A 57,671-nucleotide genomic window follows, 5' to 3' on the forward strand; every position below is an offset into this window, starting at 1 on the left:
AAAGGAATAAGTGCCGAAAAAAGCACTGTGTCTTTAAACAATGTAACCGTCACTAAAGCGACAACAGGCATATTTGCAAATAATAACTCCACAATAACAGTCTCTGGAGGTTCATTCGACGGAAAAACTGATGGGGTATATGCGAAAGAAGGCAGCGCCATTACTTTGGACGAAAAAGCTGCAGTTACATCATCTGATGGTTACGGACTTCATGCAGAAGGTCCAGCCAAAATCACGAAGACAAAAGGTGCTGTAAGTGGAAAACAAGCTGCATTATTTGCAGAAAAAGGTGGACAGATTGATGCCACAGATGTTGCTTTAACAACCACAGATGACAAAGGAACTGGCGCAAAAGCCGATGGCGCTGACAGCGTCATTACATTAAAAGGCACAACAACCATTGAAAAAGTTGCAAACGGCCTTGATATACAAAATACAGCTACAGCAAGTATGACCGGTGGTTCCATTAAAGCATCTCAAATAGGTGCTCTTTTCAACGCTAGCGGAAATGATGAAAATAAAAACACGCTGGACAATGTAAAAATATCGAGCAGCAAAGATGACGCCTTGATAGATAAAGGAATAAGTGCCGAAAAAAGCACTGTGTCTTTAAACAATGTAACCGTCACTAAAGCGACAACAGGCATATTTGCTAATAATAACTCCACAATAACAGTCTCTGGAGGTTCATTTGATTCAAAACAAGCAACAATATTTGCGCAAAACGGCAGCACAATCACTATAAATGATTCTAAAATTACATCATCTGATAACACTGGGCTCCGGGCAAAAGACAATGGCACCATCAAAATGACGAAAGGAAAAGTTAAAGGAGGAATTTATGCAGCATTAACTGCTGAAAACGGTGGACATATTAATGTTACAGATGTTTCTCTCTCAGTAGCCACAGGTGGTGGAGCTGGTGCAAATGCCAGCGGACCTAATAGTATGATCGAATTGCACGGAACAGAAATTGATCATGCTTTTCTTGGGCTTTATGCAGAAAAAAATGCTATAATTAAAATGACCGGAGGAACTATTACAACTTCTACAGTTGGTGCTACCTTTTATGACAGTAAAAACAATGAAAATAAGTTGGAAGATGTGACAATATCGAGCAGTCAAAAAGATGAAACAGTGGTGTTTACAGGATTAAATTCCCAAGCAAGCAATGTCACTTTAAAAAATGTACACATTACAAATGCAAAATTCGGCGTATATGCAATGGATCATTCTAAAATCAAAATATCAGGAGGATCATTTGTTGGAAACGATATAGGGATTAACGCAGAGAGTGGCAGCACCATTGCTTTAAACAACAATGTTACAGTCGCATCATCTAGTGGTAATGGACTCCGTGCAGATGGTTCAGGATCTAAGATCACAATGGCAGGAGGAAAAGTAACAACAATAGGGAATACACAAACTGCATTATTTGCAGAAAAAGGTGGACAAATTGATGCCACGAATGTTGCTTTAACAACAGATGGCAAAGGAACCGGTGTAGAGTCCTTTGGTCCTGATAGCACAATTGAATTGCATGGCGATACAACAATTAACAATACTTTGAACGGTCTTGGAGCAGTTAATGGTGGTAAAATTACCAGTGAAAATTTAACCGTAGTCGGTGGTGAAACAATTGATCAAGACACCGACAAAAGCCGCTCTGGTGTATGGACAACGGACGCAGGGAGTGAAATTACGTTAACGGGCAAAACATCTATTAAAAATGTTGATGAAGGTTTTTATGCAGATGGTGGGAGTAAAATCATTAGCGGAGATTTAACAATAACCGGTGGTGAAAGTAAAAAAATAACCGTTGGTGTAAACGTTGCAGAGCCTGATAGTGCTATCGAATTAAATGGTAAAACAACCATTCAAAATTTTGATGTTGCTCTTACCGCAGGAAATAATAGCACAATTAAGATGATTAATGATGATATTGAAGCAGCACAGAATGCCATAGAAAACCAAATAGAAGCAAAAAAAATTGCACTAGTCGTAGCATATGGTGGACATATTGATCTCACAGATGTTTCTTTAACAGCAGGAGTTAGCGGCGTACAGTTCTTAGATCTCTTTGGTACCAAACTCGATGAATCAGATGATTCAAAAAAACATCCAAGTAGTGAAATTAATTTAACCAATGCAGATATTCACGTTGAAAATGGTACAGGAGTTCTCGTTGGGGCTCTCACTAACGATAACATTGAAGATACTCAAGAATTGTCAATCGGTACGCTCAATCTTAAAGATTCAAAAATTCATGCTGACGTATTATTAGGAGATGGCATTTTTTGGGACAAAATGTCATGGAAAGATAAAGAGTGGTGGGATGGTAAAGAGGTTAAAGCGATCTCCAACGGCACCTTCACCTTAAGCGCAGATCAGTCTATTCTAGAGGGCAGAGCAAATATTGCTAAAGACAGAAATGTGCACTTTGATCTAAAAAATAAGACAACATGGACGTTGAAAACCAGCACAAACGAAAAAGATGATGATGGCAATCTACTTGATATTGCTCAAAGATCTCGTTCTGATGTTTCTGTGCTAAACCTCAACAACAGCTCTATCGTTTTTGAGAAGCCAACAGAAGATCACTACCAAACATTGCATATAGGTTCTGGTAAACCAGACACGCAAGAAGTCTACAATGCAACGGATGATGCGAAGATTTACTTCAACGCTGAATGGAGTGATGGTGCTGCAATAGAGGACCAAAAAACCGATAGACTTTTGATCCATGGAGATATCTCTGGAACCACATCAGTTTATGTTACGGGGCGCTTAGAAGAGAACAATATCGAAGCAAATACCTCTGCTGCTGCCAATATCCGTGGTCTTTCACTCATTCAAGTTTCTGGAAAAGCAGAAGAAAACTCTTTCAAACTGGTAAATGGCTATACCACAAGAGATGGCTTACCGGATATGTATACACTACGTGCCTATGGACCAGAGTCAAGCCATGGACAAGCCGATGTTGCACAAAACCTCTTTGATGAAAAGAATGAAAATTTCTGGGATTTCCGTTTACAACCCGAGCTGCTTAGCTCCAATTCTGGTTCAAATCCTGATCCTGAAACAAATATCCCTACCGTTGCCCTTGTACCACAAACAGCAAGCTATTTGGTCATGCCAAATGCTCTCTTCTACAGTGGATTAACCGATATGGCTAAACAAAACGCGCTTTTAGCCAATATCAGAACATCCGTCTTAGGAAAAGAAGAGGAGAAACAAACTGGTTTCTTCCTTTACACCTATGGAAGCACAGGAACTTTATCTTCTGAGCGTGGTCCTCTCAAATATGGTTATGGTGCTGATATCCGCTATGCTGCTCTCCAAGCCGGAGTCACATTGGCAGCAATTGAAGGGCAAAATACCACAACACATTTCGGTCTTGTAGGCACCTATGGGCAGCTGTCGTTCACACCAAAGGACATGAAAGATGCAGGAAAGAACACGCTGGATAAATGGGCCATTACAGCCTATGGCAGCGTGCAGCATGACAATGGTTTCTATATGGATACACTGTTATCCTATGGAATTCTAAAAGGAGATATCGACAATGCTATCATTGGCAAAACCGCAAAATTGAAAAACGCCAAAATGTTGAGTATCTCCACCACTGTTGGCAAAGAGTTTGTAACCGGAATGGAAGGCTTAACCTTTGAGCCACAAGCACAAGTTGCCTATCAACATTTGATGTTTAATACCATTGAAGATGCTGATAATTTTACCGTTGATATGAAAAATCCTTCTCAATGGTTAGTACGCATTGGTGGACGTTTGACAAAAACCATTTCCACTGAAAACAACCGTCCTATGTCTTTCTATGGAAAAGTAAACTTGATCAAAACCTTTGGTGATGATAGTACCATTCATATTGGCAGAGATTTTGACCTTGATCCTATGGGACCTGCAATTGAAGGCGGCGTTGGCATCAATGCACAACTCTCCCACAATTTCTCGCTTCATGGTGATGTAAGTTATCAACAAAAGCTTCAGAAAACTGGTATAAGTGGTGCAAGCTTTTCAGGTGGTATACGCTATCAGTTTTAAATCAAGGCTGTAAATAGCCTATCATTCTATTCAATTTAACAAAAAGGCAGCACAATATGCTGCCCTTTTTGTACATTAAAGTCATCCTTTTTCCTTTTAAAGCACCCTTCCCTCTTTATACTTAGTTCTTTACGAAAATCTCCAAGACAAGACACAACAAACGCAACAGAGCACTTCCATCCCCAGTGGATGAAGAGTACTTCCTACTTTGAAAAAAAGAGAAGTCTATTAGAAATAAATTAATACCACTGTATTGAAAGATGAAAAACCACTTTAAGCCCAAGTAAGTTAGCTTTTTTACTAGCTTCTTCTACATCCTTTTTTTCCCTCATAACCCCAATTTGCGTCATATAATAATCCCTACCATCACGTAAAAACCACTATATCAGTATCTCACAATATTTCTCTGAATAATAATATTCAAAATTATAATTCTTTAAATAAAATCAATTATAAATACATTTTGTATTAGAGATAATTAATATCAATTATTTTTTAATTTTGACAAAAAACCAAAAATGTCTTACCAAATAAAGACAATTACTGAAATTAATAACAACTATCCATTTTCACTTCTTCTTATGAAATTCGCGGGGAAATGAATATTGGGGGCTCTCATAAGGAGAATACTAGTGTATAAAACATCCCTTTTATCATGCACGGCTACAGCCGCTATCATCCTGTTCAATATCCAGTTCAGTGCACATGCTGAAACCCTCGTAGTTTCTGAGGGAAAACAACAAGAAGTATCCGATAAAACCTACGAAACTATTCACGCAAAAGACGGTGGCAAAATCATTGGAAAACATTTAACCATTGTTACGAATAAAGATATAAACCAAGGCACAAACAAAACCGTCTATGCTGTAACAGCAGAAGGTGCTGACAGTGCGATTGAGTTACTGGATGGCACAACCATTAAAGGCACTGGTTCTGGTATTTTCTTAGGCCTTGAAACCAAAGACGGTGCTACACTTCAAATGACTAAGGGAACAATTACATATTCTGGAATGGAGTCCTCCTCATCTGGCATTTTATCTAGCACTGGTGCTTCCTTTTCTGACAGTAAGAGTAAAAAAAACAAGCTGGAAGACGTGGTAATATCGAGTGAAAACGATAACAGTTCACTATCCTTAGGAATAAGTGCTAAAAACAGCACAGTCATTTTAAACAATGTAACCGTAACTCAAGCACTAAAAGGCATATTTGCAGATGATCACTCGACAATAACAATCTCTGGAGGATCATTTCGTGCAAAAAATACAGCAATATCTGCTCAAAATGGCAGTATCATTACTTTAAACAACAATGTTACAGTCGCATCATCTAATGGTAATGCACTCCATGCAGATGGTATAGAATCCAAGATCACAATGAAAGGAGGAGCTGTCATAGGAGGAAATTTGAATGGACATGAAGGCGCATTACTTACAGAAAATGGTGGACGTATTGAAATTACGGATGTTACTCTAACAACCGATAACTTGGGAAACGGTGTAAATGCCAATGGCTTTGGAAGCATAATTGAATTAAAAGGCAAAACAAGCATTAAAAAAGTTAGAGATGGACTGAGAGCAGAAAAAGGTGGTAAAATCACCAGCGAAGATTTAACAATAACTGCTTATGAAAACCAAGAATACGGCACTTCTGGTATAATAGCCATTAATCCTAATAGTGAAATTCAATTAAAGGGGCATACAACCTTTGAAAAAGTTTCGTACGGTCTTGGAGCCTATAATGGTGGTAAAATTACCAGCGGAGATTTAATAATAGTCGGTGGTAAAGCAATTAATGACAACCCCAATGAAGCACGATCTGGTGTATGGACAGCAGGCTCTGGGAGTGAAATTCAGTTAACGGGCAAAACAACCATTCAAAATTTTGATGAAGGTCTTTATGCAGAGGATGGAAGTAAAATCATTAGCGGAGATTTAACAATAATCGGTGGTGAGTCCGAAGCAGCAACCGTTGGTGTAAACACTTGGGAGGCTGATAGTATAGTTGAATTAAATGGCAAAACAACCATTCAAAATGTTGATGTTGGTCTCGCTATTGGTAAAGATGGCACAATTAAGATGATTAATGGCGCTATTGATGCTAATTCTAAAAGTCTAGATACCCAATCCGACGCCCTTCAGAATGGGAAGAAAAATAAAATAGAAGCAAAAAAAGTTGCAATGGTTGTAATAAATGGCGGCCATATTGATCTAACGGATGTTTCTGCAAAAGTAGGAATCAGTGGCTTACAGTTCTTGGCTGTCTCTGATATTGATAAAAATGAATCAGATGATCCACAAAAACACCAAAGTAGTGAGATCAATCTAACTAATGCAGAGCTTCATGCTGAAAATGGTACTGGAATTTTTGTTGGAGCTTTTACTAACGATAACATTGAAGATATTCAAGGTTTGTCAATCGGTACAGTCAATCTCAAAAATTCAGAAATCCATGCCGACGTATTATTAGGAGATGGTATTTTCGAAAATCCAAAATCTTGGGGAACCGATAATTATTGGAATGATAAAAAGGTTAAAGCGATCTCCAACGGCACTTTTACATTAAGCGCTGATCAGTCTACTCTAGAGGGCAGAGCGAATATTGCTAAAGATAGAACTGTACGTTTTGATCTAAAAAACAAGACAACATGGACGTTGAAAATCAGCAAACATGAAAAAGATGATGATGGCAATCTGCTTGATATCGCTCAAAGATCTCGTTCTGATATTTCTGTGCTAAACCTCAACAACAGCTCTATTGTTTTTGAGAAACCAACAGAAGATCACTACCAAACATTGCATATAGGTTCTGGTAAACCAGACACGCAAGAAGTCTACAATGCAACGGATGATGCGAAGATTTACTTCAACGCTGAATGGAGTGATGGTGCTGCAATAGAGGACCAAAAAACCGATAGACTTTTGATCCATGGAGATATCTCTGGAACCACATCAGTTTATGTTACGGGGCGCTTAGAAGAGAACAATATCGAAGCAAATACCTCTGCTGCTGCCAATATCCGTGGTCTTTCACTCATTCAAGTTTCTGGAAAAGCAGAAGAAAACTCTTTCAAACTGGTAAATGGCTATACCACAAGAGATGGCTTACCGGATATGTATACACTACGTGCCTATGGACCAGAGTCAAGCCATGGACAAGCCGATGTTGCACAAAACCTCTTTGATGAAAAGAATGAAAATTTCTGGGATTTCCGTTTACAACCCGAGCTGCTTAGCTCCAATTCTGGTTCAAATCCTGATCCTGAAACAAATATCCCTACCGTTGCCCTTGTACCACAAACAGCAAGCTATTTGGTCATGCCAAATGCTCTCTTCTACAGTGGATTAACCGATATGGCTAAACAAAACGCGCTTTTAGCCAATATCAGAACATCCGTCTTAGGAAAAGAAGAGGAGAAACAAACTGGTTTCTTCCTTTACACCTATGGAAGCACAGGAACTTTATCTTCTGAGCGTGGTCCTCTCAAATATGGTTATGGTGCTGATATCCGCTATGCTGCTCTCCAAGCCGGAGTCACATTGGCAGCAATTGAAGGGCAAAATACCACAACACATTTCGGTCTTGTAGGCACCTATGGGCAGCTGTCGTTCACACCAAAGGACATGAAAGATGCAGGAAAGAACACGCTGGATAAATGGGCCATTACAGCCTATGGCAGCGTGCAGCATGACAATGGTTTCTATATGGATACACTGTTATCCTATGGAATTCTAAAAGGAGATATCGACAATGCTATCATTGGCAAAACCGCAAAATTGAAAAACGCCAAAATGTTGAGTATCTCCACCACTGTTGGCAAAGAGTTTGTAACCGGAATGGAAGGCTTAACCTTTGAGCCACAAGCACAAGTTGCCTATCAACATTTGATGTTTAATACCATTGAAGATGCTGATAATTTTACCGTTGATATGAAAAATCCTTCTCAATGGTTAGTACGCATTGGTGGACGTTTGACAAAAACCATTTCCACTGAAAACAACCGTCCTATGTCTTTCTATGGAAAAGTAAACTTGATCAAAACCTTTGGTGATGATAGTACCATTCATATTGGCAGAGATTTTGACCTTGATCCTATGGGACCTGCAATTGAAGGCGGCGTTGGCATCAATGCACAACTCTCCCACAATTTCTCGCTTCATGGTGATGTAAGTTATCAACAAAAGCTTCAGAAAACTGGTATAAGTGGTGCAAGCTTTTCAGGTGGTATACGCTATCAGTTTTAAGGAAAGGAAATTCTTCTCGGAACCTCTTATTTTAAGCAGAGCAGCCTGTGCCCTACATGAGAAGGAAAGCACATGTACAAGCGTATGAGACTGAAAAAAGTGTAAAAGCGAGCGTTGCTTTCCCGTTCGTTTGCACAGAAAGGCTGCACAACTCTGTATTGTGCAGCTTTTTTAATTTTCTATAATATTATGTAGCCCTTTTGTTGATATTACCTCTTGTAAATAAACCCTGCTTTTCTTTTCTGCTAAAGTCCTTTTTATTCCTTAAAGAAACCTCTTTCTTCTTCATGCAGTAGATGTACTAGCTTTTCTTTAAAGGAATTCCCTTCACCTCTTTACGGCAGAAGATCTGCTGCAAAATACCTTTTTGCGCAGAAAATCCAATCAGGCATAACAAACATAACACAATGCTTTGTACTCAATTTATCTAAAATGCTCAGGAAATCATAAAGAAGAGCTAAAGCTTTATCAATCATAATAAGTATTATTTAAGTATATACATAAATATATTTTAGATATACAGAAAACAAATATTAAATTTATTATGTGATTGAAATTATAATAGTTTATATTTAATAATTTGTTTTATAAATTATAAATTACATAGTTATTTACAAAATAAAAAACCATTTAATAAAAAATTATTATAGAATACAAGTAAATAATAAATTTAATATATAAATGTAAAAATAAATAAAATATAATATAAATACTTTATATAAAAGTTAAAATAATATAACCTCCCGATGAAAATTGTGTGTTCTTTATCCTTTTTATAAGCGGGGAGAGAATATGCGGAGGCTTATAAGTTAAGGAAAATCTTCATGTCTAAAAAATTTTTACTATCCTGTACAGCTGTTGCGACAATCGCGCTGTTTAGTGCTCATACTAATGTAAAAGCCGAAAAAATCTTAATGAATTTTCATGGAATAACTGAGGAAGCATCCAACTTCACTGTTGGCGGTATAATAGTGATAAAAGGTAGTGGAATAATTGGAAAAAATTTAGCAATAATTCACGACAGCAAAAACATGGAGGACGACTGGTTGAGCACTGTACGCATTATCGAACCTAATAGCTTTCTTGACTTATCAGAATCAACGATTAAGGCTAAAGAAATCGGTGTGATGGCAACAGACGGTGGTATAATAAAAATGAATGCAGTAGGTATTATTGCTCCTACAGTAGGCTTATTTCTCGAAGATAGCAAAAGTGATAAAAACAAGCTGAAAAATGTGACAATAACGAGCAGTAAAGATGACTTAATGGAAAAAGGAATAGCTCTTTATAAGGAAAGGAAAGGAAAGTCATCTTGGAAAACGTAACAGTTACTCAAGCAAAAGTGGGTATAGAAGCGTTGGATAATTCTCAAACAACGGTATCAGGAGGATACTTTAATGCAAAAGAGCATGGAATATACGCTGGTACAGGCTCTACAATTACTTTAAAGAACAATGTTACAGTGTCCTCTGATGAATATGGCCTCAATGCAAATGGTGCACAATCCAAAATCACGATGATTGGGGGAACTGTAACTGGGAAAAAAATGCATTAGTTGCAGCAAATAGTGGATATATTGATGGCATAGATACCACTCTAATGGCAGATGGCAATGGAAAAGGTGCATGGGCTAACGGCCCCAACAGTACAATTGAATTGCATGGCAATACAACCATTAAAGAGGCTATCATCGGACTTGAGGCAAAAGACAATGGTATCATCCAAATGACAGGAGGATCTATCACTGTTTCCGAGACAGGGGCTTCTTTTGAAAACAGCAAGAGTGACAACAACAAGTTAGAAAATGTCGTGATAACAAGCAGCAGCAATGATAAACCGATAACCACAGGTGTAAGTACTGATAAGGAAAGCACGATTATTTTAAAAAATATCACCGTTAAGAACGCACAAAAGGCTCTCTTGGCTAATGATAATTCCCAAATAACGGTAACGGACGGCGGTTCCTTTGGCGGTGAGGTACAAGCCAAGCAAGGCAGCACAATTACTTTAAATGATAATGTTATAGTAACATCTGAAAATAATGGGCTTCATGCAGATGGTGCACAATCTAAAATCACAATGACTGGAGGAACTGTAAAAGCAAAAGAAGCTGCATTTGTCTTAAAAGATGGCGGATATATTGATGTCACAGATATTTCTGCGAAAGCACAGTGCAATGGGATAAGCATTGATGACTCCAAAAACGATCAGACTTCAAGAATCAACCTGACCAATACAAACCTTTTTGTCGAAGATGGAACGGGTATTGTTGCCAACAATTCATCAAATGGTAAACTCAACCTCAAAGATTCAAAAATCAGTGCCGACAGGTTATTCGTGGGTATAACTCACGATACGCCAAAACCTGATCAAATCTTTACACTCACCGCAGAAAACTCTCTCTTACAGGGGGGAGTAAGAAATGACGAAAACAGCAGAACAACTTTCGATCTCAAAAACGATACAACATGGTTCGTAAACACTAGCACAAAAGAAAAAGATGATGCGGGCAAGTTACTTGATATTGCCCAAAGATCTCATTCTGATGTTTCTATACTTAATCTCGACAATAGTTCCATTGTTTTTCAACAGCCGACAGAAAACCATTATCATACATTGCATATAGGTTCTGGGAAACCAGACACGCAAGCAGTCTACAATGCTTCTGGTGACGCAAAGATTTCTTTTAATGTTGGATCTGTTGAGAGCTCTGATATAATCGATCAAAAAAATGATCGACTTCTGATCCAAGGGGATGTCTTAGGTACAACAACAGTTTATGTTATGAGTGATTTCAAAGATAGCAATAATATAACAGAAGCTTTTCACCCTTCTTCTAATACCAGTGGAGTTTCGCTCATTCAAGTTTCCGGGAAAGCAGATGAAAATTCCTTCGAATTAGCCAATGGTTATATCCAAGCAACTGGTTCACCTTATAAATATAGGCTTACCGCTTATGGACCAACATCCAGCTATGGTGCTGCAAATGAAACACTAAACCTGTTGGGAGAAAATGATAATTTCTGGGATTTCCGTTTGCAGAAATTTATTTTACCACAAGTAGCGAGCTATTTGGCCGTACCTAATGCTCTCTTCTACGCTGGTTTTATCGATATGGCTCAACAAAGTACTCTGTTAGCTGATCTGAGAACAACAGCTATAGGGATCGAAGATAACGTCAAAAAAAATGGATTCTTTCTCTCTTCCTATGGAAGTATCGCAACCCTATCGTCACAACAATATGGCTATAACACAAACATTCGCTATGCTGCTACACAAGCAGGTTTTACAGCTTCTGCACAAAAGAGCCAAAATACAATCCTATATTGGGGTCTTACCGGAACCTATGCTCAATTATCCCTCACCCCCCAAAATATAGAAGATGCAGACAAGAGTACGCTTAACAAATGGGCAGTCACAGCCTACAGCGGTATAGAGCATAATAGCGGTTTCTATATGGATACACTCTTCTCTTATGGGATCTGGAAAGGAAATATCTCTACAGCCATCGCTAACAGTACCACTAAAGTCGATGATATAAAAATGTTAATTGCCTCAACAACAATAGGTCAAAAATTCACAACGGGTATTAAAGCCCTCACGTTTGAACCCCAGGCACAACTTGTTTACCAGCGTCTAATCTTTAATGCCTTTTCTAATGCTGATAATCTTAAAGTTGATATCGGTGAACCTTATCAATGGTTAGTACGCATTGGTGGACGTTTGACAAAAACTACTACCTCCACAGAAAAGAACCGTGTCATTTCTCTGTATGGAAAAGTGAACTTTCTCAAAACTTTTGGTGATGATGGTAAAGTACAGATTGGCGACACCTTTCCCCTTGATCCTACAGGATCTTCTATTGAAGGTGGGCTTGGCATCAATGCAAAATTGTCTCGCAGTTTAGCCCTCCATGGTGATATAAACTATCGAAAAAAGCTGCAAAAAACTGGTATATCCGGAACAAACTTTTCAGGAGGGATACGCTATCAGTTTTAAGGAAAGGCTGTAAATAGCCTATTCATTCTATTCAATTTAACAAAAAAGGCAGTATACATACTGCCTTTTTAATCTATGTAAGCTACTATTCTTATCCCCTGAAACTTTTTTCTTTTCTCCTCAATGATCTCCTTCCCTCCTATTTACACGAGTCACGCGGCATATTCATTATCGAATTTGTCTATAAAGCTAAGCAAAGTGTATTTTTAGATAATAAAAAGAAGACTACATTGGAAAAGATAATGATAAAAGAAACTCTCTCTTCATACCTTTTCTATGTTTATCCTCCTGTTTCTTCAATCCATTAGCTTAACACCACCCTGTAAGGATTCATTTATATGTCCATGTACCGTTTTTAGGCAAACCATTTTGACAATGCTTATCCCTCTAATTCCATACAGTATATTGATTTATAAAGATAATTCTTTATTTTCCATGTTGAATGAGAGTCCCTAATATCGTAGGATTCTCTCATTTCAAACTTGTTTTATGTTGAATCAATTAAAAATTTTCTTGCACGTTACAAGCAGGGCTGGCGTGTGGAGAAAAGTTATATAAGAAAAGCCTGAGAATTCCTCTCATGAACTGCCTCAAGTGCCAAGGGCTTGTCACAAACATTGGGAGCTGGCAAAGTGTGTGATGGGCTTGCTCTTTTATTAAGCGTAAAGGTATCGGCTTACTCCTTCGTAAGCGTAAAGATGATGGGACTCTATGGCTTTAGCGTTATAGCATTCATGAACACCATCGCGAAATGGGCTGTGCTTCCTTATAAAAATGGACTTTGGTACCCTTAGCCTCTTTAAAGAAAGCCTGTGAATAGCCCCCTCATCTCTTCTTCTTATAGCAGAAAAAATTTGCTGATCGTTTTGGTTAGTGCATCAAATAATACATCTCAACACTATAGAGCTTTTATAGCGATTATCTTTAATAGACAATTTTTAAATATCATACTTCATAGTGCATTTAGCATAAGCTTAACCAAGCTAGGTTTTATGAAATCCACTTTTCTCAACTTTTTATGATCATGAAAAAAGTTTTTCTGAAGCAAAACTTCAAATCATAGAGAACACCATCAATATAATTCGTTTTGTTATTTACAATAAAAACATAATGATATAGAAACTGTCTGGGTACTTGCGCCATCAGGGGAATGAAGTAAGCATCAAAGCATACCAAATACTAAAGGCATATCTATGTGTAAGAAATATATTTATAAGAAAAATTTTTTGTTATGTACAATTGCTGGAACTTTGATTTTTTCTCATTTCGGTTCAACTTATGCAAATACATCAGCTCCTGAAACTCCTAGAATTTTGGGAAAGATTGAATTAAATAAGGGAGAAGAAAAGACTTTAAATAATGTTCTTGTCCGCGATAAAGGACCTGGAATATTAGCGCATGATAAAGCAGCTATCACAATTGTAAAATCAACAATACACACGGAAATGTCTGCACTTTCTGTATCAGCAGGTGGACGCATTCATGCTAAAGAAATTAAAGCAAATACAGTGTACAAAGGTTTAGAAACAAAGAATGGTATAATCAACGTTGAAGATTCAACCATAACCGTCCAACGAGGAGGTGCCGGTGGTATCGTTTTTTATGAAACAAAAGATTCTTCACTGAAAAGTGGAGAAAAAGTTGTCAATAAGGTTGTTCTTAGCAATACAAAACTTCTTGTGAAAAACGGTACCGGTATTCTTGGTCCCTACTGCTCAAGAGCCGTTGCTGAAATTCAACTTAAAGACTCAGAAATTCGATCTGACGTATTATTGAGAAATAAAACAAAACGTAAATATTATGACAACGATACTCTTCCTGTAACTTTAGCATTAACCGCTGATAATTCAACAATAGAGGGACGAGCAAGAACTTTAAAAGTCAATACAACGGTTTTGACTCTGAATAACAAGAGCAAATGGTACTTAAAGACCTCTCAAGAGGAAGTCGATACTGACTTTAATGTGTTTAACTATGAGCTCAGTGATATTAAACAACGAGCCCTTTCTACCGTTTCAGTACTGAATCTTAATAATAGTTCTATCATATTTAAGACACCACAAGGGCGGGAAAAAGATCATTATCATACCTTGTATGTAGGGCGAACAGCTGAGGTTCGTAGACCTGAGGGAAGTACAATCCCCGATATAGAAAGCACTTATAATACAGTTTACAATGCCACAGGCGATGCAAAAATTTATTTTAATATTGAATGGAGTGATGGTCTAGTAAAAGAACAGCAAAAAGCTGACCGCCTCCTTATACATGGTGATGTATCAGGCAGCACAACAGTCCATATCAAGAACCTTGCGAAAGGTGAGATATTAAAAGCTGAAGATTCTGTTTCCTCAAATATGCGTGGTCTTTCACTCATTCAAGTTTCTGGAAATGCAAATGAAGGTTCCTTCAAACTTGCACACGGCTACACCACAATGGGGGGATTGCCCTATAAATATATACTCAAAGCCTATGGTCCAACATCCAGCCATGGGACAGCCGATAGCACACAAAGTCATTTTAGCGGAATATCACAAGAATCAAAAGAAAATACCCTCAAAGACTACACAATCTACACGATATCAGCATCAGGAACAATGATTGAAGGTGTTTCACCAAAAGAGAAAGAAGCGCAAAATACCGGTTCATCATCCCTTGGACAAGCAAACAACGCACAAAACATCTTGGAAAAAAATCAGAATTTCTGGGATTTTCGCTTGCAAAATGCGACTCTCGATAATGAAGGAAAGATCAGAGCTCTCGTTCCTCAAGTGGCAAGCTATTTGTCCATGCCTAACGCACTATTCTCAGCTGGACTGGCTGATATAAACAATCAAAACACTTTACTCAACTCGATGCAGGAAAACACCTTTGAGACAAAAGATCATAAAAACAAAGGAGTCTTCTTCTCGACTTATGGAAATAAGATGACATTATCCTCTCACCGTACGCCATTACAATATGGCTATGGTGCCGATATTCACTATGCAGCTTTACAGGCAGGCATTACATTAGCAACTCTAGAAGACCAAAACATGACCACTAATTTTGGTCTTTTAGGAACATATGGGAAATTAGCTTTCACCCCTAAAGACATGGAAGGTGCTGACAAGAGTACACTCAATAAATGGTCAATTACTGCATATAGTGGGCTGCGCCATAATAATGGGATATACATCCATGCACTCTTCTCCTATGGAATGCTCAAGGGAGATATCACCACAGCTCTCATAGGAAAGACTGCAGAGTTGAAAAATGCTGATACATTCAGTGCATCAGCAACCATTGGACAAAAGTTCGAAACCAGTAGGAAAGGATTGGTCTTTGAACCACAAGCACAACTTGTTTATCAACGCCTCATGCTTGGCACACTCTCAGATGTCGATGGCTTTGATGTGGATATGGGAAATCCTTATCAATACTTAGTACGTGTTGGTGGACGCTTAACGCAAACGAAGCTTTCTATTGAAAACGGCGGTACTCTTTCTTTCTATGGTAAATTGAATATTGTTAAAGCTTTTTCTAACAATGGTACGATACAGATTGGTGAACCATTCCACCTTGATTCTATGGGAGCTGCCCTTGAAGGTGGATTTGGTGTAAATGCACAATTATCACAAAATGTCGCCCTTCATGCTGATGTTAACTATCAATATAAGCTTCAAAAAACTGGTATATCCGGAGCAAGCTTTTCAGGCGGAATACGCTATCAGTTTTAAGAAAACGCAAAAAACAATTTATATTCTATTCATTTTAATAAAAGGCAGTACAAATATGCTGCCTTTTTACAATCTATCGGAAAGAAGCGTCAATAACGATTCTTTCTACCACCTTTCTTGAGCCAATTAATCTCACTCAAACCAAATGTAACAAAATCTGTTATCTCTGAATGAATACTGAATTCTCAAAAGAGCTGCCTTTTTGATTTATAAAAATCAAATGCTTTTAATAAATTTTTTTGTATTTTAAAACACGTAATAAATAATTCTCTGTGTAAGAAAATCAATTAAAAGCTTTTTGTAAGCACACAACAACAGCTTCTCCAAAAACTTTGTAGAGTTTCCATAACAACAGCCTTAAGCAACAAACATCCTTGCAAAATATTTTGTTTCTTAACACTTTTAAACGGAAGACTTATTAAATTAGCTTTTCTGCAATTCATAGTTGCTAACTGCAATCTCTATTTTAAAAACTCTTCTAAAATCATTTTTTAAACGATAAAGAACAGGACGTAATATTTCGTTTTGTTGTTTACAATAAAAACATAATGATATAGAAACTGTCTGGGTACTTGCGCCATCAGGGGAATGAAGTAAGCATCAAAGCATACCAAATACTAAAGGCATATCTATGTGTAAGAAATATATTTATAAGAAAAATTTTTTGTTATGTACAATTGCTGGAACTTTGATTTTTTCTCATTTCGGTTCAACTTATGCAAATACATCAGCTCCTACAATGGTTATGGCTCGTGCGGATAAAGCAGGAGAAGAAAAAACCTTTAATAACGTTTTTATCCGCAGCGCATATACAACAGTGGTTGCTGATGACAAAGCCTTTATCACCATTACAAATTCAACAATGCGTTCAGACTCAAATTTATTTACCGCAACAACAGGTGGGCGTATTCATGCTAAAAAAACTGTAGGAAAATCAAATTCCCGTGGTTTAGAAATTTCAAACGGCATCATCCATATTGAAGATTCAATCATAAATGTTTCCGGACATCACAAAAGTCGTGGTATCCTTTTTGATTACATCCCAAGTTCCCAAGTAAAAGAGGGCGAAAAAGTTATCAATAAAGCAATTCTTACCAACACAAAACTTCTTGTTGAAAATGGTATTGGTATTCTAGGACCAGATTATGCAAAATCTGTTGCTGAGGTAGAACTTAAAAGTTCAGAAATTCGTTCTGATATATTATTAAAAAATAAAATCCCAGAAAACTCAAAAGATATCGATCCTCGCACTTTTATATTAAGCGCTGACAATTCGATTATAGAAGGACGAGCAAAGACTTTACCTCAAAATACAACGATTTTTACTCTCAACAATAACAGCAAGTGGTCCCTAAAGATTAGTCAATTTGAAGTAGACAAAGAATTTGACAGCTCTAAAGGATACTTGCTCACTGATATTAAACAACGTGCACAGTCTATTGTCTCAGTATTGAACCTTAATAATAGCTCTATTATATTTAATGCGCCGCATAAACTAGCAGACAATCAATATCAAACCTTGCATGTGGGAAAACAGCCAACAGCTGAAGCTGCGAAAGCAGAGCAAAACAGAAGCTCCGATGCAACAACGGTTTACAATGCATTGGGCAACGCAAGGATTTACTTTAATACCGAATGGAGTAATGGTCTTATAAAAGAACAACAAAAAACTGACCGTGTTCTCGTTCATGGTAATGTCTCAGGCACCACAACGATCTATTTCAACAATCTTTCAAAGCGTGCAGAACCATTCGATAATGATGAAGTTTCAATTCCTTTGAATGCGCGTGGTCTCTCACTTGTTCAGGTGTCTGGAAAAGCAGAGGAAGCCGCCTTCACGCTGGCAAATGGCTACACTACAATGGGTGGATTGCCCTATAAATATGTATTAAATGGCTATGGACCAACATCCAGCCGTGGGAGAGCTGACAAACAGCAAAGTCTCTTGCAAGAAAGTGAAGAGTTTTGGGATTTCCGTCTACAAAATGCGACTCTTGATGATGAAGGAAAAATCAAAGCTCTTGTTCCTCAAATGGCAAGCTATTTGGTTATGCATAATGCAATATTCTCCTCTGGCTTGGCTGATATAAACAATCAAAATACACTGTTAGATAATATGCACTCAACAGTTTTTGGATTAGAAGGTCATAAACAAAAAGGGATATTTTTATCGACTTATGGCAACAAGATGACGTTATCTTCCAGCCGTAGTCCATTGGAATATGGTTATGGTGCTAATGTTCACTATGCTGCTATACAAGCAGGCATGACATTAACAACGTTAGAAAATCAAAATATAACCGCGAATCTTGGTCTTTTAGGCACATATGGAAAGCTCGCTTTTACGCCAAAGGACATGGAAGGTTCTGACAAAAGCATACTGGATAAATGGTCCTTTACGGTATATGGGAATCTCCACCATGACAATGGTCTCTATATTAATGCACTTTTCTCCTACGGCATTTTAAACGGACATATTACAACAGCCCTTATCGGCAACACCACAGAATTAAACAATACGGATACATTAAATATATCAGCTACCGTTGGACAAAAACTAGCAACTGGTGTTGAAGGGCTGTCTTTTGAACCACAAGCACAACTTATTTATCAACATATTGCCTTTGGCACTCTTTCAGATATTGATGGCTTCCAAGTTAATATAAAGCCCCCTTATCAATGGTTGGTCCGTATTGGAGGGCGTTTAACAAAAACAATGCTTCCTATTGAAAAAGATCGTGTTCTTTCTTTTTATGGTAAATTGAATGTCATCAAAGCTTTTGGTGAGAAGCGCGCTATCGATGTTATGGAATCTTTCCATCTCGATTCTATGGGCTCTTCCCTTGAAGGTGGGCTTGGCATTAACGCGCAGCTTTCTAAAAATATCGCACTTCATGCTGACGTTAATTACCAACATAAACTTCAAAAAGCTGGGTTCTCTGGAATTAATTTTTCCGGAGGAATGCGTTATCGCTTTTAGAAATCTTAGCTCTCTATTTTGACGCATAAGCAGCGCTGAGATGAAAACAGTGCTGCTTAACTACATTACAAAAAACCGTAATGTGTCAAAAAGTGGTTCATTTTTAGCAAAATAAAGAAAATATCTTAAGGAACATCTCTATGCATAAGAATCTTTTGTTATGTACAGCCGCTTGTGCTTTATTTTTTTCTTCTTTTAACTTCACATCTACCAGCACCGCCTCTGGTCTAAGCCCCCAGGAACGCCATGCCATTGAAGGGATTATGAAATTACCTGAACAATATCGCCATGCCATTGATTTAATAAACACACCAACACAAGCAGAAAAAAATCTTGAAAAGATAGCCTCTGGCGCCATGATGGAGGATAATTCGCACTTCAATCAAGCACTTCAAGAAGCATTAGATGATTCAGGAACTCAAATTAACAGATATTTCTCAGGGATCGGTCGTTATGCAACTCCTGATCATAGAGAGGAAATGCGGAAAGAAAGAGATTCTATATACGCTCGTGCTATGTCAGAGCAATTTAATCGTGATGCGGACCGCATGATGCAAGCCAGAGCAAAACTTGAACAATTACGTCAGAATCGATTAAAAACAAGAGAAAATTTATTACGTGGCTACGACAAAGCAGTTTCCGATGCCGTAAAGGCGGCAGCAATCCTTGAAGCTGATAACCAACAGCGTGTTAATGCTGCACACCAACAATGGGTAAGCCAAGACAATCGTGATTGGCACAAACTGCAAAATACAGCAGAAATATTACATAAGGCGGCACAAGTGGATACTGCCTTACAAGGACAAAACAAAGAACTTTCTGATGCTTTACGCAAAGCAGTATTAGAGACTTTGAACGCGGATGGAATAACCAACGTGGAGAGAAAAGAAAAAACATCCCCTCCTCCAAAGAGCACTTCATCCACAAGAACAAAGCATGGAATTACACGGCCTACAATAAATGAAAATTCGCAATCTGATATTGATCCCCAAACAAACACCACTTCCTCGGAATCAAAAACGACTCTTAATACATCAGAAAAAGCGCATATGAAATTGCTCCCAAAGGTTGAGAATACTGCTACCGCGGCTACAGAGAGCACCTCTAAACTTACAGATGATGATAAAGCAACCGCAGCTTCTACTTCTCTTGATGGAACAGCAAAAAGCACAACTCTTACACCACAAGGAGAAAGTTCTTTAACCATGCCTATTGCGATGTTTGCTGTTGGGTTTAGTGATGTCAACAATCAAAATATCTTGTTAGACAATATGCAAATAACAATGTTTGAGCCCAAAGATCATCCAGAGAGAGGCGTTTTCTTATCCTCTTATGGCAATAAAAGCACCTTTTCTTCTAAGGTTCAAGTAAAACAAGATGGTGTTCAAGCAGATATTCGCTATGCTGCATTGCAAGCAGGAGCAACATTAATAGCGCTAAAAGATCAAAATATCAGCAGCAACTTTGGTCTTTTCGGAACATATGGGAAATTATCTTTTACTCCTAAAAACAAGGAGAGCTTTCAAAAAAATATGTTTGATAAATGGTCACTCACCGCATATGGAAATATTCAGCATGACAGTGGCATCTATGCAAGTGCATTTCTCTCTTATGGAATTTTCAAAGAAAATCACGCTACAGCTCTCATTAAACATACCTCAAAAGTGAAGAATAGTAAAACATTAGGAGCCGCTGCAACTGTTGGTCAAAAACTGTCAACCAATTTGGAAGGTGTAATCCTAGAACCACAAGCACAACTTGTTTATCAACGTCTCATGCTTGGTTCTTTATCAGATAGGAGCTCTTTCTCAGATGACGATAACTCTAAAATAGACATAAGCAAACCTCATCAATGGTTGCTCCGTATTGGTGGACGTTTGACACAAAACAAAGGACATGCCCTTTCCTTCTACGGAAAACTGAACATGATCAAAACTTTTAGTGAAAACTTTTCGCTTGCTGCTATGGGATCTTTAATCGAAGGTGGTTTTGGTATTCAGGCGCACTTATCGCAAAATATAGAGCTTCATAGTGATATCAGCTATCAACATAAATTCAAAAAAGCTGGCATCTCTGCAATAAATATTGCCGCTGGAATGCGCTATCACTTTTAAAAATACTTGTATCCCTTATCTTGAAATACAAAGAGATCTCATTATGTTTCGTTTTGCCTCTTACAAAAGAGACATAATGAGGCCAAAGTTTTATTTTTTATGAGAGAGGGGAGAAATATTTTAGGAATACATCCATATGAAAAAAAGCTTCTTACTATACACAGTTTCTGGAATTCTGTTTTGTTCTTCCACCAGTATGTCTTATGCTATTCATAGTACAAATCCATCAACAACGATAGATTCTTCTTCTCTACAACCTGCTCGTGTCAAGTCACAAATAAATCTATCCGGAGTTTTTGATCCGTATAAAGATCTATATGATGGAATCGGGCAAGTTATGCCATCATATCCATCTTCAACCCCTAATGGCCTCCTTCCCCCTACAGCACCTAGCTCCACAAGAACGAGCGTAAGCCCTATTTCTACAGAAAGTAAACTTACAACGCCTACTTCTACAAGCACTCTACCTCCCAAAACACAACTTGAAGGAAATTCAGCTGGAAATATAATTTCTTCTTCAAAACAAAACTCTGATCTTAGTCAAGGAAGTACACAAACACCAAAGACTAAAGTTACAGAAGGTGTACAATCTAACCCTACAACACAAAACACTCCTATTATACAATCTTCAACAACAGGAATGGAAGCAAAATCTAGAAGACGTTCAGGGGCGCCCTCCTCTTCTGCAGACTCTTCCAGCGAAAAAACACTATCGAATTCTGCTGTGTCTTCACAGCCAGAACCTACACAACCTTCACCGAATTTACAACCAACACTTACAAAGTCTGAACCTACAAGCACGGAACCTACAAAACCAACAACAGAGCAAATACCAACATCTAATGAACCAGAACTCGCACAACCAATATCTTTAAGAGTAGAAACTGAAAAACCAGCATTACTGGTACCACCAAAATCTGCAAAACCAGCGCCAGTGCAATCTTCATATGCACAAAAAATATCTGAAAAATCAGAGATTGAAAAAACAATATCACCAATAAAACAACCTGAAAAGTCTACACAAATTGAGGATATAAGCGCTGGAGTTGAAGCTAAAAACGGTGAGATCATAACGCTACATAATAAAAAAATTCAAGACAATAGTTTTGCTGTACATGCAGAGGGAAATAATTCAAAAGTCAATATGATAGGGGGAACAGTTGATGCGCGTTTTGTTGCACTAAGCGTATCAGATGGTGGAGAAATTGATGCTACAGGCATTACTGTAACAGCAGAAACAGCTGGTTTGGTAAACATGGAGGGCACAATCAAACTTAAGGATTCAAGCGTCCATGTCACGGGAAATTATGAAGCAGACGGTATTATTTTTCGCAACAATCCGTATAATGCCCCTAGAAAACGATATACACACAATGCTGAAAGGAACACCAATGCCGTTCAAGAACAAGATGTAGCCAATATTGCTGATAAAGTAACCCTAGAGAATACAAAGCTTTTCGTTGAACATGGTAGCGGTATCAACCTTTATGGAACAGGCATAAACGGGGAAGTCAACCTTAAAAATTCAGAAGTTCATGCCGATATTTTATTAAAAAATATCAAGAACGAAAGTGCCTCCACAAACACCATTACATTAGTTGCAGACCACTCTTCTTTAGAAGGTCGTGTAAGAACTTCTAAAGATAATAGAACAGTTTTTGATCTAAAAGAGAGGACGAAATGGCTTGTAAAGGCTAATAAAAATGCCACAAATAATGATAATATTTTAAATGACTATAGACAGTTTGGTGTTGATGAAAAATCATACTCTAATCTTTCTGAATTGCACCTTACAAACAGTGCTATTATGTTTGACAAGCCCATTGAGGGACATTATCAAACTCTGTTTATAGGACCTAATCTTTCGCAAGAAGACGAAACAACTCACACAGCAGCGGTTTATAGTACAGCGGGTCTTGCAGAGATTTATGTAAACACTCAATGGGATAAACATTCTCCTATAACGGAACAACAAACTGATCGCATTGTGATTAATGGTGATGTCTCAGGAAGTACTTTTGTGCACATCAATCTCCAAACCGATAGCTCTGCTGTTTGGGAAGAACGCATGGCGTCACTTCCTTTAGGGACACATGGGATTTCAATCATTCAAGTTTCCGGACAAGCGAATGAAAATTCCTTCACGTTAGCAGGAAACTATATGACAATAGGGAAACAACCTTATAAATATGTACTCACAGGCTATAAGCCTGGAACATCTCATGAGAGCCAAAATCTTTTTGGCAAGAAGAATAGTGATTTCTGGGATTTCCGCTTACAAAATGCCTACATTGATAAGGATAAAAAAGTTCGAGCCCTTTTACCACAGGTAGCAAATTATTTAACCATATCTAATACTTTATTTTCTGCTGGATTTACTGATGCAAACAATCAAAACACGTTGTTAGACAATATGCGAACAACAGTATTTGGGGCAAAAGACAATAAAAAGAATGGTATCTTTTTCTCTTCCTACGGCGAGAAGGTCACCCTATCTTCCAACCGCGATCCACTGCACTATGGTTATGGTGCTGATGTAAACTATACTGCCTTACAATTAGGGGGCATATTAGCCGCCTTAGAAAGCAAAGACATAAGCGCACATTTTGGTCTTTTAGGAACGTACGGAAAGCTTGCCTTTACGCCAAAAGAGATGCAAGATTCTGAAAAGACAACGCTTGATAAATGGTCACTTACCGCTTATAGCGGCATCCAGCATAGCAATGGTATATATGTCAACGCTCTTCTTTCTTACGGAACCTTAAAAGGAAATATTACCACAGCTCTTGTTGGGAATGCCGCAAAATTGGATGGTACCGAGATGCTTAATATATCTGCAACCATTGGTCAGAAATTAGCAACGGATACAAAAGGGCTTGTCTTTGAACCACAAGCTCAATTCATTTATCAAAATCTCATGTTTGATATTTTCTCAGATACCAATGGCTTAAAAGTAGACATGGGCAATCCACATCAATGGTTGATCCGTTTTGGTGGACGTTTAACAAAAACGATAATGGCTGTTGAAGAAAACAAGGCTGTTTCCTTCTATGGTAAAATGAATGTTATCAGAACTTTTGGCGATGGTAAAACAATAAAAATTGCTGATACCTTTCATGTTGATCCTACCGGCTCTTCAGTTGAGGGAGGCATGGGGGTGAATGCATATCTTTCTCAAAATATCGTACTAAACGCCGATATCAGCTATCGGCAAAAACTGCAAAAAGCCGGTGTATCTGGCACCAATTTGTCTGGCGGAATACGTTATCGCTTCTAAAGCAGAAGTTAATTTTAACTTAAATAAAAAAGGCAGCACAAAGTGCTGCTTTTTTATTTAAATTTATATATTTTTTTAAATTCTCAACAATCATTATCACATCAAAGAAGATTTTGACTTATAATATTTCTTTTGCATATTGAATAAAAAACTGAATACCATAACATTCTCTCATCAAAATACCCCATGCATAAAATTTTATGTCTTATATTATCACCACACCTCAAGCGATGATGTTTTTACAGCACAACAGAATAAGCATTCATGCGGATTTAAAAAAAAATCAGCCCCTTCTTCGCTGTGGACGCTCCATTTATTTTAGATGATGTACATTTAATATACCTGCTATAAAGACTAGCATCTGGTTTAAATTCTTAAAGGCATGTTTTTCCTCTAAAATCTCAATGCTACAGCAGCTCCATTATAAGACAAGATATTGATTTATAAAGACAATTAATTGTTTTCCATGTTAAATGAGAATCCAGAATATCGTCAGATTCTTTCATTTTAGACCTGTTCCATGTTGAATCAACAAAAACCATATCTCTTACAAGTGACAAGGGGGAAGAGCCATAGGGATAAAAAACTATTAAGAAAGGATTAAAAATGCCTCTAATGAACTATCTCAAGTGCCAAGGGCTGGAGCAACATTGGGATCAAACAAAGAATATGACAGTGTTGAAAAATATAACAATATCAACTTGCTCTTTTATTAAGCATAAAGATGGTCGCACCCTATAGATTTTATATTATTTCCATGGGAACTTTCTTATTATACCATTCACAAGCACCGTTGCATCAAAGATGTCGTTGCGCCCCACAAACACCATCACGAAATAGACTTGAGAGCTTAGATATCTCTTTAAAACAAGGACGTGAATTAGGAATAACAAATCCATTCTATTTTGAGTATTTTGTCGTGCATGAAGGACATGCCCGCAGTAAAAAACACAATAAAAAAAGCGTGAAACAATGCGGAATCTTCATTATTTAACAGATAGTGCTTTAGATACTTTTGAAAGACATAAAGCTAAATTAAAGAACGGCGGTACAGAGGGAAGCTGATTTCTACCCCTTTATTCTTTCCCAATGAGATTGCCTCCCCATTTCAAATATTACGCCAACAAAGATATACGCACTATATCCACTCAGATCTGGATGCTCTCTCCAATCTGACATACAAAAACTAAAAACAGCAGAAGGAAATAATAAACCGCTTTAATTTTTATCTCAAGCATATAGATTTAAACAACGAACCGCGTCATATCACCACACTTTAAAGGACAATATTCCATGAAGCTTATAGGCAATATTCATCACATACTCTTCATCATTCATGCTTTTTGCTGACTTGATAGTTATGGCGGAGTGAACGCACCCGATCCCATCCCGAACTCGGCCGTGAAACACTCCAGCGCTGATAGTACTTTGCCTTAAGGCACGGAAGAGTAAGTCGCCGCCAGATCTGCTAAATGCAAGCAAAAGACTCAATATATAAACCTTACATTACCACACCCCCAAGGAAGCTGTTTTTAAGGCATCACAGGCTGGTCTAAATATTCTCTTAATCGCCTTCCCTAAACTAAAAAATGAAGCTCTCCCTATTAACTCAGTCTGCAAACAATGCTCTGTAAATAATCCGCCTTCTCTGAATTCTCTTCTAGCCAGCTTCTCACCGCATGCGGTTCACATCACGACACCTTAAAAGACATTGTTTTAAGAACAGCGTTTTACAGTACATCAGGATAATAATTTAAATACCAAAATGCACTTAAAACACGTCTACTCACTAAACGCACTATTTATCCAAATCAACTGCCCTACCTAATCATTGTCATTACTTAAAACAGCCCGTATTAATCAGATTTGAATTTATTCCTCTATTTCTTTTGCACGTCCAGATAGCTGTATAGCTCTAGAAAGATCATTAACTGCATTTAAATGTGTTTGAAGTAATTCACTATTACGCTGTAATTTTTCTTGTAAATCAGACAACAAACTTTCAACCTCATGCTCAATATCTTGATTCATATAGCGCTTCACATCACTCATGGATTTATTAAGATCACGCAAACCACGTATTTTACGCAAATTTATTTCTTCGTAATCTGGAACACCACTACTCTCTAGCATATTGCTTTCATAATCAACAACTTGAGCTAATCCTTTAACAGCAGCAACAAATTTTGTCATCGCCCAATCACGATCAATAAGGTTGTTATCAAGAACTTTTGCTTTTGCCGCAAAACTATCATCACCATATTGCACTACAGACATTTTTACTTCCCCTTCAACACTATTGTTCAATCTTACTTTCAAATGAGGGAGACTAAACAGGTTCTCTTCAATGCTGATACACTCAACCAAGCTCGTAGTGCAAACATTGCTCAAACAACAGCACGACAATCCTTCAAAGCGTATACCACTTGAACTTTCAACGCGTTCTCTCAAATATTTTTCTTGCTTTGCTCCAAAACCATCATTGCGGCTATACTAATCCATAAAAACGCTATAAACTTAAACCTTACAGCAATATCGAAACTTCCATATTTGCTCTGTCTATTTCGCCTTGCCGATTTTATCACGAGCTCATCTTCAACAGAAAATAACAATGCTTTCACGAGAACTTCAGCCACAAAAACTACCTGCCGACAAAAAACCGCAGCCTATCTTGCAGCATATTAAAGACTTAAGCCCATTAAAAATTTCAGCATTTTACCAATAGCAGCATTTTACCCTCCATAACCTTATGGCTCTCTCTGCACTAAAACTTTATACCTTCTGGCGCCCCATAAGATGGCACCAGACAAGATCAGTTTGCACCCATTCAAAAGGACACCCCCTCTCCCATGCTCTTTCTGCACACATGCAGTATTTCGCATAAAACACAAAAAGAATGCTCTTTTGAACAGATCAGCCACACAGCAATATAAAAAGACATCTTAAAATAGCTAAACAGCCATCAATCTTCCTTTTTTAAATTATCATTCGCTTTTCTTTGCAATGAACAACTATATAAGATTTTTTGAACCTTTTCAAGAGTTTCTTAGCCAATCAGTTCGATACGTCTTCAATCGCATATTCACGCGCTTGTTTTAAAGAAACATCTCTTAAGTGCACCCAAGCCTATTTCGCGCCGCGGCCCATGAATGCATGAATGGTATAATGATAAATCTCCCATGACATGTATAAAATCCATTGAGTATTTTCCATCTTTACGCTTAATAAAAGAAGCAAGCTAGCACCATCATATATTTTGCTACCCCCTTATGTTCTGATACTCTTGACACTTGAGACGGTTCATAAAGCATGGCCTTTCTTGTACAATTTCTCTGCGCATGGGAGCTCCCTGCTTGTAACTGCAAAAGACATTGTTTTGGTTAATTCACCACGAAACAGATTTGGAATGAAAAAATGTCCAGTATTAAGGAATCTAATTCAAGTTGAATAACGATAGATTATCATCTATAAATCAAAATATTATCCAATGCATAATGCTTAACGCTCCCCCCATTGATATTTTCAGAATTTTCACAGCATCTTCTTACAGATTATTTCATTCCATAACACAGTTTGCTCTTAATATCGCGACTTTACATGTGCTACTGGTATAAAAACAGAGAAACAATCATTTTATAATCAAGGTACAATTTTTGTTTACGATCTTTCTCTCGTTTTCAACCTTTTAAATGCAGCTCTTCTCTTTCATAATCATCACATTTCAAATCTATTCCATGTTGAATAAATTAAAATCACTTGCTTGCACATCACAAACAACGCCCTGATGTGTTGATAAAATACGCTGAAAGAAAAAGACTTCTTATGAACCTTAGCAAATGCCAAGAACTATAATAAACATTGGAAGCAAGCGTACGATGATTGTGACTTGCTCTTTCATAAGTATAAAGATGATAGCATTTTATAGATTTTTATATTATTCAAAGTTTATATTATTTCATGAGAGCTTTACTGTTATACTATTCACATTTACCGTTATACCATTTACGAATGTCATCGTAAAATGTCTTTCGTGTGCGTTAAGAGATATTTCTTTAAAACAAGTACATAAATATGCAATACAAATATACTAATATACAACATAAGTATATTTCTTTTGGAGCGTTCTTTACTTTTGTGCAAAACATGCCCCATTAGAGCAGCATTAACCAATCTTGCTATGAGATAAACGATCAGAAAACATTTTTGTCTTCCGCCGCTCACCTTAAAGAACTAAGATCTTAACTCAATCGGCTCTGTACGCAGTCCGAATCTTTGTCAAACGCTCTTCTCTTGACTTTCCCCTCATCTGATTCACTTAAACGAAAGGCTCAACAAATAAACCTACGAATATTCATCGTACACTAAAAAATACTTAAACGTTCCAAGAAAACGTATATGTCTTATATTACCGTTATAAATGACAGTGCTTTATAGCATAACAGGATAAAAAAGTTTCCAGCAACACAAAACTTACAAAATCAATCAATAGTCCTTTTAAAGCTTTCTTTTTTTAGGATTCACAATACTCCAACTCCTTAAGCTTTTATAAAAAAAGAAACAATTTTAAGCTTGCCGAATATGTTGTATCAGCAATATATTACAGATTGTAACATATTGTTATTCATAAAATCACCTCAAAAAGAACAGAAAGAGGTTTTTATGGCTGATCTCGTAAAAGCCGCTATGCTTTATTCAACCTTGATTATCACCATCAATGCTTTTGTTGTTATTTTAGTTCTCGTAATAGAAATATACTAAGCATACTCTCTTGGCTTATTGTAATCTGTGCAAATAAGCATCTTAATTTCACATAAGATCAAAGAAAAATTTTAATTCTACAGATAAACCACACACCCAATTTCAAACATCGCTTGCAACTATTTGAGGTGTAAACTCTGCTTTTTGTATGCATTTTTAACCATCATTGTCCATCTTTTCACGCTATCTTGAATCTCAACTTCATCCCCAGCTTAAAAAACGAAATTTTCTACCAGATCCGATCTGTAAATAATTTGTCTCCTTATTGAGTAAGTTCCTTTTGCTTCCCCCTTCAGGGCATCTCACAATCCTAAAGGATAATATTTCATGAAGCTTATGATAAATCCATTGAACACCATCTTTACCCTTATGAGAGAATAAACCAGCAGCATCACACACTTTTCCAGCCCCAAATGTTGCAATAACCTTTAGCACTTGAGATCGTTTATAAGAGGCATTTTTACTTCTTTCTCCAACAGTTTTTATCTACACGGCTCTCCCCGCTTGTACCATGCAAGAAGATGGTTTTAATTAATTCAACCGAAAACAGATTTGGAATAAGAGAAGCTTACTATATTCGAGATCCTTATTCAGCATAAAATAATTAAATCATTTTTATAAATCAAAGTGTTATTTAGAAAAATATTCATCACACGCTCGAGAACAAAAAACACCTCATACGTAAAGTTTTATATGAGCTCCACCGCTCAACATGATAATATCACGACACAATCAAGATAAAAAAATAACAAGGAAAACCCTTGTAAACTCAGAAAAGAGAGAGGAGAAAAATGAAAAGATGTGGAGAGCGCTCAATTCCTCACACATCCGGCAAAACCGTCCTAGCAAAACTGTCTCACAACTTAACTAATGTTATAATATTCTCAAATCAAAAGAAATTTTTTAAAAATAGTTTGAGAAAAACATTTGAGTATGAAACGATAATAATTCTATTCAGAATGTTTTTCTCTTTATTAAAACAGAGAAAGTAATTTCCAAACAAATGTTTCCTCCTAATTTTTCCGAAATTAGCCGCAACACTTAAAGACGATCTTAGTGTGATGAAACATTTATTTGTGATAAACGCAAAAAAAACACCCCAAAGATAGATTTAATCTCAATATTTTAAATACATGTAACCAAAACATTAAAAAATTAGCAGTAACACATAACAACTCATTGGGAGGCAATACTATCTACAATTGAAAGCACTTTTGGGCTTAACAATGACAGTATAGCATCCGTTTACACAAAGAGTACTGATCGTAAACGACTAATTCTTGAAGCCATAAAAAGATTCTCTAAAAGTTAGAGAGAGCCTAAAAACGTAATAGAATCAAGAACTAAACAATTCCTTATTTATTGAATTGTATGTTTTTAATTAATGCCAAACATCAGTTCCATATATGCTTGTCTGGCATGTTGGCAATTTTTAGATTTCTCCATAGAAGATTGATCCAGCTTTTCACATTTTTTTGCCCACTCTTCGAGTAATGTTTTATCTTTCTTAAATTTAGTTTTTTTCGCAACCAGCAACAACAAGTCCAGTACAAACCAGTAATGCTGTAATAATGACTTTATTCATGATTTAATTCCCTTCCTTTTTCTCTTCAGTTTTTTTCTCGTCATCATGTACAAAGCTTGAACCAGGCCAATCTCGGGCATGAACTTCACGATACGCTTTATCTGCGTTTTTACAATTTTGAGAATCTAAATCCTCTGATATCATGCATTTCATTGCCCATTGCTCGAGTAATTTGGGATCCTTCTTAAATTCCGATACGCTATAAGTTTTTTCACAACCAGCAACGACAAGTCCAGTACAAACCAGCAATGCTGTAATAATGGCTTTATTCATGATTTAATTCCCTTCCTTTTTCTCTTCAGTTTTTTTCTCGTCATCATGTACAAAGCTTGAACCAGGCCAATCTCGGGCATGAACTTCACGATACGCTTTATCTGCGTTTTTACAATTTTGAGAATCTAAATCCTCTGATATCATGCATTTCATTGCCCATTGCTCGAGTAATTTGGGATCCTTCTTAAATTCCGATACGCTATAAGTTTTTTCACAACCAGTAACAGCAAGTCCCACGCAAAGCAGTAGCGCTGTTATAATGATCTTGTTCATGATTTAACCCCTCTCTTTGTTTTATATTTTATTAACAATATCTTTGGATTCACATCCCCTCCTATATTGTGACCTTGCGTCTAATTTTCCTTTGCAAATACGTACACTTCCAACGCAAACATGTTAAATCATAAGAGCCTCTTTCATTTATCAGACTTGCATTTGTAACATTATCTGCACGGCAGCTCTTTGTATTTGAAGTGTTAAAACTTCAGTAAAAATTCTGATATCTTGACATTCTCAAAAAGCTTTTTAATCATTTCTTTTCCTTCAAGAACCTTTTGGTAACGAGAAGCAGCACGATATCTTACCCAAAATTCGTCATGCCTATATCCATTGCAAATTCTCTGCAAACGAAAGAATACAGCTTTTAATCAACTAATTGCGCTCTTATCATTTCTAAACCACCGGAAAAGAAAGAAAGCTTTAAGTCCCCCTGTACTTTTTAAAAGCCAATAGAAATGCTAAAAAAGCGATCTTATACATTCCAATTGAAGAAAAAAGCCTATTGCCTTGCGTACCATTACAACTGGCATTAAATATTTAAGACTATAAAATCATATAAATGTAAGAAATATTTTCTATAATATACTCAATGACTTCTTTTGTTTATTAGGAAAAATTATAGCGCGTCAATATCAGTAAATTTTACTTATTTTTATCCCCCCCTTTATAAACAATGAATATAATTTAATAAAACGGATTGCTGCATAACAGAAAAAAATAATCAAGGCTACTCTTAATTACATTATTTACGCATGTATTAAGTACAATAAACAAAAAAATAACCTGATGTTTAAAATCATTATCAAGATAATTTTTATGGAAGAATAAACTTATCTACTCATCTAGCGGATAAGATCACAAGTAGTATGATGATTATCACATTTATAGGGAAAAGTTTGAAACGGAGAATTTTTCGCAAACTCATAGCTCTTTCATGCGATGATACAGAACCTTATGAAAAACAACTTGAATGAAGCAACCATCGTGAAAAAAGAAGAGCACTTTTATTATTAACTTCGTATAAAAACAATCGATATCATCTCTAGAAAAAGCACTCAAACCAATGAAATTATCGTATCATTTTTTACACTTTTCCGTATTTTTGTGAAAGCAATTCGCGGACCTCATCAGCTATTTTAGTTCCACGACTTGCACAACTGACCTTAATCAACCGATGCAAACTTTCTGGTATATCAATCGTGAGGCGCTTCATACCTCCACTCATGCTCCCTTTGTGGCTTCCTATCCATGCATCCGCTGTTAAAGGAATTGATTTATTGGTTGGTTTTGTGCCAATTTTAATTTTTTTACTCATCGTGCTAACTCCTTGATTTCCGCTGCAACCGCTTCAATCTCTGCCGCTGCGGGTCCTTGCTTATCAACTTCATAAACGGCCTTCCCCTGTGCTGCTGCTTCTGCAAAAATCACGCGCTGCGCAACACTAGAAGAAAGAACATGCACAGGGTATATGCCAAGAGCTTCGTTCACATCACGCCCTATCGCTGTATTGACGATTTTACGATTAATGACAAAAGCAGATTTAAGATTTTCTTTATAAACACGTGCTTCGTCAATCAGCTTTACAATTCCATCCGCTGCCCAAATATCATAGGGACTAGGCAAAACAGGTATAAGCACCAAATCCGAAGCCATAAGAGCACTACGAGCAAGATCAGTTACACGCGGAGGACCATCGATAATAATATGATCATAACCATGACCAATCTGTGTAATCTCTTTGTGAACCGTTGCACGCGGTAAACCAATAACCGAAAACAAAGGTGCATCTTCACGCGCAGCAGCCCAATCCAATGCGCTCCCCTGTGGATCAACATCAATAAGCAATACCCGTGCACCGGTACGCGCAAAACTGGCCGCAAGATTAACACTCAATGTCGTTTTTCCGACACCTCCCTTTTGATTCAAAAGTCCAATGATCATTTATTACGCCTTTCAGCATTATCGTTTTTACGATTATACAGAAAGTAATAAAAGAAACAAGCATCCAATACGTGCAAAATAACCATTTTTCCCATTTTTAGGATAAATAACAATAGTCCGCAATTTTGTCTTTATAATATTCTTTTAGCATGAGCAAAACATTATGAAGATGATGTTCTTGAAAATAACAAAAATAAATCTAAACAAAAGACACGCTCTTCTTCTCCCGCCCTAAAACGAAGATTCTTAAATCCATGTCGATCTGTGAACAATGCTATGTAAATGATCCAGTTTCTTATCTCGCGCCTGCCATTTGGGCTTCTCCCTTCATGCAATCCACTTAATGCAACTCTACAAATAAGCTCCACTCTGAATATACAACAAACTATAAGAAGCATTCATTGTTTTGTACGTTGAATGAGAGAGCTGAAATCAGGAAGATTCTCTCATTTCATGCCTCTTATATTAAATTAATCAAAATCATATCTCTTGTACATACAAGCGGGGCTAGCGTGTGAGTAAAAACTGTACAAGAAAGGATTAAAATGCTTCTTATGCAGAATCTCAAGTACCAAGAACTATTACAATATTGGGGGTTGGAAAATATAATAATGGTGCCGACTTCCTGCTTCATAAGTGTAAAAAGGGTGGTGATCCATGAATTTTATACTCTTTGACGCTCGACAGAGTAAAATGGGCTTAAGAGAAATAAGGGTACCTCTAGCAAGCGCGTAAACAAACAACACAATGAAATGTCTATGTTTAGTAAACACTATAGATTATCCATAAAGACCAAACATCCGTCTTTTATAAGATCGCATAACGAACATGTTGCGGAATGAGATATTTTGCATCTTACAGCTCATTTTTCCCAAATAGATCTTCTCGACAAAAAGAATATTTTTGTTAAGATGCCACTGAAAAACTTACCTTCATTATGTTCTTTCTATATACTAGACCAGAGGGCATCGTGAAGATCGTGCAATTGGGAATAAATAAAAATGAATTTACAACAAATTGAACCTGATATTTTTATCAGCGCCCAAATTAGCATAGAAAATATCAAAACATTGGCACAAGCTGGTTTTAAAACAATTATCTGTAACCGCCCCGATCACGAAGAGCTCCATCAACCTGACTTTTCTAGCATTAAAACGGTCGCAAATGAATATGGCATAAAAGCCTATCACATTCCCATTTCTCCTCCAACTATAGAAAAGTCAGCTGTTGAAGCCATGCAAACAATTTTAAAAACAGCCTCTCTGCCTCTTCTTGCCTATTGTCATCACGGAGCACGCTCGCTGCATCTTTATCGTTTAGCGCGTCTTTAAACAGAAGGTTCACACACTTCCTCCGCACCTTAAAAGACGAAGATTCTTAAATACACATCGATTTGTAAAAAACAATCTGTCAATAATCTTTGTCTTGCACCTTTCCCTTGGCTTGCCACTTCATAAAACTCTACAAACAAGCTTTGCTCCTCAATATACAACGAGCATACACACCCGAAGCCATAAAAATGCGTGAAAATTCATATGATGATCAAGAAAATTTATTTTTACCCCACCTTTTATCACTGCTCCACTTTCTTTTTCTCTTCCTTTACCAATACGAGCTCATTCGTACGCCACAGACACCTAAAACGACAGTAAAACCACTAAGAAAACCCCATATTCCGAATAAAAGGCATGCAGAGTATTTTATAAAAAAAGCCGTAAGCCATAATCTATGGTTAACTACAACATATTGATTTATAACAATTAATTGTTTTGCACGTTGAGTGAGAAATCCTAATGCCGTAAGATTCTCTCAAGTCTATTTATAGTGAAGCAATCAAAAGCGTGTTTCTTGCATGTCACAAGCAGGAAGTATTCGTGTGAAATAAAACGAGTTAAGAACAAACTCTCATAAACGCTCTCAAATAGCCAAGACTGTACAACACTGAAGGCTTGTCAATATAACTGGTGGTGTCGGATTGCTCTTTTATTAGGCATAAAGACGATAGCGCTCAACGAAACATGCATGATACCATTCATGAGAGCCATCATGAAAATAAATATGAGAAGCGTTGAGAGATATTTCTTTAAAAGAAGTGCATAAATTAGCAAAACAAGGATATTCCAACATTTTATTTTACCTGTGAGATCTGATATCCTATTCAAAGAACAACAAAAGCCTGAAACTGTTATTTTCATGATTTAAGAGATATTGCTCTGGACGCTTTTGAAAGTAGCAAAGCCGAATTTAAAAAAGACAGTCATCTGGACTGATTTTTCCCTTGATAACTTCATATTTTCCCCAATAAGGCTGCAGATTGATTTCAGAGAATACGCAAATGGATAATGCAATAGGGCTCTCCTCATCTAGCATACAAAAGCTGTAACAGTAGAGAGAGCATTAAAGCGCCTTAATCTTTATCTCAAACATACTGCTCGCATTGAGGAACACTAAAGAAAAAGTTTTATGAGAAAAACAACACCATAAAGTCATGAATAGGCCGAACATAGATTGGAAAGATGTTCTAACTTTTATCCAATACTTCTATCAAAAAACAACAAAACATTATTGGCTTTGTGTTTTCATATCCTTACAAGACTGCCTTTTCTTTGCATTATAGGCTTTACATTTGTGAAGGACAAAGGAAATATATGGATAGTTCTTAGCTTGAGAATCTAAAAGATTGACGTATTACGACAACAAAATTGTGCCTTTATCCATCAAAAGCATTAGAAATTTTGAAACAAATACACCTGCTTCTCGCAATGATTTCTTTTTATCTGCAATCACTCGCAGTCTCCTTAATATGCATTCCCCATCACAATATACAAGAGAAAGGAGAGTTAAAGCATCTTCCAGCAGCTTCATTCTCTTTTACGTGATTGGTTAGCACGAAAACTGCTGCTAACCACTGATCTTCTTTACGAGACTTGACAAACAAACCTTTTTTAAAAATATTCATCACATAATACAAAATATCACATGCGTAAGGTTACACGAACCAACTCTCATCATAAACGATGATACGGCATAAATGATATAATAAAACAAATTAGAAAGAAGAAACAATAAACTTTTAAAATAAAAAAAGTCATCAATTAAATTTTATCAAACTATAAGCTTAAAATCGCAAGAAATTTTAAAAACAGCCTTTCTCCTTCTTCACGTCTATTATTGCTAAATAGGCTGGTTGCTTATTCTTTACTGCATCTTTTATGACGAGTTTTAACGGATCAGAAAGAAACAAGCAGTAAAGTTTTGAATGACAACAAAAACCATAAAGTTAACTTTGAAAAAAATGATGCCAAAATCAGATCTTCAGATATTCGATTCTCCCTCTCAACAACGGAAAAAACATATATTCCACGATGTTTTGGAATATATCTTTGTGATTATAATCACTTTAAGTGCTATTTTTACAGCTCTTCTCTCTTTTTCAGATCAGTTTAGGACATATTTTTAAAAGTAAGCAGCCTATCCAACGTTGATAATGGTTGTACTGTCTTTAAAACTTCTTTTGCTTTTTTTTCATCACGATGCATTTGCGCAATCAAAGGTTCAAGCCCATCAAATTTTTCTTGTCCTCGCAAAAACTGGAAAAAAGAAACGATACAGCTTTCCCCATAAAGGTCGTCGTTAAAGTCAAACAAATAGGTTTCCAAAAGGGGCGCCCCATCCTTAACAACCGTTGGACGACAACCAAAGCTTGCAACACCATCATACAAAACACCGTTCGCACGACGCAAACGTACCGCATAAACACCATGAGCCAAACGAACTTGGGGAGGCAACATTTGATTAGCGGTAGGAAATCCCAAAAGACGTCCAAGTTTTTCACCTTGAATAATATTGGAGCGTATCCGATAGTGATACCCTAACAAATGGGCTGCTTTGTCCACTTCCCCTTGTGAGAGAAGTTGCCGAATAAAACTCGAGGAAATGATCAAAGATTGTGACTCTTGAGGACGAGCAACGCAAGGAACTTGCACAACCTCAAATCCATATTTCTCTCCCCTTTGGCAAAGAAGATGTACATTTCCACTTTTCTGATGACCAAATTGAAAATTTTCGCCTGTCACCACAACTGAAACATCAAAAACTTCCTTTAAAAACGACTTAATAAATTCGTCCGCTGAAAGAGCGGCAAACTGTGCATCAAAGGGCTGTTCAATCACGCCGTCAAAACCAAGGGTTTTAAAAATTTCAGCTTTTTCAGCTGCCTCTGTCAAACGATAGACAGGAGCTGAATGTTGAAAAAAACTTCTTGGATGGGGTTCAAAAGTTAAAACAACAGATGGTTTCTTTTTTATACGCGCGAAATCAAGTGCTTTTTGCAACACCACCTGATGCCCACAATGAACACCATCAAAATTTCCAAGTGCCAACACTGCTTCCCGCCAAGCCGAGGGAAACATATGAATTCCCTGAAGACGCAAAAAATTAGTCATTACTGAAGTGCCCACATGATTGCTTGTGGTTTATAACCATGATGTTCAAGAAAAGAATGCAAAGCTTGCTTATCAACCACACCCTTTTGCGTATAATCATAATGATGAATCCCCCCCATAATATAAAGGGCATCAAGACCAAAGTGAGCCGCCCCCTTAATATCCGTTAAAAGACCATCACCAATAGCTAAAACTTGACTTTTTTCTACTGTTCCCCGTATTTTTTGAAGTTTTTCAAAGGCACATTCATAAATAGGCGCGTGAGGTTTTCCAGCAATGCGCACTTCCCCCCCTAATTGTTGATAAAGACGAGCCAATGCACCAGCGCACCAAAATTCTTTATTTCCATAATGGACAATCACATCTGGGTTCGCACAAATAAAAGGTAAATTCCGCGACCGCATGCGACGAAACATCTCCTCATAAGCAGAGGGTTCTTCGTCAAAATCTTCAAGAAAACCGCTACAGACGACAACAGAAGCCTCCCATTCTTCAACAAATTCACACTCTAACCCTTCAAACAGCACCAAATCACGTTGTGAACCAATGAAAAAAACTTTACGTGGAGCAGTCTGAATAAGATCGCGCGTTACATCCCCTGAAGTGATAATGGCATCATAATAGTCGCTATGAACATTCATGCTTTGTAATTGAGCAGCAACATCTTCCCGTAGCCGAGGAGAATTGGTTAATAAAATGACAGTTTTTCCCATTTGTCGGATTTTATACAACGCCTTCAACGCTGGTTCAAATGCATGTACACCGTTATGCACAACACCCCACACATCACAAAAAACAGCATCATAATGCGCTATAATAGTCTCAATATGGGTAAGTTCATTCATGGAGCACCTATCTCTATTTGTCATTTAAAGCTGTCTTTTACTTCAAAACTACTTACCGAAAGATAATACTTGTGTCATCTGCTTTCTCAAACCATATCCCAACTTTTTATCGTCTATAGAGATCATAAGAAATGATAAAATAACTAAGTTATCATTAAGTTGTGCAAAATTCTAAAATGCTTGATAGCAAAAGCTTATCATTCCCCAATGCTCATTTTTCTCATAAAAATTTTAATTCTAACAACAACGACGTTGATAGAGTTTTTTATCTAAAATACTCAAATTCTTCACTGAGAAAATAAACGTATCCCCCTCTTAAAAACATGCATCATGAGAAAGCCCAATATATTTTCTCATTTCAAATTTGTTTATATTGAATCAATCAAAACCTTTTCGCTTACACATTATAAGCAGAGAGCGTACAGATAAAAACACGTGAAGAAAGAAAAAATAGCTCTTATGCTCCCTTTCAAGGCAAAAACTGTCGTAATATTTTGAACTGGCAGAGAGTATGTGCCGTCCGAGCATCTTTTTTTCAGTAAAGATAGCAATATAGCTTTTATCCCATTCATAGAGGCTTTTACGCTACATACTTTACGAAGCACCATTGTAAAATAGGCGCTAACATTGAGAAATATCTTCTAAAACAAACATGTGAACATACAACAATAAGATCTATAATGTTTTGAGTTTATTTTGCATGAGGGCTCTTTACTCATAAAAGCTTTCCCCTATCATCATGATATCTCAGACGCATCAAAACAAGTCATTTTGATTATTGGTTAAGGACAGCACCGTAAGCGGTGACTTGAGCTTAAAAACCAAGCTTTACCTTCGTAAAATGCATATCTGATGTCATGAGTTGAGTAAGCAAACCTTAAAACTTTGAAAGGCAAACAACCTCCTATTTAAAAAAATCTATCCGTCTCAAGAAAAACTATTTTTATTGCCAATCTCCTAAAATTACTTTATGAATCGAAAAATGTTTTGATCGCATACGCAACGATCAAAAGGGGTCTTGAAAACCCGAAACCCTAGCGTAAAAATAAACCCACTATGTGGGTATCCCGGAATTCCGGGAGATTTTGCTATGTCCAGGTGCTCCAAGCACTAAAAGCAAAATGCTGACTAGGGTTCAGTGTTTTCAAGCTCCCGGAATACCAATGCGAGGGCGCTCGCACCTGGAGGGGGAAAATGCAAGCTCAAAATCTTAATATTGATCTTTTTGTAGGCAAAAAAATTCGCTTTAGGCGAAAAGTGCTAAAAATGTCTCAAAAAACATTAGGGCATCATTTAGGTGTCACTTTCCAACAAATCCAGAAATATGAAAAAGGCTTAAATCGCGTGAGCGCAGGACGTTTAAAGGAAATTTCCGATATTTTGAATGTTCCACTTGCCTTTTTTTACACTGATATCATCAAAAAAGACAACACCCCGTACCATTATGATGAAATCGCCTCGAGCAAAGAGGAATATTTGCTTTTAAAAAGTTTTAGAGTCCTCACATCTGTCAAGCAGAAAGCGATTTTAAACTTAATTTGTGATTAAAATTAAAACGCTTTAAAAGCATAGCTATAAAGTGCTACACACCCTATTCTTGTCTTTCTCCCCACACCCCAAAAGGATGCCCCCCTCCTCAAACCGGTTGATAAACGATCCGCCTTCTCAAAAATAGCTCCTTCTCAGATTCCCATTTCATATGGTTCCTTTCACAAAATTATATAAACAAGCCCTCCCTTGAATATTCATCACACTCTCTTATCAAAACACCCCATGTATAAAGTTTTATGTCTTATATCACCACACCCGCAAACAATAGCGTTTTACAGCACAACAGAATAAGTATTTATCCGTATTTAAAGAGCGGCCCCCCTTTTCTCTATGGACGCTCTATTTATTTTAAATGATGTACATTTAATATACCTGCTATTAAAGACTTAGTATCTGTTATAAAGTCTTAAAGGCATATTTTTCCTCTAAAATCTCAATGCTACACCAACTCTATCATAAGGCAAACATTGATTTATAATGATAATTCACTGTTTTGTATGTTGATTGAGAGGCTCGAATAACGTAAGATTCTCTCATTTCAAACCTGCTTATCTTGAATCAATCAAAATCATTCCCTTGCACGTCAAAAGCGGGATGAATGTGTGGATCAAATTTGTATAAGAAAGGATTAAAAAATGGCTCTTATGAACCGTCTTAATGCAAGATCTGTCGCAACATTGGGGGCTGGCAAATATAATGATGGCGCCGGCTTGCTTCTTCATAAGCGTAAAGATGGGGGGCTCAATGGATTTACCCTTATACCCTTTACGAACAGCGTCGCAAAATAGGCTTGGATACCTTGAGAGATATTTCTATAAGACAATGCTATCCAATTCTCTCATGATTATAATCCTCAATCTGATAAAGTTGAAACAAACAATAGGATTGCGAATATGATTTGGGGAGCTCATCTAAAAGATGAAAAATGATAAAAAATTCCGCTATAACAATTGAAGAAGCGAGCATTCGTTGAGCCGTAACTTCTTTATTTTAGAATTTTTATATCACACTTTACTGTTGAGTAATATATATTTATTAAAATACATGACCACGGTCTAGAGCATCAAGCTTTGGCGAGAAAAACATTTCAGTATCTGCTTGTAAGACATTTTGACAATTTTTAGATTCCTTAACAAATTGTCCTGAAAGAAAACACTTCGTTCCCCATTCTTCTCTTAATTTTGCATCTTTTTTTCAATCTTCTACGCTATAGTTTTTTTTCACACCCCAAGACGAATAATAGAGCCATGCATAATAAAATAATTTTTTTTCATTTTATCCCTCTTTAAATACCTTATCTGTTAATATTATCCCCCCAAATGAGGGTTGAATTTTCACACTGTATGAGAATACAACCTCACTATCCACTTGCTTGCTTTCAAAGTGAACACTCTGAGTAAAGTAACGCAAGAAGAGCTCACAATAGCCATCGTATGAGTTTGTCATAAAATACAATAAGAAGGGAAAGAGCCCAAACTGAATACAAATGATGAAATCAGAAGGCGCATTAATGCTTTTGTTCAACTGATTTCAAATAGTTACATTGCAATAGGCATCGCCCCTAGCCCTATAGAAAGCCTATGAGCATTATAAGACTTAAGTCTCACGATCATTAAACCACAAAGCCATAACAAAAAAGTATGAGCTCTTTTTACCTATTTATATGTTGATTATTGTTCCCCATCGAAGGCCTAAATAGAAACGTTTTGTGATATATAGAAAACAATCAGCAATGCAAATCATTTTTACGAAGATTTCTTCGTGTAGAGTCTATTTGAAATCCATCCATCATTTGGAAGTCTGAATTTAAAAGCAGATAATTATGAAAGCTTTTCAAGGAAGGCAACAGATTGATCACTTTTAAAGAAGTAAAAAACGTGATCCAATCCTGAAGACAAAATTCTGATGAAAAAACTTTTGCTATGAATTCTTTTAAGGCATTGTGAAAGATTCTATCCATTATATTAAACGTTACACCATTTTTGGGGCTGTTCATTTTTTACTTTTATCAACACCGCTCTAGAAATCCGTTTCTTGAGCGTTTTTTATCGCCTCACTTTCTCCTTCAAACACAAATACTCAAAAATGCTTTGCCACCAACAATGACATTTTCCCGCTTTTATAAAACACATAAGTAAAAATAGAGAAGCGATTTTGAAAGCAACCCTCCCTTGAAAAGGGAAGTACCATCCATTTACTTCATAAACGAAAATAATCTCACCGTTTATTCAAATTTGCTCTACGATTTGGTACAATTTTATTGATAAAGTTTTCTCTATAAAAATTTAAGTAAATATGTTCATTAAAACCAATCATGGACTAGCAAAGGGATTATAGGATCCATTATCTCGCCGCCATTTTAAAGGTTCAGTGAAATCACTCGACCAAAGACCAATCTTGTTGCCACGTGCTTTTTCTTCCGCATGATGATACTGGGCTGGAATAGGATTTTTCCCCTCTTTTGAGAGTACCAACATACCTTCTGTAAGACCTGCCTCAGCTAAATCAACCCCTTGAACAAAACATTGCGCATAATAAACACCATTGTGCATCAAAGCCTGTTTACAGGATAAATCCTGCCCAAGTGTTTTGGTGACAAGCCAAGCCGTTGTAACCGCACCACAGGGCCATTCTTGATCATTTAATCTTGCTTTTTGACGGGGTGCACATGTGTCCACACCATAAAGATGAATATCACGGGAGATATGTGAGCGCCAAGATTGTGCAGCAGGCGTCAGTAATTTAAATGTAACCCCACTTGTAACAGAAGCCTTACCATGAAAAACAACAGCATTATTTGCAACATCATTTAATGAAACACTCTTCTGCAAATCGAGAGCTGGTTCATTTTTTTCTAATTGCTGTTTGGTGATAGATCTACCCAACTTTTTTTCTTCTCGATAGAGATCGACAATATCTTGGATATCTTGCGTCTCAAATGTTTTAAGAATGCTGAAATCCATTTTATCTTTATATTGGCTTAATCCCCACACTGTCGCCCCCATAATGTAAATAATAACAATCAATTTAAATAGCATCTCTTAACACGCTCGCTCAAAAAATTCGTTTTTTTCCTATCATGTCAGATTATTGATCAGCAATCCCCTTGTTTTTAAAGAAAAAATCCAAATATAAGTGTTGCAGATTAACTACATTTTGTAAAGAATGATATTCTTTCTTTCATTATTTTAATATTGTTATTTTTACCAATATACACAACTTAAAATTGCCATTTTCATGTAACACAATCTCAATTTGAAAAGACTTCTGTCTCTTTACGAAGAAGAGCTTGAGAGTGAACAGATCCACGATCAAGGCTTTTAAAGCAAACAAACGAGAAGAATTAAACTGTCATCAAATGACAGCACTCTTTAGTTTGTTAGAGGCAATGGAATGTCGACATATGAACAAATATTATTTGTTAAAGAGAGGTAAAATGACAGATAATAGATTCCAAAACATCATTTTTATCGTGACCATGCTGCTTTTTACGGCAGTTTTTGTATCTGATCTTTCTTATGCTGCTTCTACTACTGGTGGAGGTGGTCTGGGAAATCTTGATGGTGTTTTAGGCAACATTGTCACAATGATGACGGGTCCAACGGCAAGGCTCATTGCAATTATATGTGTTGCTGCTGTGGGGATTGGCTGGATGTACGGCTTTATTGATTTACGCAAAGCAGCTTACTGTGTTCTGGGGATTGCTATTGTTTTTGGTGCCCCTGCTCTCGTCACTAAATTAGCGGGCACAACATAAATGAACGAAGATACTCTTTTCCTTGCCTGTACGCGCCCGGCCATGTTTGCTGGTGTTACAATGGAAGCGATGGCGCTTAATGTCATGGCAACATCCATTCTTTTCATTTTAACCAGTGATTTTACCATGTTTGGTCTTGGGATTGGGATGCACTTTATTTTGCGAGAAGTGACAAAGTACGATCACAACCAATTTCGCGTATTATTTGCATGGCTCAATACCCGAGGAAAACAAAAAAACCTCAACAGATGGGGAGGAGGTTCAACCTCCCCTTTACGCCTTATCCGCACTTATAAGGAACTAAGCTGAAGGAACGAAACTGGTGAAACAGATGTCAATAATGAAACGGGAAACTTTGCCTGAAGAATATATTCCCTATATACGCTACATCAACCAACATGTCGTTGCTTTAAATTCACGCTGTTTAATGGTTGTGATGGCTGTTGAGGGTATAAATTTTGACACTGCGGATATTGATCAATTAAATTCTTTACACAACCAATTAAACACCCTTTTTAAAAATATCGCAGACGAACGGCTTGCTTTATATTCTCACATCATCCGCCGCCGTGAAACGATATACCCAGAAGGTCATTTTCTTTCATCTTTTGCAACAACATTAGATGAAAAATATAAAAAGAAAATGGTTTCGCAAGAACTGTATAGAAATGATCTATTTATTTCACTGCTTTGGAATCCGGCCGCGGATAAAACAGAAAAGCTGGTTTCATTTTTTCAGCGCTTGAGCAAAGCCAAGAAAACACAATCTGAGCCCGATGAGGAAGCTATTCGTAAACTCGAAGAGTTAAGTCAAGATCTTATGCAAGGTTTGGAAGAGTATGAAGTCCGTCTACTATCAATCTATGAACATGAAGGACTTTTATTTGCCGAACAAAGTGAATTTCTCCACCAGCTAGTGGGGGGAAGACGTGAGCGTATTCCTCTCACATTTGGAACTATTGCTTCAACAATTTACTCGGATCGTGTTATTTTTGGGAAAGAAATTATCGAAATTCGCCATGAAAGCAATGAACGCTTTGTGGGCATGTTTGGATGGAAAGAGTATCCTTCTAAAACACGCCCAGGTATGACTGATGGTCTGCTTACGGTGCCATTTGAATTCATCTTAACACAATCCTTTGTTTTTAAAAGTAAGGCAGCCGCCAGTGCGATTATGAGCCGCAAACAAAATCAAATGATCAATGCAGCTGACCGTGCTAGCTCACAAATCGATGCACTGGATGAAGCGCTAGATGATTTAGAATCAAACCGTTTTGTTTTGGGAGAACACCACATTTCTTTAGCTGTTTTTGCTGATCATCCTAAAATATTGTCTGAAAACTTATCAAAAGCACGTTCCCATTTAACCAATGGAGGAGCCGTGATTGCCAGAGAAGATTTAGGATTGGAAGCAGCATGGTGGGCACAACTTCCTGGAAACTTTAGCTATCGTGCGCGTTCAGGCGCCATTACCAGCAGAAATTTTGCCGCTTTATCGCCCTTCCATTCTTTCCCTGTTGGCAAACTGAACGATAATGTTTGGGGAGCTGCTGTCGCATTGCTAAAAACACAGGCTGGTTCACCTTACTATTTTAATTTTCATTATGGCGATCTTGGAAACACATTTGTTTGTGGTCCATCAGGATCTGGTAAAACAGTGATTGTTAATTTTCTTCTTGCACAATTACAAAAACACAATCCAACAATGGTTTTTTTTGATAAAGATCAAGGAGCAGAGATTTTTGTACGGGCTGGAGGAGGGAAATACAAACCTTTAAAAAATGGGCAACCCACGGGTATTGCTCCCTTAAAGGGCATGGAATACACCGAAAAAAATAAAATATTTCTTCGTAATTGGATCTTAAAGCTGGTAACCGCTGAAGGGCAAATCGTAACGGAAGAAGAGCGACAAGATATCGCCAAAGCCATCGATTCCTTAGAAAACTTACCCCCAACCCAGCGCTCTCTTGGTGCCCTTCAACTGTTTTTTGACAACACATCCAAAGAAGGGATTGCCATACGGCTGCAACGCTGGATTAGAGGCAATGATTTAGGATGGGTTTTTGATAATGACCAAGATGATCTCAATTTAAATGCGCAGTTCATTGGCTATGACATGACCGATTTCTTAGATAATGAAGAAATTCGACGCCCCTTAATGATGTATCTCTTTCACCGCATTCTTGATTTGATTGATGGGCGGCGCATCATTATCGTCGTTGATGAATTCTGGAAAGCTTTAGAAGATGATTCATTTAAAGCTTTTGCGCAAGATCGGCTAAAAACAATTCGTAAACAAAATGGCATGATGCTCTTTGCAACACAAAGTCCTAAAGATGCTTTGAACTCAACAATCGCGCACACAATCATTGAGCAATGCCCCACCCAAATATTTTTTCCAAATCAAAAAGCAAATTACAATGATTATGTCGAAGCTTTCAAACTTACTGAGCGTGAATTTGAACTGATACAGTCAGAGTTAAGCAGAGAATCCCGTCGTTTTCTCATCAAACAAGGACAAAGTTCCGTCGTTGCAGAACTTAACTTACGTGGAATGAATGATGAGATCGCCGTTTTAAGCGGCACAACAAAAAACATTGAACTCATGAATGAAATTATCAACGAATATGGAGCTGCCCCTGACAAATGGCTGCCCATATTTTATCAAAGGAGAAAAAATCAATGAAAAAATATGGCTTAGTTACACTGTTATCTTTTTCTTTTATTTCTCATGCAATAGCGCAAACAACACCCGATGTAGATGAATATTATAAACAAGCACTCGAGAACACACAAAAATTAAATACTGCAAAATCTGAAACAGCTGAAAGCATTTATAAAAGTGCAACTGATACTGCAAAAAAAATTAAAGACATAAGTCAAGAACTTGAAAATATTAAATCAAAACCAGAAACAAAACCAGAAGAATTGCAAGCCCTTCGACAAGAGATTCAAGTAAAACTTTCTCTTCTTCAAGCAGGTCTTCAAGTAAGTTCTTTAAAACTTCAGTCTCTTGATATGATTCAAGCAAGAGATACGAAAACAAAAGATGAGCTACGTGAAGAAAAGGAACAACAAAAGCATAAATATCTTGAGGCACAATTAAAAGAAAAAGAAAAGAAATTAAAAGAAAAACTTGAAAGTACGAGTACAAATGTCAGACTTTAGTTTTTCTCCCTTTGAAAGCGTTTCTGGGTATATTTTAAAACCCCTTGATAATGTGATGGACACGACGGTGAGTGGGCTGTCTTCTGCTATTTCAGCGCCCTTAAATCTCGCCGCAATCATTTTTATCTTTCTTTATGGCTATAATGTTATGACAGGTCGCGTTGCGCTTTCCATGCATAGTCTTCTCAATAATGTTGTTAAAATCGTTGTTGTTACAACAATGGCAACGAATGCGGATACATTTAATACTTATGTCAAGGATATTTTCTTCAATGATTTATCCAATGCTATTGGGAATGCGCTTAACAGTAATCCTGCAAGCTCCAATGTTTTTGATTATATTTTGTTAAAGGCAAGTTCGCGTTATCAAGAAGTCTTATACAATGCTTGGTTTTTTGAAAAGATCATTGTGGGTCTTCTTGGTTCTATCATGCTTCTCGCGGTTATTCTTTTTTGTATAGGTGGTTTTATTGTGCAAATGTTTGCACAAGTTGCACTCGTCATGATTATAGGTCTTGGGCCTCTATTCATTAGTTTGTATTTGTTCAATGCAACGCGAAAATACTCCGATGCATGGATTACAACTTTGATCAATTTTACCATTTTACAAGTTCTCGTAATCATGCTTGGAACCATTATATGTCAAGTTATCCTACAGGTTCTCAAAGTTTCATATGAATCAATTTATGTTCTTTTTCCCCCTGTCATCGTCATTTCGATCATAGGAGTTATTATCTTCCGTGCGCTTCCTGGTATTGCAACAGCGCTGGCCTCTGGCGGACCATACTTTAACGCTGGTGTCTCTTCAGGAGGACAGATTTTTACAATGCTTTCCAATGGTGCAAGAGCGAGTGGCAATGCAGTAAAAAGTGCCACTTCACAAATCTCAGGAGCTGCCGGTAACGCTGTTAGAAGTGCGGCAGGGGCGGCAGCAAAAGCAGGTAAATATGGAGGCGGTCGTGGTCGATTTTAAGATAAAGCACCTCTTTAAAAGAATAAGCATTTTTGTTTTTGCCTTGTGTGCGCCCTTTGGCGTACACGCCATGATCCTGTTCCAGATAAGATCTAACATCTTGGGTCTAACAATAAAACCAATCAAAACCTTGCATCACATAAACTTGTAAAAATGTTCAGAACAAAGGCTCTCATGCATTGTATTCCAAGATATTTGTGAGTTCAAAAAATGAAACGAAAAATAACTTTTGTTATGGTCCTAACAATCGCTCTTACTGGTTGTGCCTCTTTGAGTGGCCCTAAAAAACCACCACGCTGTAATGGCAAACATACACGCGCTTTAAATAAAGATAAGTGGAATTGGGACAATAAAAACATTGTCTACCCAGAAAAGAGTGTAAAGCCTGTTACCACTCCCATCATTCTCAATACTTTGGAAAGTGAAAAAATAACAGCCAATTCAGCTTTATTAAAGCCGGTTATTCATGAAGCACGATCTGATAAAACTGTGGAGGTTATGCGTGAAAAGTGATGCCCTTGAAGAATATATAAAAGAAGCGCGCTCATTTGACATTGATCGCATGCATAGCATGCGCGTGCGGATGAAAATCTCCATGGCTTTAACAGTGCTTTTTGGATTGATGACAATTGCGCTGGCTTTAGCTGTCGCAGCTTTGACGCCTTTGAAAACGGTAGAACCTTTTGTTATCCGCGTTGATAACTCAACAGGCATTATTGATACTGTAAGCGCCCTAAAAGAATCCCCTAACGACTATGATGAAGCGATAACGCGTTATTTTGCCAGCCAATACGTTCGCGCTCGTGAAGGTTTTCAAGCATCAGAAGCAGAAAACAATTTTCGCTTAATCTCTCTTTTATCTTCTCCAAAAGAACAAAACCGTTTTGCAAAATGGTACGCGGGCAATAATCCAGAAAGTCCGCAAAATATTTATCATAACATGATTGCTACGGTCACAATCAAATCAATCTCTTTTATAAGTAAAGATCTTATCCAAGTTCGTTACTATAAAACGATCAGAGACTTGAATGAAAAAGAAAATATTTCCCATTGGATTTCAATCTTAAATTTTTCCTACGTGAACGCACACATTTCAACGTCTGATCGTCTTATCAACCCTCTTGGTTTTCAAGTATCGGAATATAGATCTGATCCAGAGGTGATAAAATGATCAGACTTTTACAAACAATCTCTTTAATTTTTACGATCACTGTCAGCTTTCACACAGTTCTCTCACTTGCAGAAACAGCGCCTGTCAGTGCACGTAAAGATAACCGCATCAGATTTGTCAATTATGACCCCTACAACGTCGTACAAATCATTGGCTCCATTCGCTCTTCGGTTCAACTAGAATTTGCCGTTGATGAAGAAGTAACCTATGTAGGAATTGGAAATTCGGTTGCTTGGCAAGTTGCACCGGCTGGACACTTTGTTTTTCTCAAACCACGTGAAGTCCAGCCTGTGACAAATTTACAAATTGTCACAAGCCGCCAAGATGGAACACAACGCTCTTATCAATTCGAGCTACAAGTCCGTGAAGGCGATGTTTCAGCCGGCAATGAGACGTATTTCTTAGTAAAGTTTCGTTATCCAGAAGATGAAGCCTTACGTAAGAAATTAGCCGAAGCAGAAAGAGAAAAACAACGTGAAGAAAACTTTGTCAATGATATTTTAAATATCCATGAAGATTTTGGACCACGCAATTGGGCTTATGAAGCTCAAGGCTCATCCCTTATTGAACCTGCTTCTGTCTATGATAATGGGAAAACAACAACCTTTACCTTTTTAGGCAACATTGAAATCCCTGCCATTTACATTGTATCGCCTGATGGGCAAGAAGCGCTTATTCCCAAATCGATTAAAGGCAACAAGGTTATTGTTCATGCAACAGCTGCACAATTCACGCTACGACGTGGGAATGAAGTATTGTGCATCTTTAACAAAAGGTTCGTACCAAAAGGAATTAATCCTGAAACAGGTACGACATCACCATCTGTACAACGTAAAGTGAACCTAGGAAGCAGCCATGAATAACACCGTGGATGAAAAAAGCATTAATGATCGCGATACAATAAAAAATGCTCAAGGGAAAAGTCAACAGAACAATGTGGGGAAAGCTATTGCTCTTATTATTCTTTTCAGTGTCTGTCTTTATTTAGCCTATTCAACACTTGTTACAGACAAAAAGCAACCAATTGAATCTTCAAAAGAAGGAAAAGTTATAAAACAAACAGAGCTTTTTCATCCTGCAAAGCCTACCCCTCCTCCCTTTGAACAGCCTCAACGAAATAACGCTCTATTACCAAAAGTCGAGCTACCAACACCAAACATCAATCAATTAAATTCTGATGACTCACTGCTGGAGGCAGCACAACGTGCTCCTGTATTAGCTTATGCAAGTACACAACAAGGCAAAATAGATTCACAAACAAATAATGGTGCTTTGCCTCACCAACTTGAAAGTAAACCTGATGAAACGACACAACGTTTTAATCATCTTCTCAAACCCACAGTGCTTGAAGGTATTCGTGCTTCAACCCTTGGCAATCGAAACTACATCATCGCGATGGGAACTTCTATTCCTTGTATTTTAGAAACAGCCATCAACAGTGATCAACAAGGTTTTGCCAGTTGTATCATCTCCAGAGATATCTTATCAGACAATGGTCGTGTTGTGCTTCTTGATAAAGGCACCCAAATTGTTGGTGAATATCGCGCCGGATTGAAAAAAGGCCAAACACGTCTCTTTGTACTATGGAATAGAGCAAAAACCCCTAATGGTATCATTATATCCTTAGCTTCACCGGCAACGGATGCTTTAGGGCGTTCTGGTATGGATGGAGATATTGATAACCATTGGCTCGAGAGGATTGGGTCTGCGCTTCTTGTCTCACTAATAAAAGATGCAACACACTATGCCAATAAACGTTTATCAAAAAAACAGGAAAAAGAAGAAACTGAAACAATTTCTTCAGGACAAAACATCGCAAACATTCTCGTAGAAAATTACGCCAATATTCCTCCAACATTATCCAAAAACCAAGGGGAAATGGTGAATATCTTTGTCGCCCGCGATTTAGATTTTTCCAGCGTTTATAAATTGAAAGTCATCGAAAACAAAAAACAGATTATCAATCGAGCTGTTTCAAGAAACTTTTACAAAAATTCGGCGGTAACTTTAGAATGAACTCAAACTTACATACCATGAGCGATGAAACCGTTGCGATTGTTCTCACAAAACTTGAACCCATCAGTGCTTTTTTGAAAGATGAGAGACTCTTTGAAATTGTTATCAATCGTCCCTATCAAGTCATGACTGAAGGATTTGATGGATGGAAAACAATAGAAGCACCGGGGCTCTCTTTTAATGAGCTTATGGGGATTGCGAAAGTTGTAGCATCCTATTCCAAGCAAAACATATCGGATAAAAACCCAATATTATCTGCAACGCTACCAGGCAATGAGCGTATTCAAATTGTCATTCCACCCGCTGTCGAAAAAGACACGATTAGTATGACAATTCGCAAACCGTCATCGCAGAGTTTTTCTCTCGAAGAGCTCGCCAAGAAAGGCCTCTTCTCGTTATGTGAACAGGTCTCTTTCACACCTTTGAATGACTATCATTCTCGTTTTAATGAACTCAAAATCATCGAGCATAAATTAGCCAATGCCTACTGTAATAAAGACTTTGTCTCTTTTTTAAATCAAGCTGTAGAATGCCAGAAAAATATTTTAATTGCGGGAAAAACCGGTTCGGGTAAAACAACATTATCAAAAGCATTAATCGCCAAAATCCCTCAAGAAGAGCGTATTATCACCATTGAAGACACGCAAGAATTGGTGATACCACACCCTAACCATGTCTCAATGTTCTATTCAAAAGATGGACAAGGCTTAGCCTCCGTTGGGCCCAAAGAGTTACTTGAATCATCTTTACGGATGCGTCCTGATCGTATTCTTTTGCAAGAACTTCGAGATGGTACAGCCTTTTATTATATCCGCAATGTCAATTCAGGCCATCCAGGTTCCATTACGACGGTTCACGCATCAACAGCACTTGCAGCCTTTGAGCAGATGACCCTTTTGGTCAAAGAAAGTGAAGGCGGTGGTGATTTAGAGCGTGATGATATTCGAGGCCTGTTGATTTCAATGATTGATATCATCATCCAATGCAAACGGATTGAAGGAAAATTTAAGGTCACAGAAATTTATTACGATCCCTTCAAACAACGAAACATCTTTGGAGGTGACTAAAAGAAGATCACACCGGCTGCCAAAGGCTCTTTTAAAGCAACAATTGCAAATAAGAGAAAAAATGCATGAAAACCAACGAAACAGAAATAGAGAAAATCTTTTATCGATGACAGAAGAAGAATTAAAAAAACGCCGTGAAGCCGTTGAAGCAGCCATCAGCACCCATGCGATAGAGGGAATAGCGCTTCATCCTACAACACTCAAAATTTTAGAAGAATACGCAAAGGGAAATATTTCACTCGAGGAATTTAACACTCTTATGGACAACGTAAAATTATAAGGAAGCTACGATGCCAAAAGCAAAAGCAAAGACAAAAAATATACAGATAGTTTCTCCCCATCATTATGTTTACCCAAACACCACAACACTCAAAAATAAATATGGAATAAAAGACTTAAAATCCTTTCTGGAGAAATGCTCACATGATACAGCAGAAGCAATGGTTAATTTGCGTGAAGCCCCCTTACCAGAAAAGTTTGATAGCTCCTATCTATGCTCTATTCATCACCACTTATTTAAAAATACCTTTGAATGGGCTGGATATATGCGCCATCTCCCCTTTACATTTGAAGATGGCACCATAGCCGCTATGCCCGAAATGAAAAGAACAGGATGGGAAAATCCTTTTGCACTCGGCGATGAAATCCAAGACGGTTTACAAAAATTAGATCAAACGCTTGCCGAAAAAGATAATTTGCAAGGCTTAACGCGTGAGAAATTTAACGCTGAAGCAATAAGCTTATTTAACGCCCTTAACCAACTTCATCCTTTTAGAGAAGGCAATGGACGTACACAACGGGTCTTTTTTGAAAAGCTTGCTCAAGCAGCAGGGCATCAGCTTGACTTTTCACTTGTTACAAAAGAACGCATGATGCTCGCCAGTGTTGCTGTAGCAGAAAATGGTGATCTAGAACCAATGCAACATCTGTTTGAAGATATCTCTAATCCCAATAAAATACTTCTTTTAAAGGAATTCATGAGCAACATGAAAGAACTTGGGCGCAATGTTAATGATCGTCCTGTTATGGTTGCAAAAGAAGGTGAAACTTACACGGGCACCTATAGGGGTGCTGGTTATGATAGCTTTGCTTTCAATGTGAAAGGCGCTTACATCATCGGCAATAAAGAACAACTCACACCAGAACAACTCAAAACATTAAAACCCGGTGATAGATTTACTTTTACCGTTCCCAAAACAAAAGCGCTTGAAAGCATTCTCATTCCAGAAGAAAGATTAGCCCCTTTGACAGAAAATGAAACGGCCCAAATGGTTGCAGAAGATTCTTGTGTCCACGCAAGCCTAAAACAGGTCCAGCAATTGTCAAAAATTGTTTATGGTAGTACAAAAACATTAGACAAACAGATGGTAGAAATCATCAAAAATCCAAACTTAGGCCAACCGCTCGCCAACCAGATTGAAAGAGCACCGCACTCTATTTCTCATCTTGCCGGTTTCAGTTTATGTGGACTACAAAATCAGGCACGTGCAAACGCTAAAAATCATCTTGAGATGCTCTGTACTGCCGTTGTAAATTTTGCCCATGCAGTGAGACATGCTGAAAAGGAAATTACGCAAGAACATGCAACAGAACAAAGTCGCCTTGCAAAAATGGTAGAAATGCCAAGTCAAAGCTTGCAAAACCTCTTCGCCTTGCCAAAAGAATTACAACAAGAAGCTTTAGCAAAAAATCCTTTATGTCAAAAAGAGCTCAGCAACTTTGTAAAAAAGATCAACACCCGTCTCTCACCAAATGAACATAAAGCAGTTCAAAATAATGATTATGAAACATTGGCTCAAAGCATTGGTGTATCAGAAAATAAAGCCAAACAAATTACACAAATTATTAAGCAAACCAAAGAAGTACACCAGCAAGCACAAGTATGCACAATGCACCGTTCCAAAGCATTCGCTATGGCCTGCTAAGAATAGACAAAACCTTCCTCCTTAATGAGAAAGGCTCATAAGCGAAAACTGTTTGGCGTTATCTGCACCTTTGCAAAAAGAGATGAGAGTTCATATCACACACCTAGAAAAGAGCATTTCGCAACATATTCTGACAGAATTGAAAGTAAAATACAATGAAATATACCAAAACACAAATGGTACTCATTTTAACACCGATCGCTTTAGGTGCTTTAACGATATTCCTTGTCCCTCATTTTTTATTGTTTATAACAAATGGACTAAAAAGCGATCAAATTTATTGGACTCTTCGTTCTGAGCCTTTATTAGTCTTAGCACTAACGGCTGCTGTTTCATTGTTGTATAGTCTCTCGCAAAAACTACACCTGCGTAAAATGATCACTTTTGTCTCCGTTGTCTTTTTTGGAACAACCGCTCTTTACTATATTGGTGGTGAAATAAAACGTTTAAGTCCCTATGTTGGCCAACAAGGAATAACATGGGGCTATGCTCTTCAATTCATGGACCCCATGGTTGTTTTTGGCATCATCATTGGTGTTTTTTTTTCCATCATTCAATTCGTAACAACCCTTCCCCCTAAAAGTAAGGTCAAGCGTGCAAAAAAAGGTATTTTTGGTGAGGCCGCTTGGATGAATTTAAGAGAAGCAGCAAAAATCTTTCCTGCCAATGGGCAAATTGTTGTGGGTGAAAGATACCGTGTCGATCAAGATAATGTGTGCAACATTCCCTTTGCACCTGGCAATAAAACAACATGGGGAAAGGGTGGAACAGCCCCTTTGCTAACCTTTAATCTTGATTTTGGTTCAACTCATATGATCTTTTTTGCTGGTTCTGGTGGCTATAAAACAACAAGTACAGTAGTTCCCACGTGTTTAACCTATCCAGGGTCTATTATTTGTCTTGATCCTTCAACAGAAGTTGCCCCAATGGTCAAATTTGCGCGTCAAAAAATGGGAAATAGAAATGTCATTGTTCTCGATCCCAACTCATTGTTAACAAAAAACTTTAATGTCATCGATTGGCTTTTAGATGACAGCGTACCACGCACACAACGCGAAGCAAATATTGTAAGCTTTTCAAAGTTGCTTCTTACAGATAAAAAATCAGATAATTCTTCAGCGGAATATTTCTCAACACAAGCCCATAATCTATTAACGGCTCTTCTTGCTCATGTTGTATTTTCTGATGAATATGAAGACAGCGAGCGCAATTTAAAAACATTGCGTGGTATTCTCTCTCAATCAGAAACAGCTGTTGTTAATCAATTACGCATGATTCAAGAAACAACACCTTCTCCTTTTATTCGTGAAATGGTTGGTATTTTTACAGAAATGGCAGAGCAAACCTTTTCAGGGGTTTATACCACCGCCTCAAAAGACACCCAATGGCTTTCTTTATCCAATTATGCAGATCTTGTCTGCGGAGATGATTTTTTTTCCTCAGATATTACCAATGGCAATACAGATGTTTTTCTCAATCTCCCCGCAAGCATTTTAAACAGTTATCCAGCTATTGGACGTGTGATTATTGGCGCCTTTCTCAATGCCATGGTTACAGCAGACGGTAACTATAAAAAGCGTGTTTTATTTGTCTTAGATGAAGTTGATCTTTTAGGCTATATGAATATTTTAGAAGAAGCCCGCGACCGTGGACGTAAATACGGTACATCCTTGATGCTCTTCTATCAATCCTCTGGCCAGTTGGTCAACCACTTTGGAGAAGCAGGAGCACGTTCATGGTTTGAAAGTTGTTCCTTTGTCAGCTATGCTGCCATTAAAGATCTCCAAACTGCCAAAGACATTTCAGAACGCTGTGGCCAAATGACCGTTGAAGTAACCGGAACAAACAAATCAAGAGGTTTATCTTTAGGAAAGAGTTCATACAACGTCAATTACCAACAAAGAGCCCTGATTTTACCCCACGAAGTTATTCAAGAAATGCGTCAAGATGAACAAATTATTCTGATGCAAGGACAACCCCCTTTACGTTGTGGTCGAGCGATCTATTTTAGAAGAAAAGAAATGTTAGCCGCAGCTGCAAAAAACCGCTTTGCTCCACAAAAGAAAAACTAAAAAACACCCTCTAATGGAGGCAATGCATCAAAACAAAAACATCAAAGGATAAAAGCAGAGATTCTATCTCATAAAAGCCTATAAAGAAGGAATTCCCGCTTGATACAACAAGAAAAATATGGGGAAAAGTCTTTAAATGATGGTATTATGCCTGTGCTTACCAATGCCAATTTTCTTTATAAAGCACTCTCCTCATCTCCAAATAATAAATACCAATCATATCTATGCCTTGAGAATCCTATCAGGAAACTTTTGAAGGCACCGCTTTTATAGGGAAATTTTTCTACAAAAAAATTAAAAGACAATATGCATGAAAACAACCCAAATGAACCATTCTCTCTCAGTAAAAGAAAAAAATGCCAAGATAAAGATTGATACACTCAAAAACACCTACGAATTTGAGGGATTTTTTCCTCACCCAAGTCTCAACATCTCAAAACAATATGCGTGGGGGATTTTCAAACAAAAAGTTTAACACACTCTCATAGATAATGTAACATTATAAGGAATGTAACAATGCCCAAAGCAAAAGAAAAAACAAAAGGGATTCCCTCACCCCATAATTATATCTATCTTGGTACCCAAATTCTCAAAAATAGATATGGAGAAACAGATTTAAAACGTTTTCTGGAAAAATGCTCACATGATAGGCAAAAAGCCATGATCAATCTGCGTGCAGAACCCCTGCCAGAATATTTTAATTCAACTTATCTATGCCATATCCACCAACAATTGTTTAAAAATACCTTTGTATGGGCTGGACATCTGCGCCATATCCCCTTCGCATTTACAGACGATAGCATTGCCGCCATGCCAGAAATGAAAAGAATGGAATGGGGCAATAATTTTGCAACCGGTGAAGAAATCCCTGAACTCTTACAAAAATTAGATCAAACGCTTGCCGAAAAAGACAATTTGCAAGGCTTAACACGCGAAGAATTTGTCAAGGAAGCAACGAGTCTATTTTATTCTCTTCACAAAATCCACCCATTCATAGATGGCAATGAGCACACAGAACAAGTCTTTTTTGAAAATCTTGCCAAAGCTGCAGGACATCAGCTTGACTTTTCGCTTGTCACACAAAAACGTATGATGGCTGCCTGTAGCGAAGCAATGCAATATAGCAATACACAACTGTTGAAAGATCTTTTTGAGGATATCTCCAATCCCCCCAAAATACGTCTTTTAAAAGAATTTATGGACCACGTAAACAATACGGGACGCAACGTGGATGATCGCCTTGTTATGGCAACAAAGGCAGGAGAAACCTATATAGGAACTTATAAAGGTTGTTATTCAGAAAGTTTTATACTCGATATGCAAGGAACTTACATCATTGGTAGCAAAGATGATCTCACACCAGAACGATTAAAAACATTAAAACCTGGTGATATCATTACCTTTACCGCCCCCAACAGCAAAGAGCTTGAAAACACGCTTATTCCAAAAGAAACATTAG

Annotated in this window: 36 protein-coding genes, 1 rRNA gene and 1 pseudogene (1 of these 38 cut by a window edge); 28 read left to right on the top strand and 10 right to left on the bottom strand. The window is 37.4% G+C overall.

Going from position 1 to position 57,671, the window contains the following annotated elements; genetic code table 11:
* Positions 1–165: 165 nt before the first annotated feature.
* The 11 genes from ACFIO5_RS05385 (at position 166) to rrf (ending at position 25,851) form a co-directional block, all read left to right on the top strand.
* A complete protein-coding gene (locus ACFIO5_RS05385) occupies positions 166–4,059 on the top strand; it encodes an autotransporter outer membrane beta-barrel domain-containing protein (RefSeq protein WP_375705138.1) in 3,894 nt (1,297 codons plus the stop codon).
* A gap of 632 nt (positions 4,060–4,691) precedes the next feature.
* Positions 4,692–8,300, top strand: coding sequence for an autotransporter outer membrane beta-barrel domain-containing protein (locus ACFIO5_RS05390; protein WP_375705139.1), 3,609 nt, complete (start codon positions 4,692–4,694; stop codon positions 8,298–8,300).
* Between the two features lie 824 nt (positions 8,301–9,124).
* Positions 9,125–9,625: a hypothetical protein gene (locus tag ACFIO5_RS05395; RefSeq protein WP_375680822.1), complete on the top strand. Its 501-nt coding sequence runs from the start codon at positions 9,125–9,127 to the stop codon at positions 9,623–9,625.
* The gene (locus ACFIO5_RS05400; protein ID WP_375680821.1) at positions 9,613–9,855 is read left to right on the top strand and encodes a hypothetical protein; all 243 of its coding nucleotides are present in this window, start codon (positions 9,613–9,615) and stop codon (positions 9,853–9,855) included. The genes ACFIO5_RS05395 and ACFIO5_RS05400 overlap by 13 nt, the downstream gene beginning before the upstream one ends.
* A gap of 44 nt (positions 9,856–9,899) precedes the next feature.
* Positions 9,900–12,299 (top strand): autotransporter outer membrane beta-barrel domain-containing protein, encoded by a 2,400-nt coding sequence (locus tag ACFIO5_RS05405; RefSeq protein WP_375705140.1) that lies wholly within the window; start codon positions 9,900–9,902, stop codon positions 12,297–12,299.
* A gap of 605 nt (positions 12,300–12,904) precedes the next feature.
* Positions 12,905–13,093 carry a hypothetical protein gene (locus ACFIO5_RS05410; protein WP_375705141.1) on the top strand — a complete coding sequence of 63 codons (189 nt, stop codon included), beginning with the start codon at positions 12,905–12,907 and terminating at the stop codon, positions 13,091–13,093.
* A 399-nt stretch (positions 13,094–13,492) separates the two neighbouring features.
* Positions 13,493–16,015, top strand: a complete 2,523-nt coding sequence (locus ACFIO5_RS05415) for an autotransporter outer membrane beta-barrel domain-containing protein (protein WP_375636847.1) — start codon at positions 13,493–13,495, stop codon at positions 16,013–16,015.
* 631 nt (positions 16,016–16,646) lie between these two features.
* Complete coding sequence (locus ACFIO5_RS05420) at positions 16,647–18,995, top strand: autotransporter family protein (RefSeq protein WP_375705142.1); 2,349 nt, start codon at positions 16,647–16,649, stop codon at positions 18,993–18,995.
* Positions 18,996–19,135: 140 nt separating this feature from the next.
* Positions 19,136–21,109, top strand: coding sequence for an autotransporter outer membrane beta-barrel domain-containing protein (locus ACFIO5_RS05425; RefSeq protein WP_375684070.1), 1,974 nt, complete (start codon positions 19,136–19,138; stop codon positions 21,107–21,109).
* Positions 21,110–21,245: 136 nt separating this feature from the next.
* Entirely contained in the window at positions 21,246–24,386 is a 3,141-nt protein-coding gene (locus ACFIO5_RS05430) for an autotransporter outer membrane beta-barrel domain-containing protein (protein ID WP_375705143.1), read from the top strand.
* A gap of 1,350 nt (positions 24,387–25,736) precedes the next feature.
* Positions 25,737–25,851 (top strand): 5S ribosomal RNA (gene rrf / locus ACFIO5_RS05435).
* A gap of 407 nt (positions 25,852–26,258) precedes the next feature.
* Here rrf and ACFIO5_RS05440 read toward each other — a convergent pair.
* From ACFIO5_RS05440 to parA, 7 genes are all read right to left on the bottom strand, one after another.
* Positions 26,259–26,663 (bottom strand): flagellar protein FlgN, encoded by a 405-nt coding sequence (locus ACFIO5_RS05440; RefSeq protein ID WP_273790974.1) that lies wholly within the window; start codon positions 26,661–26,663, stop codon positions 26,259–26,261.
* Positions 26,664–29,345: 2,682 nt separating this feature from the next.
* Positions 29,346–29,579 carry a hypothetical protein gene (locus ACFIO5_RS05445; protein ID WP_375632887.1) on the bottom strand — a complete coding sequence of 78 codons (234 nt, stop codon included), beginning with the start codon at positions 29,577–29,579 and terminating at the stop codon, positions 29,346–29,348.
* 942 nt (positions 29,580–30,521) lie between these two features.
* Positions 30,522–30,686 (bottom strand): EexN family lipoprotein, encoded by a 165-nt coding sequence (locus ACFIO5_RS05450; RefSeq protein ID WP_375634767.1) that lies wholly within the window; start codon positions 30,684–30,686, stop codon positions 30,522–30,524.
* 46 nt (positions 30,687–30,732) lie between these two features.
* A complete protein-coding gene (locus tag ACFIO5_RS05455; protein WP_375632897.1) occupies positions 30,733–31,002 on the bottom strand; it encodes an EexN family lipoprotein in 270 nt (89 codons plus the stop codon).
* Positions 31,003–31,005: 3 nt separating this feature from the next.
* Complete coding sequence (locus tag ACFIO5_RS05460; protein WP_375676822.1) at positions 31,006–31,275, bottom strand: EexN family lipoprotein; 270 nt, start codon at positions 31,273–31,275, stop codon at positions 31,006–31,008.
* 1,090 nt (positions 31,276–32,365) lie between these two features.
* Positions 32,366–32,596, bottom strand: coding sequence for a plasmid partition protein ParG (locus ACFIO5_RS05465; RefSeq protein ID WP_375613561.1), 231 nt, complete (start codon positions 32,594–32,596; stop codon positions 32,366–32,368).
* Positions 32,593–33,222, bottom strand: coding sequence for a ParA family partition ATPase (gene parA, locus ACFIO5_RS05470; protein WP_273790968.1), 630 nt, complete (start codon positions 33,220–33,222; stop codon positions 32,593–32,595). The genes ACFIO5_RS05465 and parA overlap by 4 nt, the downstream gene beginning before the upstream one ends.
* A gap of 1,001 nt (positions 33,223–34,223) precedes the next feature.
* On the opposite strand from parA, the gene ACFIO5_RS05475 reads away from it, so the two are divergent.
* Complete coding sequence (locus ACFIO5_RS05475) at positions 34,224–34,553, top strand: protein tyrosine phosphatase family protein (protein WP_375632881.1); 330 nt, start codon at positions 34,224–34,226, stop codon at positions 34,551–34,553.
* 2,112 nt (positions 34,554–36,665) lie between these two features.
* Here ACFIO5_RS05475 and ACFIO5_RS05480 read toward each other — a convergent pair.
* Both ACFIO5_RS05480 and ACFIO5_RS05485 read right to left on the bottom strand, forming a co-directional pair.
* On the bottom strand, positions 36,666–37,667 hold the full coding sequence (locus ACFIO5_RS05480; RefSeq protein ID WP_375680096.1) for a bifunctional riboflavin kinase/FAD synthetase: 1,002 nt from the start codon (positions 37,665–37,667) through the stop codon (positions 36,666–36,668).
* Positions 37,667–38,512, bottom strand: coding sequence for a TIGR01459 family HAD-type hydrolase (locus ACFIO5_RS05485; protein ID WP_375612197.1), 846 nt, complete (start codon positions 38,510–38,512; stop codon positions 37,667–37,669). The genes ACFIO5_RS05480 and ACFIO5_RS05485 overlap by 1 nt, the downstream gene beginning before the upstream one ends.
* 1,194 nt (positions 38,513–39,706) lie before the next feature.
* Between ACFIO5_RS05485 and ACFIO5_RS05490 the strand changes: the two genes are divergently transcribed.
* Both ACFIO5_RS05490 and ACFIO5_RS05495 read left to right on the top strand, forming a co-directional pair.
* Positions 39,707–40,060, top strand: a complete 354-nt coding sequence (locus ACFIO5_RS05490) for a helix-turn-helix domain-containing protein (protein ID WP_375636854.1) — start codon at positions 39,707–39,709, stop codon at positions 40,058–40,060.
* Between the two features lie 638 nt (positions 40,061–40,698).
* Positions 40,699–40,886: pseudogene (locus tag ACFIO5_RS05495) on the top strand (integrase); the annotation flags it as partial.
* 1,489 nt (positions 40,887–42,375) lie between these two features.
* On the opposite strand, the gene ACFIO5_RS05500 reads toward ACFIO5_RS05495, so the two are convergent.
* Positions 42,376–43,101 (bottom strand): hypothetical protein, encoded by a 726-nt coding sequence (locus tag ACFIO5_RS05500; RefSeq protein ID WP_375634758.1) that lies wholly within the window; start codon positions 43,099–43,101, stop codon positions 42,376–42,378.
* 398 nt (positions 43,102–43,499) lie between these two features.
* Between ACFIO5_RS05500 and ACFIO5_RS05505 the strand changes: the two genes are divergently transcribed.
* From ACFIO5_RS05505 to ACFIO5_RS05570, 14 genes are all read left to right on the top strand, one after another.
* Complete coding sequence (locus ACFIO5_RS05505) at positions 43,500–43,820, top strand: TrbC/VirB2 family protein (protein ID WP_375634396.1); 321 nt, start codon at positions 43,500–43,502, stop codon at positions 43,818–43,820.
* A complete protein-coding gene (locus ACFIO5_RS05510; RefSeq protein ID WP_212112790.1) occupies positions 43,821–44,129 on the top strand; it encodes a VirB3 family type IV secretion system protein in 309 nt (102 codons plus the stop codon). It begins immediately after the preceding gene.
* A gap of 22 nt (positions 44,130–44,151) precedes the next feature.
* Positions 44,152–46,506 carry a VirB4 family type IV secretion/conjugal transfer ATPase gene (locus ACFIO5_RS05515; RefSeq protein WP_375634398.1) on the top strand — a complete coding sequence of 785 codons (2,355 nt, stop codon included), beginning with the start codon at positions 44,152–44,154 and terminating at the stop codon, positions 46,504–46,506.
* Positions 46,503–46,988: a type IV secretion system protein VirB5 gene (locus ACFIO5_RS05520; protein ID WP_375634362.1), complete on the top strand. Its 486-nt coding sequence runs from the start codon at positions 46,503–46,505 to the stop codon at positions 46,986–46,988. Before ACFIO5_RS05515 ends, ACFIO5_RS05520 begins: the two co-directional genes overlap by 4 nt.
* Positions 46,975–47,961 (top strand): TrbL/VirB6 family protein, encoded by a 987-nt coding sequence (locus ACFIO5_RS05525; RefSeq protein ID WP_375686172.1) that lies wholly within the window; start codon positions 46,975–46,977, stop codon positions 47,959–47,961. Before ACFIO5_RS05520 ends, ACFIO5_RS05525 begins: the two co-directional genes overlap by 14 nt.
* A gap of 210 nt (positions 47,962–48,171) precedes the next feature.
* Entirely contained in the window at positions 48,172–48,474 is a 303-nt protein-coding gene (locus tag ACFIO5_RS05530) for a type IV secretion system protein VirB7 (protein WP_375701206.1), read from the top strand.
* The gene (locus ACFIO5_RS05535; protein WP_375618279.1) at positions 48,428–49,132 is read left to right on the top strand and encodes a VirB8 family type IV secretion system protein; all 705 of its coding nucleotides are present in this window, start codon (positions 48,428–48,430) and stop codon (positions 49,130–49,132) included. Before ACFIO5_RS05530 ends, ACFIO5_RS05535 begins: the two co-directional genes overlap by 47 nt.
* Complete coding sequence (gene virB9 / locus ACFIO5_RS05540) at positions 49,129–49,995, top strand: P-type conjugative transfer protein VirB9 (protein WP_375618280.1); 867 nt, start codon at positions 49,129–49,131, stop codon at positions 49,993–49,995. The genes ACFIO5_RS05535 and virB9 overlap by 4 nt, the downstream gene beginning before the upstream one ends.
* A complete protein-coding gene (gene virB10 / locus ACFIO5_RS05545) occupies positions 49,988–51,148 on the top strand; it encodes a type IV secretion system protein VirB10 (RefSeq protein ID WP_375612191.1) in 1,161 nt (386 codons plus the stop codon). Before virB9 ends, virB10 begins: the two co-directional genes overlap by 8 nt.
* Positions 51,145–52,215 carry a P-type DNA transfer ATPase VirB11 gene (gene virB11, locus ACFIO5_RS05550; RefSeq protein ID WP_375705144.1) on the top strand — a complete coding sequence of 357 codons (1,071 nt, stop codon included), beginning with the start codon at positions 51,145–51,147 and terminating at the stop codon, positions 52,213–52,215. The genes virB10 and virB11 overlap by 4 nt, the downstream gene beginning before the upstream one ends.
* 61 nt (positions 52,216–52,276) lie before the next feature.
* Positions 52,277–52,495, top strand: coding sequence for an antitoxin VbhA family protein (locus tag ACFIO5_RS05555; RefSeq protein ID WP_375634756.1), 219 nt, complete (start codon positions 52,277–52,279; stop codon positions 52,493–52,495).
* Positions 52,496–52,505: 10 nt separating this feature from the next.
* Positions 52,506–54,140 carry a BID domain-containing T4SS effector gene (locus tag ACFIO5_RS05560; RefSeq protein ID WP_375705145.1) on the top strand — a complete coding sequence of 545 codons (1,635 nt, stop codon included), beginning with the start codon at positions 52,506–52,508 and terminating at the stop codon, positions 54,138–54,140.
* 155 nt (positions 54,141–54,295) lie between these two features.
* On the top strand, positions 54,296–56,212 hold the full coding sequence (gene traG, locus ACFIO5_RS05565) for a Ti-type conjugative transfer system protein TraG (protein ID WP_375634755.1): 1,917 nt from the start codon (positions 54,296–54,298) through the stop codon (positions 56,210–56,212).
* Between the two features lie 516 nt (positions 56,213–56,728).
* Positions 56,729–57,671: the 5' portion of a BID domain-containing T4SS effector gene (locus ACFIO5_RS05570; protein WP_375683518.1), read on the top strand. Its footprint extends 686 nt past the window's final position; the window shows 943 of its 1,629 coding nt (coding positions 1–943); it begins with the start codon at positions 56,729–56,731; its stop codon lies beyond the right edge, outside the window.

The organism is Bartonella sp. AA86SXKL, assembly GCF_042196885.1.

Coding starts and splice junctions, on each gene's coding strand:
- virB11 (WP_375705144.1), top strand. CDS start 51,145: ATGAACTCAAACTTACATACCATGAGCGATGAAACCGTTGCGATTGTT.
- ACFIO5_RS05500 (WP_375634758.1), bottom strand. CDS start 43,101: ATGCTATTTAAATTGATTGTTATTATTTACATTATGGGGGCGACAGTG.
- ACFIO5_RS05560 (WP_375705145.1), top strand. CDS start 52,506: ATGCCAAAAGCAAAAGCAAAGACAAAAAATATACAGATAGTTTCTCCC.
- ACFIO5_RS05455 (WP_375632897.1), bottom strand. CDS start 31,002: ATGAATAAAGCCATTATTACAGCATTGCTGGTTTGTACTGGACTTGTC.
- ACFIO5_RS05425 (WP_375684070.1), top strand. CDS start 19,136: ATGCATAAGAATCTTTTGTTATGTACAGCCGCTTGTGCTTTATTTTTT.
- ACFIO5_RS05430 (WP_375705143.1), top strand. CDS start 21,246: ATGAAAAAAAGCTTCTTACTATACACAGTTTCTGGAATTCTGTTTTGT.
- parA (WP_273790968.1), bottom strand. CDS start 33,222: ATGATCATTGGACTTTTGAATCAAAAGGGAGGTGTCGGAAAAACGACA.
- ACFIO5_RS05415 (WP_375636847.1), top strand. CDS start 13,493: ATGTGTAAGAAATATATTTATAAGAAAAATTTTTTGTTATGTACAATT.
- ACFIO5_RS05480 (WP_375680096.1), bottom strand. CDS start 37,667: ATGACTAATTTTTTGCGTCTTCAGGGAATTCATATGTTTCCCTCGGCT.
- virB9 (WP_375618280.1), top strand. CDS start 49,129: ATGATCAGACTTTTACAAACAATCTCTTTAATTTTTACGATCACTGTC.
- ACFIO5_RS05490 (WP_375636854.1), top strand. CDS start 39,707: ATGCAAGCTCAAAATCTTAATATTGATCTTTTTGTAGGCAAAAAAATT.
- virB10 (WP_375612191.1), top strand. CDS start 49,988: ATGAATAACACCGTGGATGAAAAAAGCATTAATGATCGCGATACAATA.
- ACFIO5_RS05475 (WP_375632881.1), top strand. CDS start 34,224: ATGAATTTACAACAAATTGAACCTGATATTTTTATCAGCGCCCAAATT.
- ACFIO5_RS05465 (WP_375613561.1), bottom strand. CDS start 32,596: ATGAGTAAAAAAATTAAAATTGGCACAAAACCAACCAATAAATCAATT.
- ACFIO5_RS05535 (WP_375618279.1), top strand. CDS start 48,428: ATGAAGCACGATCTGATAAAACTGTGGAGGTTATGCGTGAAAAGTGAT.
- ACFIO5_RS05440 (WP_273790974.1), bottom strand. CDS start 26,663: ATGTCTGTAGTGCAATATGGTGATGATAGTTTTGCGGCAAAAGCAAAA.
- ACFIO5_RS05530 (WP_375701206.1), top strand. CDS start 48,172: ATGAAACGAAAAATAACTTTTGTTATGGTCCTAACAATCGCTCTTACT.
- ACFIO5_RS05460 (WP_375676822.1), bottom strand. CDS start 31,275: ATGAACAAGATCATTATAACAGCGCTACTGCTTTGCGTGGGACTTGCT.
- ACFIO5_RS05505 (WP_375634396.1), top strand. CDS start 43,500: ATGACAGATAATAGATTCCAAAACATCATTTTTATCGTGACCATGCTG.
- ACFIO5_RS05510 (WP_212112790.1), top strand. CDS start 43,821: ATGAACGAAGATACTCTTTTCCTTGCCTGTACGCGCCCGGCCATGTTT.
- ACFIO5_RS05525 (WP_375686172.1), top strand. CDS start 46,975: ATGTCAGACTTTAGTTTTTCTCCCTTTGAAAGCGTTTCTGGGTATATT.
- ACFIO5_RS05395 (WP_375680822.1), top strand. CDS start 9,125: ATGTCTAAAAAATTTTTACTATCCTGTACAGCTGTTGCGACAATCGCG.
- ACFIO5_RS05520 (WP_375634362.1), top strand. CDS start 46,503: ATGAAAAAATATGGCTTAGTTACACTGTTATCTTTTTCTTTTATTTCT.
- ACFIO5_RS05420 (WP_375705142.1), top strand. CDS start 16,647: ATGTGTAAGAAATATATTTATAAGAAAAATTTTTTGTTATGTACAATT.
- ACFIO5_RS05405 (WP_375705140.1), top strand. CDS start 9,900: ATGGCAGATGGCAATGGAAAAGGTGCATGGGCTAACGGCCCCAACAGT.
- ACFIO5_RS05555 (WP_375634756.1), top strand. CDS start 52,277: ATGCATGAAAACCAACGAAACAGAAATAGAGAAAATCTTTTATCGATG.
- traG (WP_375634755.1), top strand. CDS start 54,296: ATGAAATATACCAAAACACAAATGGTACTCATTTTAACACCGATCGCT.
- ACFIO5_RS05515 (WP_375634398.1), top strand. CDS start 44,152: ATGTCAATAATGAAACGGGAAACTTTGCCTGAAGAATATATTCCCTAT.
- ACFIO5_RS05485 (WP_375612197.1), bottom strand. CDS start 38,512: ATGAATGAACTTACCCATATTGAGACTATTATAGCGCATTATGATGCT.